This is a genomic window from Cryobacterium sp. Hz7, from assembly GCF_004402815.1.
Lineage (GTDB): Bacteria > Actinomycetota > Actinomycetes > Actinomycetales > Microbacteriaceae > Cryobacterium > Cryobacterium sandaracinum.
The window spans coordinates 1-50,334 of sequence record NZ_SOFB01000003.1 but is presented as its reverse complement, the minus strand read 5'-3'; the positions used below and the strand labels follow the sequence as shown (position 1 = coordinate 50,334).

Below are 50,334 nucleotides of genomic sequence, written 5' to 3'. Positions count from 1 at the left end.
CGCGGCCGGGGCCGCCGCCGGCGCGGCAGCCGGCGCCGCGGCCGGGGCCCGAGCCGGTGCGGCAGCCGCATCAGCCGCAGCTTCAGCCTCGGCCGGAGCGGGATGGCAGACCGGCCCAGCGGAATCGGCAGCGAGCGGCAGCACATCGGGAACCACATTCGACGGAACAGGTGCCCGCGCCGGAACCGTCGAAGGCGATTCGGGATCCACCGCCGCCTCGACGCCCGACCCGCGTCTCGAGTCCAACCGGGCGCTGCATGAGGCCGACCTGGTGCTGAACGAGTTCCGTCAGCAGCTGCGCGCGGACCTGCGCCAGGCTGCCACACGGTCCGGCGTGCCGACCACGCTCGTGCCGGAACTTCGGGCTCGCCTGGTCGAGGTGCGCGCGGACATCCTCGCCGACCTGCACCGGCAGCGCGGCCACTAGCCCGGAGCGGTGCAACAGCACCCCCCCCACACACAGAACACCCTCGCCAGCTGCGCGGGTGTTCTGTGTGTGTCACCGTCGCAACCGGGTCAGACGGTACGGGCCGCGGTCTCCTCGGCGATGGGGTGGGGTGGGCGCGGTCGGTGCATCCCCCCGAACGGTCGATCGCGTGCAGGGACATCAGGGCGCCGCAGATCGAGCAGACCGGGCGCGCCCGACACGCCCGCACGGCGGCCGACTCCCCTGGATTTGACAGAGGAATCCAAGGGAGTAGTGTCGTCCCTCGTGACACCAGAGGGAACCCCCCAGGCACCAGAAACACGTTCACCGAAAAGGTGGATCATCGGCGACCCGCTCTCGACCGAAAAGCTCGACGGCCAGTTGCTGCCCAAGCACCTCGCCCTCCCCATCTTCGCGAGCGACCCGCTGTCGAGCGTCGCGTATGCGCCGCAAGAGCTCCTGATGATCCTGACGCTCGGTGGGCTGGCTTTTCTCAGCTTCGCGCCCTGGGTCGCGGCGTGCGTCGTGCTACTGCTCGTCGTGGTAGTCGCGTCGTACCGCCAGCTGATCAAGGCCTACCCGTCCGGCGGCGGCGACTACGAGGTCGCGCACAAGAACCTCGGAGAGAAGGCCGGCCTCGTCGTCGCGTCCGCCCTGCTCGTCGACTACGTGATGACCGTGGTCGTGTCGGTGGCCAGCGGCGTGGACAACATCATCTCCGCACTGCCGGGCCTGGCGCCGTTCCGGGTGGAGTTCGCGGTCTTCTTCGTGATCCTGCTCGCGGCGGTCAACCTGCGCGGCGTGCACGAGTCGAGCAAGGCTTTCGCCATCCCCACCTACCTGTTCATCGCCAGCGTGCTGCTGATGGTCGTCGTGGGCCTCGCTCGGGTCGCCCTCGGCGATACCCCGATGGCCGAGTCGGCGAACTACGACGTAGAGGCCCAGAGCCTGGCCCAGTCGGCGTTCATCCTGCTGCTGCTGCGCTCCTTCGCGAGTGGGTGCAGCGCGCTCACCGGCGTCGAGGCGATCGCCAACGGGGTGCCCGCGTTCAAGCATCCGAAGGTCAAGAACGCCCAGCGCACGCTGGTGCTCATGGGCGGCATCGCCATCACGCTCTTCATCGGCCTGACCGCGCTCGCGCTGTTCTCGAAGGTGCACTACGCGGAAAATCCCTGCGACCTGATCGGCTGGGAGGAGTGTGCGACTTCCCCGCAGCGCAGCCTGATCGCCCAGATCGCGGCGGCCACCTTCGGCAACAACTCGATCATGTTTTTCGTGCTCCAGGCCGCGACCGCGGCGGTGCTGCTGCTGGCCGCAAACACGGCGTTCAACGGCTTCCCGCTGCTCGGCTCCGTGCTCGCCAAAGACTCCTACGCCCCGAAATCGCTCAGCACCCGCGGCGACCGCCTGATCTACTCCAACGGTGTGCTGCTGCTGGCCCTCTTCGCCTGCATCATCCTGGTCATCTACCAGGCCAACCTGACCGTGCTGATCCAGCTCTACATCATCGGCGTCTTCGTCTCCTTCACACTCGGGCAGACGGGCATGGTGCGGCACTGGCTGACCCTGCTGAAGACGAACCCGCCGAACCGGGCATCCATCATCGCCAGCCTCTCGATCAACGGCTTCGGCGCGCTGCTCACCGGCGTGGTGCTGATAGTGGTCACCATCACCAAGTTCACCCACGGCGCCTGGCTCGTCTTCGTTTTGATGCCTGTGCTGTTCACCCTCATGCTCGGCGTCAACCGGTACTACCGCGACGTCGCCAAGGAAATCGAAGTGGATGCCGACACCATCTTCGGCTCGTCGGGCGACCACGCGATCGTGCTGGTCGGCAAGATGCAGAAGCCCGTGCTCAAGGCGTTGGACTACGCGATCGCGGCCCGCCACGAGAGCATCGAGGCCGTACACATCTCCGTCGACGTCGACGAGACCAAGGCGCTCAAGCGCGCCTGGGTGCAGCAGAATATCCAGGTGCCGTTGCGCATCGTACAGTCGCCCTACCGGGATATCAGCTGGCCTCTGATCAGCTACATCAAGGATCGGCGCGAGGACCACGGCTCCGAGGTCGTCACCGTGTACACCCCGATCTACATCGTGGGCCACTGGTGGGAGGGTCTGCTGCACAACCACAAGGCCCGGCGGCTGCGCCAGAAACTCATGCTCGTGCACGGCGTCACCATTGCCCTGGTGCCGTGGCTGCTCGACTCCTCCGAGCTCATCTACGGCCGGCGCTCCCGGCCCGTGCCCGGCCAGGACCGCCGCGGCGAGCCCGTGCGCCCCCGCCCGATCCCGCGCCGCCCGCTCGCTCCGGCGACCAAGGACATCTCGATCCGACCCACGCCGGTCGTCGGCACGGTTCCGCCAAATTCCCGGCCGTCCGCCGCGCGGCGCCGCAAGAGGAAGTAACGGATGCGCCTTGCTCCCGGCGTCTTTCTCGGCGGCATGGTCGGCACGGGCCTTCGACTCGGCATCGATCAGGCTCTCCCGCACGCCGACACCGACTTCCCGGCGAGCACGCTGATCGCCAACACGATCGGCGCGTTCATCCTCGGCTGGCTGGTGGCAGGCCTGTGGACCCGCCCGGGCCTGCCGGCCTGGGTCAAGGCCGCCCTCGGAACGGGGGTGCTCGGGTCGTTCACGACCTACTCCGCCGTCATGGTGTCCCTGGTCGCGCTCGGCGCGGCCGGATTCCCGACTCTCGGCTGGATCTACCTGGCGGCCACTCTGCTGCTGGGGTTCGGGGCCGCGGCCCTCGGCCTGCAGCTGGGGGCGCAGCTTCGACACCGCGTGTTGCCGGACATTCCGGATGCCGGGAGCACTCTGTGAGCACCTGGCTGGTCCTCGGCGTACTCGTCACCGGTGGCGCGGCGGCGGTCATCCGTTACTTCGTCTCGCGTGCCCTCCCCGTCGGCCCCGGGCGGCTGCCGCTCGGCGTGTTGATCGTGAACGTGGCCGGATCGTTGATCGGCGGCGTGGTGCTCGGTCTCTCCGAGCGTGCCGCGGTGTCCGCCGACGTGCAGCTGATCCTGTTGACCGGGGTCTGCGGCGGCCTGACCACGTTCAGCACCTGGAGCGTCGAGACCGTCGAACTGACGATCACCGGGCGTCGGCGAGCTGGCATTGTCAACCTGATCGGCACTCTCCTGCTCGGGTTCCTAGTCTGTGGTGCGGGCTACCTCCTCTCCCGCTGAGGTACAGTGAAGGAACGCTGATTGTGAACGTGCTCGGCGAACCGCTGCTCAGGATTTGCATCCTCGGCCCGTTCGGCCCGCCATGCTAAACTGACGGCTAGTTTTCACCATATTCGGCAACTCCCGGGAGACGTTCCTCTCACCCGGCCTGGCATCGTTAGGGGGTCTCGCATGGGGCGCGGCCGTCAAAAAGCAAAGCACACCAAGGTTGCCCGCGAGCTGAAGTACTTCAGCCCGGACACCAACTACAACGCGCTTGAGCGCGAGCTCACCGGGCATCCGGCCAACGACCCGCGCCTCGATGAGGACCTGGCGAAGTGGCCAGAGTACGAGGCCGGCAAGCCCGGCAAAGACGCAGACACCGACGACGAAGCCGACGCCGACGCCGACGCCGACGACCAATACGTCGACCATTACGCCACCGAAGACGAGCAGAAGCGCGCCTGACGCTCGGCTCATCTCGGCTCGGCTCATCTCGGCTCGGCTCGGCTCATCTCGGCTCGGCTCATCTCGGCTCGCCGAACTTTGCTCCTCCGCGGCCCCGTGCCTCAGCGGGTGCGCGCAAATGGCCGCCATCGTTTCACCGATGGCGGCCATTTGCGCGCACGCGGCGCCGGGCGGGGCGCCCGACGGGCCGCCCCGCCGGGCGGCCTGGCTAGAGCGCGTAGCCGCCGACCAGGCGCACGGCGCCGCCGTTCACGCCCTTGGCACCCTGCTCAAAGCCCGCGAGGTCGTGCGGGGCGGTCGAGACACGGCCGGCCACCCAGGCCGGCACTCCCTCGGTGGCGAGGCGCGCGATGACGGATGACGCCGATTCGGCCGCGACGACGGCGAACATGCCGACACCCAGGTTCCAGGTGCCCTCCGCGCTCTCGAGCGAGGAGCCGGCGAGTTCGCTGAGCACCCGGAAGACCGGGGACGGCGACCAGGTGGACCGGTCGACCTCCACCCAGGCGCCGAGCGGGAGCACGCGAGCGAGGTTCGCCGCGATGCCGCCGCCGGTGACGTGGCTGAGCGAGTGCACGACGCCGGCGAGCTCCGGGTCGGAGATCACGCCGAGCAGCGGCCCGGTGTAGAGCCGCGTCGGCTCGAGCAGGACCTCGCCGACCACGCCTCCGAAATCGGCGGACGTGTCGGTGTAGCCGATGCCGCGGTTGGCGAGGATGTGCCGCACGAGCGAGTAGCCGTTGGAGTGCAGGCCGGAAGAGGCCAGCGCCACGACGACGTCACCATGGCGGACCTTCTCCGCGCCGAGCACCTGGTCGGCTTCCACCACGCCGGTGGCGGCGCCGGCCACGTCGTAGTCGTCAACGCCGAGGAGGCCGGGGTGTTCGGCGGTCTCGCCGCCGACGAGTGCGGTGCCGGTGGCGGCGCAGGCGCGGGCGATGCCCGCGACGATGTCCGCGATCCGCTCGGGGACGACCTTGCCGCACGCAATGTAGTCGGTCATGAAGAGCGGGCGGGCCCCGACGACGATGATGTCGTCGACGACCATGCCCACAAGGTCCTGGCCGATCGTGTCGTGCTTGTCGATGGCCTGGGCGATCGCAACCTTGGTGCCGACGCCATCCGTTGACGTGGCCAGCAGCGGGCGCGTGTAGCCGGTGAGGAAGGAGACGTCGTAGAGGCCGGCAAAACCGCCGAACCCGCCGAGCACCTCGGGACCGTGCGTGTTCGACACGGCCTCCTTCATCAGGGAGACGGCGAGGTCGCCGGCCGTGGTGTCCACTCCGGCCGCCGCATAGGATGCGTTGCTCATTCTTGTCTTCCTGGGTCGCCGATCGGGGGCTTACCCTGTGTGACCAAGGATTCTTCGCGCAGTGCCTCCTGGCGCAGTGAGGTGGGGGCGAGCAGAGGCTCGAATTCCGAGTCGGGGCCTGGGTCACATCCGTTCGAGGCGGCGGCCGGACGTTCCAACAGGTTCTTGCCCAGGTGTGCTGAGTCGGGCAGCGGGATCGGATAGACCCCGGTGAAGCAGGCCGTGCATAGGCGTTCGGGCGGCTGCTCGGTGGCGGCGATCATACCCTCCGGTGAGAGGTACCCGAGCGAGTCGGCGCCGATGGCCTGGCGCACCTCGTCGACGCCGAGGCCGGTCGCGATCAGTTCCGCGCGGGAGGCGAAGTCGATGCCGTAGAAGCAGGGCCAGGTGATCGGCGGGCTCGAGATGCGCACGTGCACCTCGGCCGCACCGGCCTCCCGCAGCATGCTGACCAGGGCACGCTGGGTGTTGCCGCGCACGATCGAGTCGTCGACGACGATCAGCCGTTTGCCCTTGATCACGGCCTTGAGCGGGTTGAGCTTGAGCTTGATCCCCCGCTGGCGGATGGTCTCCGACGGCTGGATGAAGGTGCGCCCCACGTAGGAGTTCTTCACCAGACCCTGGCCGAACGGAATTCCGGATGCCTGCGCGTACCCGATCGCGGCCGGCGTGCCGGACTCGGGGGTCGGGATGACGAGGTCGGCCTCGACGGGGTACTCCTGGGCGAGGCGACGGCCCATCTCGACCCGCGCCTCGTGCACGCCGCGGCCGGCGATGGTGGTGTCGGGCCGGGCCAGGTAGACGTACTCGAACACGCAGCCGGCGGGCTTCGCTTCGGCGAAGCGCTGCGTACGCAGGCCGTCCTCGTCGATGGTGATGAGCTCGCCCGGCTCGACCTCGCGCACGAAGCTGGCGCCCACGATGTCGAGGGCGGCGGTTTCGGATGCGACCACCCAGCCACGCTCGAGGCGGCCGAGCACCAGCGGGCGCACCCCCTGCGGGTCGCGGGCGGCGTAGAGGGTGGTCTCGTCCATGAAGACGAGGCTGAAAGCGCCGCGCAGACGCGGCAGAACCTCGAGCGCCGTGGCTTCGAGGGTGTGGTCGAGATCGCCGGTGAAGAGGGCGGTGATCACTGCGGTGTCGGTGGTGTTGCCGCGGGCGAGCTCGCCCTCCACCTTCGGGTAGCGTTCGTGCACGAGCTGCAGGAGCTCGGCCGTGTTGGTGAGGTTGCCGTTGTGGCCGAGGGCGACCGTGCCGCCCGAGGTTCGGCCCAGGGTGGGCTGGGCGTTCTGCCAGCTGGACGATCCGGTGGTCGAGTAGCGGGTGTGCCCGACGGCGATGTGGCCGATCAGTGTGCTCAGCGCGGCCTCGTTGAAGACCTGGGAGACCAGGCCCATGTCCTTGTAGATCAGGATCTTCGAGCCGTCACTCGTGGCGATCCCGGCCGACTCCTGGCCCCGGTGCTGCAGGGCATAGAGGCCGAAATAGCTGAGCTTAGCCACCTCCTCACCGGGAGCCCAGACGCCGAAAACGCCGCAGGCATCCTGCGGCCCCTTCTCTCCGGGGAGTAGATCATGGCCTAAAAGTCCGTCGCCGCCAGCCAAATCGGTGCCTCTTCTACTATCAGTGCTCGGGGGAGTGTGTGCTGAGAGTTGTGGGGTGACCGGGAGCTTCTCCGCTTCGGTCCGGTGAGCCGTGTTGTTGGGACGGGCGGGTTGAGCTAGCCCCGATCAGAATTCGACGAGTCGGATACGGCATCCGGAGACTCGGAATCGCTCGGACCGACAGCTGCCATTCTATCGACGACGACCGTCTTCCCGCGGCGGGAGATGACACGGTCGATGATGATGGCGACGACGGCACCCAGGGCGACGCCCAGCGTGAGGAACGCGAGCAACAGGAATCCGAAGACCTGGGTAGCCCCGAACTCGGCGTTCTCGGGAAACACGACCGTGAGAACCAGGGCCGCGATCGCACCGATCAGGGCGCCGAGGAGTATGAAGTTGAAGAAGCGGGGCGAGCGCCGCACGGTGACGGTGGACGTGTCGACGATCGATTCGCCGGCACTCTCACCGGTGCCGGAATCGGACTCCTGCTCGGGCTGTTGGTCTGAGATCACGCATTCATTCTCGCACGCCAGATCGGTCCTGCGGCTGTGTGTTGGCTCTGCCCGGCGGATGCCAGCCAGCCCGGATGAATGGGATTGCGGTACGCGGGAGCGCGAACATGGACCTCGTCGTGCGGCAGCCGCGGCGGCCGGTGGACGATCCACCACGGCCGAGCCGAGCGCCCCGGTCGCGCCTGTCACAATGACCGCACCTCTCAGGATCCCTTGACCTGTGCGAGCAGTCCAGCGAGCTCGGTCAGTGCGTCATCGGTCAGCGTGTCGAACCATGGTGCGGAGCGTTCTATCGCGAGAGTTTCGAACGCCTCGACCTGGGAACGCGCGACTCCGGTGAGCCTGAGGAGCCGCACCCGTCCGTCCTGGTCGGATGCGAACTGCTCGACCAGGTCATGCTCGCGCAATTGGTCGACGAGTTGAGTGATGGCCCCCGGTGTGACGTGCAACAGTGCGGCAAGCCGGCCCGGAGTGACAGAGTCCTGCGCGTGAGCGAGGACGAAGAGGACATCCAGCTGGGTGCGTGTGAGGACCGTGCTGCCGAACGGAGTCGATCGCGGGCTCGCGATCGACCGCGACAGACGAACGACCGCCGCCAGGACCTCCCCCATCTGCCCGGACCGGTGCGAGGTGAGCAGGTGCGCCGATTGTGTCATGCGCTGATAAACGGCATCTGCCCGATGAAGGTGCGATCCTCCACCTGGGTGAGGATGAAGTCCGCGAGATCATCTCGACTGATCTGGGTGCTCGCATCAACGCCCACCCATCCCACTCGGTAGGTTCCAGCACCCGGCTTCTCGGTCAACCGCGGACCACGAACGACCGTCCACTCCAGCCCGGACGCCTCGAGCACCCGAAGGTGCTGCTCCGCGTCGGCGAGAACATGCCCGGACAGGGTCTTCAGCAAGAACCTGATGACGCGGTCTGCGGGCCCGGGCCGGTCCAGTGGAGCGGTTAGCCCGCCGCCCGACAGGGTGACGATCCGCTTTACTTCGTGCCGCCCCATCGCGTCCACGATGAGCTGGTTGCCCTCGGCCTGCAGGGTCGGCGGCGACCCCTTGACCTGCCCGAACAGGCTGAGCACGGCGTCTGACCCCGCCACCGCCTGATCCACGGCATCCGCGTCCAACACGTCACCGCGAATAACCGTCAGAGCCGGCGACGTGGTGACGAGCTTGGCCGGATCACGCACCAGAGCCCGCACCTCGCATCCCGCGGCAAGAGCTCGCGTCAGCACGCGATGACCGGTCTTACCGGTCGCACCGAACAAAGCAATCACTGTCATGAGAATTAGTTTAGTCGCTAAATGTTGTGATCGGATGATGCTGCCACCGAACCACAACGACGGGGAAAACTCACGAGGGAGAAAAGGGGGAGTCGCGTCCGAGACGGAGGTGGGAGGCGTCAGAGAAGCGGTAGGTGCCCGACCAGGTCGGCGCGCTGGCCGGAGGCGGCGATGCGACCGGATGCGATGCCATCAGCCCACGAGAGCGTTCCGATGGCGAGGGCGAGCCAGGTGGGGGCATCCGTCTCAATGACGTTCGGCGGTGTGCCGCGGGTGTGGCGCGGACCGGCGATGCACTGCACGGCCCCGAACGGCGGCACGCGAACCTCGAGTGTGTTGCCGGTGGCCTTCTCGGCGAGCAGCTGCAGCGTGTACCGAACCGCCAGGGCACGGATGTCTCGGCTCGCCTCACCCTGCTGCGCCGCGTATTCGCGCACCGCCGCGCGCCCCACGCCGTCGTCAATCCTCGCTCGTGCCACGCCACCAGTCTGCCTCCTGTCTGCGGTCCGTGCCGGCCGCCCGCTCCTTGCGCCGCCAGCCCACCCCGCGCGCATGCTGCGTCGCTGCGCGCCTGGCACACCATGCGCGTATCGGTGCAGCATGAGCGCAGCGCTCTTGCGCCAGTGCCCGCTGTCCGCCGCCCGCCGCCCGCGCGGGGCTACGCGGCATCCGCTAATCTGACGGGGTGAAGATTCTGGTCCTCGGTTCCGGTGCCCGCGAGCACGCCATCATCACCGCGCTGCTCCGCGAGGAGCCGCGCCACGACATCGTGGCGGCGCCAGGCAATGCCGGCATCGCCCGGGATGTGCCGGTGATTCCGCTCGACCCGGCCGACCCCGAGCAGGTCACGAACTACGCGAACCTCAACGGCATCGAGCTCGTCGTGGTGGGGCCGGAGGCGCCGCTCGTCGCCGGGGTCGCCGATGCGCTGCGCACCCGGGGCATCCCGGTATTCGGTCCGGACCGGGCCGCAGCCGCCCTCGAAGGCAGCAAAACCTTCGCCAAACGCATCATGGATGCCGCGGGCGTGCCCACCGGACGCGCCGAACGCGCCGGGTCGCTCGCCGAAGCCACGTCCGCACTCGACGAGTTCGGGGCGCCCTACGTGGTGAAGGCCGACGGCCTCGCCGCCGGCAAGGGCGTGCTCGTCACCGTGGACCGTACGGCCGCGATCAACCACGCCATCTACTGGCTTCAGCACGGCAGCGTGCTGATCGAAGAATTCCTGGACGGGCAGGAGGTCTCCCTCTTCCTGCTCAGCGACGGCCACAGCGTGCTGCCGCTCTCCCCCGCCCAGGACTACAAACGCCTCGGCGACGGTGACCTCGGCCCGAACACCGGCGGCATGGGCGCCTATTCGCCGCTGCCCTGGCTCGACGCCGAATTCGGCAGTGAACAGGCTTTCGTAGACGAGGTCATCGAAACGATCGCGTTGCCCACGGTGCGCAAGCTCGCCGCCGAGGACACCCCCTTCATCGGTCTGCTCTACTGCGGCCTCATTCTCACGACCGAGGGCATCCGGGTGATCGAATTCAACGCCCGATTCGGCGACCCGGAGACCCAGGTGGTTCTACCGCGCCTGGTCACGCCACTGTCGGGTCTGCTGCTCGCGGCCTCCACCGGCGGCCTTGGCGGCCTGGCCCGCCCGGTATTCTCGGCTGACGCCTGCGTCACGGTCGTGCTCGCGAGCGAGAACTATCCGGATGCGCCGGTCACCGGACGCGCTCTCACCGGCCTGGCCGCGGCATCCGCTGTGCCCGGCGTCAGTATTGCGCATGCGGCGACGGCCGTCGTCGACGACACCCTCGTGTCCACCGGCGGACGCGTGCTCAGCGTCGTCGCGGTCGGCGACGGCTTTGCGGATGCCCGCGCCCGCGCCTACGAGGCGCTCACCCTGATCACGCTTGAGGGTTGCCAGTTCCGCACCGACATCGCGGCCCGCGTCGCCGCTGTCGCCCGCTGAGCCCGCGTCGCCGGTGTCGCCCGCCGAACCCGCGTCGCCGCTGTCGCCCACTGAGCCCGCCGAACCCTCGTCTCACTGGCCCGGCTGAGCTGTCGCCGCCCGCTGAACCCGCGTCTCACTGGCCCGGCTGAGCTGTCGCCACCCGCTGTTTCCGTGGCCAACTCAGGAGATCCATTCGGCGAGCGCTGAGAACACCCGAGAACACCAGGCCGGATGACACCGGCAGCGCAGATCTCCTGAGTTAGCCCCTCCCCCTGGGATCCTCGGCGCGGAAGCGCGGCACGCCGCGGGCGGCACGAGCCCGGCACGAGCCCACGCCGGCACCGCGTTGGCGCGGGCACCGGCCGGTGCGCAAGAATATAGCCGTGACCGCACTAGACCAGCCCGCCGCATCCGCTCTGCCCGACCTGCCGGGATGGCGTCACGCCTACTCGGGCAAGGTGCGCGACCTCTATGTTCCGGATGCCGCGGCCGACCTCGCGACCGCCGCACGCGTGCTCGTGGTCGCCAGCGACCGCGTCAGCGCGTTCGACCACGTTCTCGAGCCCGGCATCCCGGGCAAGGGCGAACTGCTCACCACTCTCAGCCTCTGGTGGTTCGACCAGCTCGTGGGCTTCCCCAACCACCTCGTGCCGGACCACACCGTCAACGGGGCTGTGACCAGCCTGCTCCCGTCCGCCGTTGCCGGGCGCGCCATGCTCTGCAAGACCCTCGACATGTTCCCGATCGAATGCGTCGTGCGCGGGTACCTGACCGGATCGGGCTGGAAGGAATACCAGTCCACCCAGACGGTGTGCGGCATCCAACTGCCTGCCGGCTTGCAGAACGGCGACCGCCTGCCCGAACCCATCTTCACCCCGGCGTGGAAGGCCCCGATGGGCGAGCACGATGAGAACATCTCGTTCGAGCGCACGGTGGAGCTGGTCGGGGCCTCCGTTGCCGACGAGCTGCGCCGCCTGTCGCTGGAGATCTTCGGCCACGCCTCGGCGATCGCCGAGAAAGCCGGGGTCATCCTGGCCGACACGAAATTCGAGTTCGGCGCCGACCGCCTCACGGGCGCCATCACGCTCGCCGACGAGGTGCTCACCAGCGACTCGAGCCGCTATTGGGACGCCTCGCTCTGGCAGTCCGGCACGACCCCGGAACAACGGATGGCCAGTTTCGACAAGCAGATCGTTCGCGACTGGCTCGCGGCCAACTGGGACCTGACCGGCACACCGCCGGCACTTCCGGCGGAGATCATCGGGCAGACCGCGGCCCGTTACCTGGAACTGCTGGCGCGGCTGACGCACGCGGCTTCCGCGGCCGGCGCGGCGTAGGCGAGGCCGGCGCGGCGTCGGCGCGGCTGCGGTGGCCCGCGTTTCTCCGCGGGCACCGCACCGTCGCTGGGCTTCCCCGCAGCCGGGCGTGCCGTCGCGAGGCGTCACGGCCCGGCGGCCACGGGCCGCAAACTGATACGCTCCGGCCATGCGAATCAAGATGTGCAGCGTCCACGTGAACGATCCGTCCGCCGCGTTCGACTTCTACACGTCCGTGCTCGGATTCGAGAAGCTGATGTCCATGCCGGAGCACCAGCTGTACATCGTGAAGTCCCCGGAAGACCCCGACGGGGTCGGCCTCCTCCTCGAGCCGAGCGACAACAAGGTCTACCAGAAGTACGCTCAGGGCATCCGCAGCCTCGGGCTGCCGGCCATCGTGTTCGGCACACCGGATGTGCAGGCCGAGTACGAGCGACTCCGCACCCTGGGCGTTCAGTTCGCCGGCGCCCCCAGCACGGATGCCTACGGCACCTCCGTCATCTTCGACGACACCTGCGGCAACCTGATCCAGCTCCACGAAGACGAGCAGTAGCGAGCGCCCGGACTGCTGGGTCGCGTTCTGCGCTCCGACCCGCTCCCGACTCCCGATCCCCCTACAACTCCCGACTCCACCTCCCGACTCCAATCTGGGGCTAACTCAGGAGATCCCGACCAAGGCCGTCCCCGGGGCCACTGTTTCCGCGGCGGATGGCGTCCGATCGCGACCGTGCCGCCGGATCTCCTGAGTTAGCCCCCGCCACGCGGCGCACGACCGGAATACCGAGCCCGGATCATCCGTTGGGGCCAGTGTGAATCGATTTGCGAACGATCTGCTGCCCGCATCCACCGGCATGGGCGCGGTGACCCTGCGGGTGGGCGACCTCGACGCCATGATCACGTATTACCGCGACGCGGTGACCCTCGAGCTACAGAGCCACGAGGGGCCGGTCGCCGTGCTCGGGCGCGGAACCACACCGATCGTTGTTCTGCAGCACGCCCCGGAGCTGGCCGCCGCCGAGCCCCGCTCGAGCGGGCTGTTCCACACCGCCATCCTCTTCGATACGCAGGCGCAGCTCGCCGCGGCCGTCTACTCGGTGGGCACAACGCATCCGGGATCGTTCACCGGCAGTGCCGATCACCTGGTCAGCCAGGCCTTCTACTTCACCGACCCGGAGGGCAACGGCATCGAGCTGTACTGGGACCGCGACCGCACCGAGTGGAGCTGGACCCACGGCCAGGTCGAGATGGCCACCCTATACCTCGACCCGAACACCTTCATCGGCGAGCACCTGACCCGGGACGGTCAGGCGCATCCGTCGGTCGGCAACGCCATCGTCGGGCACGTGCACCTTTCCGTCGGCGACGTGGGCACGGCCCGCGAGTTCTACGTGGACCGCCTCGGCTTCGAGGCGACGGCGACCCTCGGCGGCCAGGCCCTGTTCGTCTCGGCCGGCGGCTACCACCACCACATGGCCATGAACACCTGGAACAGCGCCGGCGCCGGCAAGCGCCGACTGGCCCTCGGGCTCGGCGAGGTCGATATCATCCTGCCGGGCTCCGACGACATCGGCGCCCTCAACGAACGGATGTCCCACTTCGGCGTGCAGACCCGTCACGACGGGCAGACCCTCGGCTTCGACGACCCGTGGGGCAACCAGATCGTGGTGCGCACGAAGTAGCCCGCGGTCCGCACGGCGTCAGCGCGGCGCACCCCGCCGACGCCGAACGCAGATGTCCTATGCGCCGGCTCCCGGCGCCGCACCCGTGCCGCGGGAGGCCACCCGGGTGGCACGGCGGCTCAGGCCGTGCACGGCCGCCTGGTATTCCTTGGCTCCAAGCGGACGTCCCGGCAGCTTGGGCCGGCCCCGGTCGACGGCCCGCAGCCCGTCGAGCACGATCGACAGCTGGCGCCGCCACTGGCCGGTGTAACCGCCGCCAAGGGTGCCGAGCGAGCCCACCATGGTGACGAGGACCGCGAGGTCGACCGCATCGACATCCGTTCGGAGGTCGCCGTCGCGTTTGGCCTGCGTGACGAGGGCCGACAGCACCGCTTTGAACGAGGCCGCCTTGCCGCGCGCCGGGTCGACCGTCTCCATGCGCTTGAGGATGGGCGGCAGCGACGGGTCGGCGACGAGCCACTCGGCGACGCGTTCGGTGTAGACGACGATGCCGTCCCACGCGGTGGGGGCAGCCGCGATCTCGTCGCGCACCGAGGCCAGCTCGGCGAGGGAGATGTCGTGCAGGGCCCTGACCAGGTCGTCCCGGGTGGAAAAATTGCGGTACAGCGTGGCTACGCCCACGTCGGCGCGGCGGGCGATCTCCTCCAGCGAAGCGTCAACGCCGTGCACCGCGATCAGTGCCCGCGCCTCAATGAGGAGACGCTCACGGTTCTGCCGGGCGTCACGCCGTCGAGGCTGCGCCCCATCCTGCGGGGTCGATTCGGGCGAAGTCATGACCCTGAGTCTAGGTCCCGAACCTTGGCATCGCGGAGGCTCACCTCCACGCCTCCCCCTGGCAGGTGTCAGCCAGTTGCGCCGGGCCGGGGCTGTCCCGCACAATGCAGTCAGCACCCGAACGAAACGGAGCACCATGTCGGTCGAGCACAACACCCGCGAGTTCGATCCCGAGATCGTGACGGATTTCCGGGAGCGGATGAGTTACGGCTCCTACCTCGATCTGGACACCCTGCTCGGTGCGCAGAAGCCGGTCAGCTCACCCGAGCACCACGACGAGCTTCTGTTCATCATCCAGCACCAGACCACCGAGCTCTGGCTGAAGCTCGTGCTGCACGAGCTGCGCGCCGCGACCGCGTTCCTGCGCCAGGACCAGATCGCCCCGGCCCTCAAATGCATCGCCCGGGTCAAGCACATCCAGCGCACCCTGACCGAGCAGTGGTCGGTGCTGGCCACGCTCACGCCCAGCGAATACGCCGAGTTCCGGCATTTCCTGGGCAACTCGTCCGGGTTCCAGTCGTATCAGTACCGGGCCGTCGAGTTCGCGCTCGGCAACAAGAACCGGCGCATGCTGAGCGTGTTCGAGAGCGATCCGGATGCTCACGCGATCCTCTCCGAGATGCTTGCGGCCCCCAGCATCTATGACGAGTTTCTGCGCTACCTGCACCGGCAGGGGTTCGCTATCCCGGCACCCGTGCTGGAGCGCGACGTCACGGAGGCGTGGGTGCTGCATCCGGAACTCGTGGCCACCTTCCGCGGGATCTACGAGAACGCGGGCGAGCACTGGGGTGCCTACGAGGCCTGCGAGGAACTCGTCGACCTGGAGGACAACTTCCAGCTCTGGCGGTTCCGTCACCTCAAGACCGTGCAGCGCATCATCGGCATGAAGACCGGTACCGGTGGGTCGAGCGGGGCCGCCTTCCTGCAGAAGGCGCTCGAGCTGACCTTCTTCCCCGAGTTGTTCGCCGTGCGCACCGAACTCGGCACATGAGGCACGGATGACCGGCGGCCGGCCAGGCGGATCGGTGCCAGGCGGATCGGTGCCGGGCGAACCGGTGCCGTGCGGATCGGTGCCGGGCAGGACGGTCGGCAGGACCGTCGGCAGGACGGTCGGCAGGACCGTGCTCCTGGGCTTCCTCGATGCGCATGTGCACCTCGCGCTGATCGACCCGGCCCCGCTCACCGCGGCCGGCATCGCCCGCGTGCTCGACCTCGGCGGGTGGACGCCGCCGAGGTCGACGCTTCCGGTCGAGTCCGACCCGGGTGCTCGACCTCGGCGGGTGGAGGTGGGCGCGGGAGAGCCCCAGCGAGCGGGGCGTCCCGCGAGCGCGGTCCTTCCCGAGACCGTGTTCGCGGGGCAGTTTCTCGCCGCGCCGGGCGGCTACCCGAGCGAACGGTCCTGGGCCCCGGCAGGCAGCGTGCGCTTCGTGGCCCAGGCAACGGATGCCGCGGCCGCCGTCGACGACCAGCTGGCGCTCGGGGCATCCGTGATCAAGGTCACGCTGAACGGCGACGCCGGGCCAGTGCTGCCGCGCGCGGTTCTCGCGGCCATAGTCGGGCACGCCCACGATCGCGGGGCCCCTGTTCTCGCCCACGCCGAGGGGGCCGGCCAGGCGCTCCGCGCGTTCGAGGCAGGGGTGGACGCCCTGGCGCACACGCCGTTCAGCGAGCGGCTGGGCGACGAGGTGATTGCGGCCATGGCCAGGCGAATGGCATGGATCAGCACCCTCGACATCCACGGCTGGGGCGAGCCAACCGACGACTTCGATCGCGCGGTCGACAATCTGCGCCGCTTCCACCGGGCCGGCGGACAGGTGCTCTACGGCACCGACCTCGGCAACGGCCCGCTGCCGCTCGGGCTGAACCGGCGGGAGATCAACGCGCTGCTCGGCGCCGGCCTGAGCGGCGACGACGTGCTGCGGAGCCTGACCATGGGAAACCTCGGCGGCTTCCGGACCGTGCTGCGCGGCCCAACAGGCAGCGAGCGCCTGGTCACGGTGCTGCGTGGCAAGCGCCCGGCCGACCCGGCCGCGTTCAGCGCCTGGCTCGGCACCGCCCGGGCGATCAGCCCGGCCGACCTCGGCGACCTCGGCGACCTCGGCGACCTCGGCGACCTCAGCACCCTCGACCCGCCGGATTCCTGAGCGCACCCCCGACCGCATCCACCGCCGCACGGCCGTCCGCGCTTTCCGTAGTCGCGCGGTCACCCGCGTGGGTGGGATACTTCCAGCGCGGCACGGTGTCGGCGAGTCCCCGGGAAGCGCGCATCGCTGCGAGAGATGGCTGCCCATCATCCGTTCGACCTCGAGGAATCCAGATGACCCCCCACACCGACACCAGCCCCGCCGGCAACGGCAGCCAGGATGCCCAGCTCGCCTTCGCCCGCCGGATGGACCGCATCGACGGGCTCGGACACTACCGGCGGCAGTTCGTCGGCATCGAACCCGACAGCGCTACCGGCGCGACCGGGCACACCCCGAGCCTCGTCGCCTACCTCGACGGCAACTCCCTCGGCCGGCCCACCCTGGCCAGCGTGGCCCGCATCACCGAGTTCCTCACCCACGACTGGGGCACCCGCCTGATCCGCGGCTGGGACGAGGCCTGGCTGGACCTTCCGCTGAAAATCGGCGACGACATCGGCCGCGCCGCCCTCGGTGCCGCGCCCGGCCAGGTCTTCGTCGGCGACTCGACCACCGTGCTGCTCTACAAGTTGGCGCGGGCGGCCGTCGACTACCTTCGCGTCGACGCGGAACCGACGCGCACCGAGATCGTGCTGGACACCGACAACTTCCCCACCGACCGTTACCTGCTCGAGGGCATCGCGGCCGAACGTGGCATGACGCTGCACTGGATTCACTCCGACCCCGCGAGCGGCGTCACAGTGGAGCAGGTGCGGCAGGCCGTGGGCCCGCAGACAGTGCTCGTGCTGCTCAGCCACGTGGCCTACCGCTCCAGTTTCCTTGCCGATATGCGCGAGATCACCGCGGTGGTGCACGCCGCGGGCGGCCTCGTGCTCTGGGACCTCAGCCACTCGGTCGGCTCCGTGGTGGTCGAACTCGACCTGTGCGACGTGGACCTGGCCGTCGGCTGCTCCTACAAATACCTGAACGGCGGCCCCGGCGCCCCCGCGTTCGCCTATGTGCGCAGCGACCTGCAAGACGTTCTCACCCAGCCGATTCAGGGCTGGATGGGAACGAAGGATGTCTTCACGATGGGCCCGGGGTATGTGCCGGCCGACGGCATCCGTCGTTTCATGAGCGGAACCCCGCCGATCGTGGGGATGCTGGCCATGCAGGATTCGCTCGCGATGATCGAGGAGGCCGGCATCGACCAGGTGCGCGCCAAATCGGTGGCGCTGACCGAGTTCGCGCTGACCCTCGTGGATGCCTGGCTTGCCCCGATGGGCGTGACTGTGTCGTCGCCGCGAGAGCCCACGCACCGCGGCGGTCACGTGACCGTGAACCACCCCGCCATGCGGCAGGTGACGCAGATTCTGTGGGAGCACGATGTGATCCCCGATTTCCGCATGCCCGACGCACTGCGCATCGGCCTGTCCCCGCTGAGCACAAGCTTCGTCGAGACCTTCGAGGGGGTCGCGGCGATCCGGGACGTGCTGCGCGGTGTGCTGCTCGGGCAGAGCGGGCTTGCCGGCGGAGCCAACGGTGGTCTCGGCACCGGCCTGGGCACCGGCCTGGCCGGTGCGCTCGGCGGCCCGGGGGTCGGCCTGTAGGATCGTGGAATCCACCCCCCGACGCCTCCGGAGTGAGCTATGCCAACAATCGTCGTAGAAGTTATGCCCAAGGCCGAGCTGCTCGACCCGCAGGGGAAGGCCGTCGCCGGCGCCCTGGGTCGCCTCGGCAAGACCCGTTTCACCAGCGTTCGCCTGGGCAAGCGGTTTGAACTCACCATCGACGGCCACGTCGACGACGCCGTGCTCGCCGAGGTGCAAGAACTCGCCGACACCGTGCTGTCCAACACGGTGATCGAGGATGTCATCGGCATCCACGTGCTGGAGGCACCCGCCGGAGAGACGCACTGATGCGCATCGGCGTCGTCACGTTCCCCGGTTCGCTCGACGATCGCGACGCCGCGCGCGCGATCCGCTTGACCGGCGCCGAGCCCGTCGCCCTCTGGCACGGCGAGCACGACCTGCACGGCGTGGACGCGCTCGTACTGCCCGGCGGCTTCAGCTACGGCGACTACCTGCGCTGCGGCGCCATCGCGAGCCTCTCTCCGATCATGGCGGAGGTCATCAGCGCGGCCAACAGCGGCATGCCCGTGCTCGGTGTCTGCAACGGCTTCCAGATGCTGACCGAGGCGCACCTGCTCGAGGGCGGCTTGATCCGCAACGACCACGGCTCGTTCATCTGCCGCGACCAGAAATTGCGCGTCGAGAGCGCCCTCACCGACTGGACCGGTGGTTTCGCGGCCGGCCAGGAGATCACCATCCCGCTCAAAAACGGCGAGGGCGGCTTCATCGCCTCCGCCGACACGCTCGAGCGCCTCGAGGGTGAGGGCCGCGTGGTCGTGCGCTACGTCGGCATGAACCCGAACGGCTCACTCAACGACATCGCCGGCATCAGCAACATGCGCGGCAACGTCGTCGGTCTGATGCCGCACCCCGAGCACGCGGTCGAGCCGGGCTTCGGCCCCGACACCGTCGACGCCATGCGCAGCGGCACCGACGGGATCACCTTCTTCACCTCCGTGATCGAACGGATGCTCGTCAGCGCGTAACAGCGTCCGCACCATGCGGTTGTCGGCGCGCCGGAGCGCCGGCGCGCTAGCCTGTCAGGGTGACGTCTAACAGCGGTGTGCGTGTGGGTGCCGCTGTCCGAGGGATGCCGCCTGGCTACTTCGCGTTGGTCATGGCCACGGGGATCATCTCGGTCGGGATGCACCTGATCGGCGTCCAGACGCTCAGCTTCATCCTCATGGTCGTGTGTGCCGCGGCCTACCTGATTCTCGTGGCGCTTACCGGGTGGCGGCTCATCGCCTATCCCGCGGCCTTCCTTGCGGACATGCACGATCCCCACCGCGGATTCCAGTTCTTCACTTTCGTCGCCGGCACCAACGTCCTGGCTGCCCGTCTCGCCATCGAGGGCTGGTTCGGCCTGGCGACAGTTCTCCTCGGGGTGTCCGGAATCACCTGGCTGTTGCTCGGCTACGCTCTCCCGTGGTTCGCGGTCCTGGGCCGCAGCGTGCGCCCCGTGCTCAACGCCGCGAACGGGACCTGGTTCATCTGGGTCGTCGCCAGCCAGTCGGTCGCCGTCGTGGCGGCCTCGTTGGAGCCCGTGTCGGGCGATGCCAGGGCACTGCTCGCAGTCCTCGCGATCTTGTCCTGGTCGGTGGGCATCTTCCTCTACGGTGCCGCGGGTGTTTTCGTATCCTTACGGCTGGTGCTCTATGACATCCGGCCTGAGCAGTTGGACCCGCCCTACTGGGTGTCTATGGGCGCGTGCGCGATCACGGTGCTGGCCGGTGCCCGCATCGTCGAAATGGCGGACGCCCCGATGGTGACCGCGACCCGGGGGCTCGTTGCGGGCGTCTCCGTCATGTTCTGGGCGTTCGCCACCTGGCTCATCCCCGTGCTCATCGCGGTGGGGTTCTGGCGTCACGTCACACACCGAGTGCCACTGCGCTACGAAGCGACGCTGTGGAGCATCGCATTTCCCGTCGGGATGTACGCGGTCGCCGGAATCTACCTGGGCCAGGCCGATGACCTTCCACTGGTCGGGCAGATCGGGACCGTCTCACTCTGGGTGGCTCTCGTGGTGTGGTTGGTCATGTTCACCGCGATGGTCCGCCAGCCGCTGCGGGCAGGTGGACTGTTTCGTGGATCCCCTGACCCGCGGCACCTGACCGTTGAGCCCGCAGTCACCGACCAACCGAGAAAGTGAGAACCGACCCGTGCAGAAAATTTCGATCGAGGCGTTCGCCCGCGAACACCTGAAGGCAGCCGCAGCCGGCACCAGTGGTCGCGCAGCCGGAACGGTCTTCGGCGGCCACGAGAAGGTGATGCGTCAAACCGTCATCGCGCTGCTGGCCGGGATCTCCCTGAGCGAGCATGAGAATCCGGGTGAGGCGACGGTCTATGTCCTCAGCGGGCGCGTGCGGCTAAGAGCCGGCGACGACGTCTGGGAGGGGCGCGCCGGTGATTTCCTGATCGTTCCGGACGCACGGCACAGCCTTGAGGCGGTCGTAGATTCCACGGTCCTGATGACCGTTGCCAAGAAGGGCTAGAACGCCAGATCGAGGACCGCCGCGACAGGCGCGCAGCGGTCCCCCGTGCCGGTGATCAGGCGATGATCGTCCACGGGTTCTCGATCAGTCGGGTCAGCGTTTGCAGGAACTGTGCGGCCACAGCGCCGTCGATGATCCGGTGGTCCGCCGACAGGGTGTAGCGCATCCTGTGCCGGGCAACGATCTCGTCCCCGACCACGACAGCCTCGCGGGCGGTGCCGCCGACGGCCAGGATCGCCCCTTCGGGCGGGTTGATGATCGCGGTGAACTGCTCCACACCGAACATGCCGAGGTTGCTGATGGTGAACGTGCCGCCCGACATCTGACCGGCTGTGAGCTTCTTGGCGTTGGCCAGGGAAACGAGCTGCTTGGCTTCCGTACCGAGCTGGCTGACGGTCTTCTGGTCCGCGTCCTCGATCACGGGAACCACGAGGCCGTTGCCCGAGGCGACAGCCACACCGATATTGACGCGGTGGTGCACCAGCATCTCGACGCTCGCGTCGTCGATGTAGGACGCGTTGACCTCGGGGTGCTCGCGGAGGGCGAGCGCGCTCGCCCGAATCAGCAGGTCGTTGATGCTCACCTTCGGCCGACCGGCCTGAACGAGTTGCGTGTTCAGCTCGGTGCGCAACTGCACGAGGTTCTCGGCGTCGGCCGCGGCGGTGACGAAGAAGTGCGGAATGGTGCGGGCGCTCTCACCCAGCCGCCGCGCGATGATGCGGCGCATGTTGCTCAGCGGGATCGCCTCGGACGCGCGCTTGTCGAGGGTGTCCGGTGAGGGTGCGGCGGCTGCCGCGCTCGGAGCGACCACGGTCGCGTTAGGGACGGCGGAGTCGGCACCGGGCGCGGTCGCCTGGGCGAGCAGTGCGTCGGTATCCGAGCGGATGATGCGGCCGCCGGGGCCCGTGCCGCGCACCTGGCTCAGGTCGAGATGGTTTTCCCGCGCGAGCTTGCGCACCAGCGGTGACGCGAAGAGGCGCTCACCGCGCCCGGCGGCGTTCCCGTCCGCATTGCCATCGATCGGAGGAACTGCCGGTGCGGCCTCGGCCGCCGGCGTAGCCGCCGGTGCGTCGGCAGCGGCGGCCGGCGTCGCCCCCGGCATGACACTCGGCTTGCCGTCGTCCAGCAGTGCGATGGGCTCGCCGATGGAGACCAGCTTCCCCTCTGCCACGAGATGCTCCGAGAGTGTGCCGGCCTCGTAGGCTTCGTACTCCATCGTGGCCTTATCGGTCTCGATCTCGACGAGCAGGTCCCCGACCTCGACCCGGTCACCGGGCTGCTTGTGCCAGATCGCGATCGCGCCTTCCTCCATCGTGTCGGAGAGGCGGGGCATTGTGATTTCGATCATGATTTTTCACCCATCGGGTAGCGGCGGCGACCGACGGCGTCGAGGGTCTGACGGATGGCGCCGATGACGTCCTCCGCCGACGGCAACGCGGCCGTCTCCAAAGGTTTTGAGTACGGGAGCGGCACCTCTGCCATCGCGACGCGTCGAACGGGCGCGTCCAGGTAGTCGAAGGCGCCATCGGAAATCGTGGCCGCGATCTCAGCGCCGATTCCATAGGTCAGCCAGTCATCCTCGAGGATGACGGCGGCATGCGTCTTCTTGACGGACTCCACAACCGTTTCGCGGTCCAGTGGACGCAGACTGCGCAGGTCGATGACCTCGATGTCGAGGCCGTCCGATTCCGCGAGCTGCGCCGCGACCTGCGACGCGACGTGGGCCATCCGTGAATAGCCGATCAGAGTGATGTCGCTTCCCTTGCGGGTGACGGCAGCCTTGCCGATTTCGGCCGACACGTCGCCGTCAGGCACCTCGCCCTTGATGTTGTAGAGCGACAGGTTTTCCAGGAACAGCACGGGGTCATCGTCCCGGATCGCCGCGATCAGAAGCGCCTTGGCGTCGGCCGGCGTGCTGGGTGCGACGACCTTCATCCCGGGGACGAAGGCGTAGAAGAGCTCGATGTTCTGCGAGTGGGTCGCACCCAGCTGCTGTCCGCCGCCACCCGGCGTGCGGATGACGAGAGGCACTCGGGCCTGTCCACCGAACATGCCGTAGATCTTGGCGGCGTGGTTCACGATCTGGTCGAGCGCGAGCAGGGAGAAGTTGATGGTCATGATCTCGACCACGGGGCGGAGCCCGAGCATCGCGGCGCCGATGGCGGCACCGGTGAAACCCTCTTCGGCGATCGAGGTGTCCCGCACGCGCTTCTCGCCGAACTCGTCGAGCATGCCCGCGGTGATCTTGTACGCGCCTTCGAAGAGACCGATCTCCTCACCCATCAGGAACACATTCTCGTCACGCAGCATCTCGGAACGCAGCGTGTCGTGCAGTGCCTGGCGATAGGTCATGATGCTCATTGGTTGACTCCGTAGTCGGGGATCGGTGCCGGCTCGAACAGAGGCTGCCCGGGCAACCGATGGGAGTCATTGGCCACGGCTGTGGCGTAGGTGTAGTCGAACAGGGTCGACACATCCGGGAACGGGCTGTTCTCGGCGAACGCCGCCGCCTCGGTTGCCTGAAGGGTTACTTCCTCGTCGATCTTCGCCAGTTCCTGCTCGTCAAGCAGACCGTCCGCGACCAGCTTGGCGGCGAAGGTGTGCACCGGGTCTCGTTCCTTGACCAGGGACATCTCCTCGTCGGAGCGGTACTTGGCCGGGTCGACGACGGAGTGCCCACGCAGTCGTTCCGTCACGACCTCGAGAAGGAAGGGCTTACCGCTGCGAGCCTGAGCAACGGCACGCTGGGCGGCCTCGAACACGGCGACGGGATCGAGCCCGTCGACGCGTTCCGACGCCATCCGGTACGCGGATGCGCGCTTGTAGAGGTCCGGCTCAGCCGAAGCCTTGTCGACCGTGGTGGCCATTCCCAGCCTGTTGTTGATGATGACGTAGACGATCGGAAGGTTCCAGAGAGACGCGATGTTCAAAGACTCGTGGAATGCTCCGATGTTCGTGGTGCCATCGCCCATCGTGCACAGCACGATCTCGTCGCCGGCGCGGTAGTCGATGGCCAGGGCGGCCCCCGTCGCCAGCGGGATCTGGCCGCCGACGATGCCGTAGCCGCCCAGCATCCGCTTCTCGAAGTCGAACATGTGCATCGAGCCGCCCCACCCCTTGGACACCCCGTCGGATCGGCCGTACAGTTCGGCCATCACCCGGTTGGGGTGGATGCCGCGGGTGATCGCGTAGCCATGCTCGCGGTAGTTGGTGAAGAGGTAGTCGCTCGGGCGCAGCGCGGACATGAGCCCGACGACCGCAGCCTCCTCGCCGAGATTCAGGTGGCAGTAGCCGCCGATCAGCGCTTGCGTGTAGGCCCGTGCGGCTCGCTCTTCGAACCGGCGGATGAGCATCATCTGGCGGTAGAACCCGGTCAAGAGTTCCCGGTCGGCCGGGGAGACATCGGGTTTTGCGCCCGGGGTCGGCCGATCCGGGGAGGTGGTTGGTCGGGACTGAGTCGCCACGGATGTACGCGCTCGAGTGGTCATGAAAGAACTCCCTGCTCGGCCTTCGTGAGGTCGGAGATCGAAGAGTCGCATCGAATTTTAATGATACGAATTAGTTTCATTCTACATCCGAGAGTACGTTTGCGTTTAACGTTTTTTTGAAGATCCGAAGGGCCGGACATGGACTCAGCGACCCCAGCGAGCCCGGTTCGCAAGCGCGGCCGACCCACGGAGGCGGGGCGCGTCGAGCGTCGAGGCCAGATCCTCGACGCCGCGTTGCCGGTCTTCCTCGAATATGGCTTCGGCAAGGCGACGGTGGACCGGATTGCCGCCGCGGCCCGCGTCACCAAGCGCACGATCTACACCTACTTCGGTGACAAGGATGGCGTCTTCACCGAGATGCAGCGACGCCTGGCCGCGAACGTGAGTGGCGAGCCTCTCCGCACGGAGACGCTGGAATCACTCGCCGCGCGTATCGTGTACGGGTTGCACTCGGCCCAGATGATCGGACTACACCGCCTCGTGATCGCCGAGTCGCTGCGTTTTCCCGAACTCGCCCGACGGCTGCACGACAACGGCGACATGCGCCACATCGCGCGCCTCGCAGACCACATTCGGGCCGAGCACGGCCAGGCGGCCGCTGCCCATGCCGAGCAGCTCTACGCACTGCTGCTGGGCGAAGACTACCGGCGGCGGCTGCTCGGGCTGCTCGAACCGGTGACCGCCGCCGAGGCCGCGGTCCACGCTCGGTCCGCGCTGGCCGTCATCCAGTTGACGACGGCGAGCCCCCTGTCCGGCGCCGCATCGGCAGCGGGTGCGCCGAGTCCGTGATGACGACCCGGTCGTCGATCCTGCCCTGGCGCATCTCGTCGAGGACGTCGGTCAGCTCCTCGAGGCGGCCAGTGGCGACAGCCGGGTGGAACACTCCACGGTTGTGGAAATCAGGGCTTCGACAAGGTCACGGCGGGTGCCCCCGATCGAACCGCGAATGGTGAGGCCCTTGAGCACGATGTCGAAGATCGGCGCCGACAGCCCACCGCCGTCAGGCAGCGATGGGCCTCAGCTGCAGCCGCTCGTGCTGCCACAGCTTTCGCAGACGTAGCACGAACCGGCCGGACGCATGGCGGTGCCGCACGACATGCACAGCGGCGAATCCAAGCTGAGACCCTGCTGAGCCTCGAGTAGTTCCGCCGAGGAATGCACCGCTCGAGTCGCCCCTGCAGGCGGCTGGGCCGGAGGCAGCACCTGGCTCGGTGGCGCCGTTTCCGTTGCTTCAGAGCCACCCGCATCGAGCTGGGAAACGCGCTCGGCGGTCGTGAAGATCCCCATCGACGAGCGCGTGGCGAACGGCAGGTGGTCCAGGGCCAGGCGGCGGAAAATGTAGTCCATCATCGACTGCGCCATCCGGATGTCCGGGTCATCGGTCATCCCCGCCGGTTCGAAGCGCAGATTGGTGAACTTCTCGACGTAGGTCGGCAGCGGCACCCCGTACTGTAGGCCGATCGAGACCGCGATGGAGAATGCGTCCATGACCCCGGACAGAGTAGAACCCTGTTTGCCCAGCCGGAGGAAGATCTCGCCGAGTTCGTCGTTGGGGTACAACCCCGCCGTGAGATGCCCCTCGGCGCCGGCGACGGCGAAGGACGTGGTGATCGACGTGCGGGACTTCGGAAGTCGCCGCCGGATCGGCGACGCGGGCTGCACGACCGGCACGGACGCCGGGGCGGCCTTGCCGTCCGATAGGGGCTGACCGACCTTGCAGTTGTCGCGGTAAATGGCCACCGCCTTGAGCCCGAGCTTCCAGCCCTGGAAGTAGACCTCCTCCACTTCGTCGACCGTTGCGCTCTGCGGGAGGTTGACGGTTTTGGAGATGGCTCCGGAGAGGAACGGCTGAACCGCGGCCATCATGCGCACGTGGCCCATCGGCGCGATGGCCCTCTTTCCCATGGCGCAGTCGAAGATCGCGTAGTGTTCCGGTTCGAGCCCGGGGGCACCGATGACCTGTCCGTGCAGGGCGATGTGTTCGACGATCGCTTCGGCGGCCTCCTGCGGGTACCCCAGGCCGCGCAGCGCTCGGGGCACGGTCTGGTTGACGATCTGCATGGAGCCGCCACCCACCAGCTTCTTGAACTTCACCAGTGAGAAATCCGGTTCGATTCCCGTGGTGTCACAGTCCATCATGAAGCCGATCGTGCCGGTGGGAGCGAGAACACTGGCTTGCGCGTTTCGCCAGCCGGACACCTCCCCCAACATCAGGGCCTGCTGCCAGGCCGCCGACGCCCGATCATGGATCTCGCCGCTCATGCCACCCGAGGTCTGCAGGGCGATGTCGGCTGCCTCGTGCTTGCGCATGACTCTCGTGTGGGCCTCCGCATTGCGCGCGAAGCCCTCGTACGGGCCAACCACCCCGGCCAGTTCGGCCGAACGCCGGTAGGCGGTTCCGGTCATCAGGGAGGTGATCCCGGCGGCCACGGCCCTGCCCGACTCGGAATCGTAGGCGTGACCGGCGGCCATCAGGAGAGCACCGAGGTTGGCGTAGCCGATGCCCAGCTGGCGGAACGCGCGGGTCGTCTCACCGATGGCCGGCGTCGGGAAGTCGGCGAAGCAGATCGAGATGTCCATCGCCGTGGTGATCAGCTCGACCGCCCGAACGAAGGCATCCGTGTCGAACACGTCCTCCCCCGGGACGGCGTCGGCGCGCAGAAACTTGAGCAGATTGAGCGAGGCCAGGTTGCAGGACGAGTTGTCGAGCGACATGTACTCCGAGCAGGGATTCGACGCCGTGATCCGACCCGATTCGGGATTGGTATGCCAGTCGTTGATGGTGTCGTCGTACTGGATTCCCGGGTCGGCGCAGTCCCACGCCGCTTGGGCGAGTTGACGGAACAGGCCCGGTCCGTGCACTGACTCGATCTCGCTTCCGTCCTGCCGGGAGGTGAGGGAGAAGCTGGTGCCGTTTTCCACGGCTCGCATGAACTCGTCACTGACCCGAACGGTGTTGTTGGCGTTCTGGTACTGCACGCTCGCCATGTCCGCACCGCCGAGGTCCATGTCGTAGCCGGCATCCCGCAGAGCACGGATTTTGCCTTCCTCCCTCGACTTGGCCTCGATGAATTCCACGATGTCCGGGTGGTCCACGTCGAGCACCACCATTTTGGCAGCACGCCGGGTCGCCCCGCCGGACTTGATCGTGCCCGCGCTGGCATCGGCGCCGCGCATGAACGAGACGGGCCCACTGGCCGTTCCGCCGGAGGAGAGCAGTTCCTTGGAGGAACGCAGTTGGGACAGGTTCACCCCCGCCCCAGAACCGCCCTTGAAGATCATCCCCTCATCGCGGTACCAGCCGAGAATGGACTCCATTGTGTCCTCGACCGAGAGGATGAAGCAGGCGCTGACCTGCTGCGGCGATGGCGTCCCGACGTTGAACCACACCGGGGAGTTGAACGAGAAGACCTGATGCAGGAGCAGCCAGGTCAGTTCCGCACCGAAGACCTCCGCGTCGCCGTCCCCGGCGAAGTACCCGTTCGCCGACCCGGCAACCACATACCGCGTGACCACCCGGTCGAGCAGCTGCTTGAGGCTGGACTCCCGCTCGGGCGACCCGATGGCCCCGCGAAAGTACTTGGTGCTCACAATGGTGGAGGCGTTCGCCGACCAGGTGTCCGGGAACTCGACACCCTTCTGCTCGAAGACGGTTTCGCCATTCTTCCAGTTCGTCTGCACGACATCGCGAAGCTCCCAGACCACCTCGTCGTACGGGTGGACCCCGGGCGTGCTGAAGTGGCGCTCGATGGCCAGTCCGGCACTATGCGCACCCTGATCGCTTCCGTCAGACCCGGCTTCGGCGTTCTGATTCCTGCTACTCACGTTCGCTCCCCACTCTCGACACCCGAATGCCGAATTACTACCAGTGGGCGTCAACTCCTCAGTGAACCACTACATGTAGTGATTGTGTTTTTCTGCTTCGGCTCGGGCGTGTCCTCGACGGGCAGTGCTGCAGAAAAAAGCCCGCCTGGCGGTGCGGAGCAGGGCTGCACGCACAGGCCGGCCGATCAGTGCCGCGCCGTCGGCCAGGACGACGGCCCGCATCAGATCCCCACCAAAAAACGTTGCGCTGCTGAAGGGGAAAATCTGAGCCCCGCGGCGCAACCACGTCGATAGAGGGGTGGTGTTCCGTGCGGTGTGCAGCATCCCGACGGTGGCCGGGCACCCGCGCACCGACGGCAGACAGTCGCACCGGCACGCGAATGCATGAAACGATGGATTTGTCCGGTACCGGCCCAGCTTCGTCAACCTAGTCCGGCGATCAACGGGAGGCCACGAAATGGCAAGAATCTACACCAGAACCGGCGACGCCGGCAGCACCGGGATGCTTCATGGCGGCAGGGTCTCCAAGGGTGATGAACTCATGGACGCGGTCGGCGACATCGACGAAGCGGTGTCTGCCCTCGGTCTGGCGCGAGCGGGATGCGCCGAGCCCGAGCATGCCGCGATCCTGTTCCGCGTGCAGCGCGATTTGTTCGTCGTCGCAGCTGATCTGGTCGTGAACCCAGCTCACCGCGACCGCCTCGTCCCGCGCATATCGCTGGTCGTTCCGGACATGGTCACTGAGCTGGAGGGAATCATCGACGGGCTGGTGACCGCCCGGCCGCTGCGGCCGGTTTTCCTCATCCCCGGGTCGACGCCCACCGAGGCCGCCATCGATCTGGCCAGAACGGTGGTGCGGCGGGCCGAGCGGCACACGGTGCGGGCCGGTGTGGTCGGGCATCCGGTCAGCGACGACGCGCGGCACTACCTCAACCGGCTCTCCGACCTGCTCTACGTGCTTGCCCGGCACTCGGCGGGCCCCGAAACAGAGCCAGCCAGCCACGACTGAGGACGACTCAAAATTGAATTCTCTCCCTCGCCGGTTCCTCCTCCGCTTAGCCTCAATACCGTTCAGTTAAGCGTTTGAGTGGTGATTTTGGCTCGTGGAGGGGTAGTACACGGTCGCGAGTTCTATCGCGGAGGCCTCGGCCGGATCAAGGATCGTGGTCAGCAGCCGGTCGGCGTCAGGGTTGTCGCGTCCGTCGTCGATCGTGTAGTCCACGACCCGCACGGTCAATGGTGGTGTCGATTGCCGCCCCGGGCCCGAGGTCGGGATGATCGTCGCCAGCCAGGACCCGTCAGCGAGGGTCTCCTGATGCCGAGGGCGGAGGTTCGTCTTGACCCACCAGAGCAGGTCAGCGCCCGTCGCTGCCGCTTGAGCCCACAACCGGAAGCCGGAGAAGCCGCGGTCGGCGAGGACCAACATGCCCGGTTCGAAGCGTCCTGCGAGCTCTCGGGAGAGTTCAATTTCCGACGTCGCGCACGGGCCAATCACCGCGTCCAGAATGGCATGCGTTCCGCACTCAGCCAGGGCCACCAGGCGTGCTTGCGGGAAAGCAGATTGTTCGCCCCGGCTGACCGGCCCCCGGGGGCGAGCAGGCGGTACTCGATCTAGCCGCAGTGCTGCTCGTCACTCCGCTGCCGCGCACCCGTGCGCTCTGGGCAGCCACTCTTGTCACCGGAGTAGCGCGGCACCAAGCCGCGTTGATCGTCGTCTTTCACCACGTGCTCGCCGACGGCGTGGCTGGCCTGGTCGTGCTGGGCGGGCTCGTAAACCAGTCGGACGCTACCGGGACGCCCAGGGCCGTGGGCCCGAAGACGCGTGAATCCGATTTCCCGCGGCCGCAAGCCTCCATTCGCCAGCTTGCCATCGACGCCTGGACCCGCCGGCTAGGTTCACTGCGAGCTCTCCCCGCTCTGCTGCGCCGCCTCCGCGATGCGGCCCGGGAATTGCGGTCGGTGCGGTGGACGCGCCTGAGGTCAACGTCGCTCAACCGGCCGACCGGCCCGCGACGAAGCCTCGCTACGGTCACGGTGGCGCTGGACGGGATCCGCAACGCCGGTCACGCCCAGAAAGCCACGGTCAACGACGTCGTGCTCACCGCGATCGGTGGCGCGCTGCCGAACTCTCCTGCCACTGGCCAAGGCCCTGCACGAAGGTTTTACTGAGGCAATTTGGGAAAGTCGCGTCGGGTCCGCTGCCGGGTAACGTTCCGACGAGACCGCCCAGGATGCACCGGTCGATCGCGACGAGTCGCCCGAGTCCCCGCAATAAATTCCTTGGCCGACATTCAGCCCTAGAAGTCGGGCACGTCGGGCAGAAACTACTGCGGGCGCGGGCTGTGCCATCCACCAATAACGTTGTTCCCGACGATCTGCACGACGCCAATGGTCGGCCGGGCGAATCCGGTCAGCATCTAATGGGATTCAATCCTCGCAGAACCCCTAGCCGATACGGAGCGAGGGAGAGCTCCATCGACCGAGTCTCTGTTGCGCGCGGTTAGCCTCCGCGCAACAATGCCCCTCGAACGGCTTATCCGATTAGTTCCACGCCTGGTCTCGGAAATCGCGGATACCGTGCTCGCTCCGGCTCTTCAGCGCCAGCGTGAGCAGATGAATCAGATCGCGAAACCCCCGCGTCGGCGTCGGGTACTTGAACACTCGGTCCGTCCAGCCTTCTGGGCTCATCCGGCAACGAACGCGCCAGCCATGAGGTCAATTTCGCTTTCCGGGATGTTGAGTCGGCGGGCTTCCACGACCCACCCGGAGACAGCGGCCTTGACTTCTGATAGCAATGCGACGGCGTCTTTCACACGGAAGTACCGAGCCACGTCTAGGAGGGCGGCGGTGTCCGCGAAAAAGGTGTCGTAGTCGATGGACGTGGACAACTCCTTGGGTCCCGCCGCCGGGTTGGGGTTGAGGTCGAACGCGGGAGACAAGTCCCAGCTGCGTGTGGTGTCCGACCGGAGGAACCCGTGGTTTCTGAGATGGTCGTCGGTGTTAGAGATCAGGATTGAGAACGCGATCCGGCGCCACAGCTCGCGAAGGTCACGCGTCGCAAATGAGGATGACTGCTCAATGACCTCGGCGATTTCCAAGTAGCTGCGGTGCTCGCCGTCAACTGCTTCGAGCATCGTCATAGCGCTCACATATCCGATGCGACTATCCCCGACTCTGTCGAACCTGTTGAGCAGCAGCACGTTCCGGCCTGCGACACTCATCAATTCAGTGCGCGGCGTTCGAATGCCTGCCCGGCTGGCCAGCGTCAGAGCAAGCTGCTCCCACGCCATGACGTCCCATTCGTCGGAGGCAACACGGGGGAACTTCGCAATGAGCAATGCACCCCGGCCGTTGACAACGGAAGCTTTGGGCCGGGCACCACCGATAGAGCTTCCCGCACGCAGGAGTAGCCGCAACGATTCGTCATCGGGATGGTCGCTCTCAACAGATTCAACAGCGTGGAGAAGTCTCGGCAGGCCGACCAGGTGCGGCACGCTTGCAGCCGCCGGCCCCAGCCAATCAGTGGTCCCCGGACGACGGAACCGGAAGGCGCCCTGACGAAGGTCGTCGCGAACACCGAGCGTGTAATCAAGTTCGCCGAAACTGCGTGCAGCTCCACCGCCTTGTGCGGCACGGTGGTGTTCGGATCTTTCGATGAGTTTGCGTCCCCAGCGGTCGGGAGCGCAGTCCGTGAACGCCCCGAAAAGGCGACGCCCGTCCGCAGTGTTGAAAGACCCGGATGAGAGGGGTAGTCCCGGATCGAGCGAGTACGCGTCTGGTCTGGCCAGATAATCGATGTCGTAGGTGAAAGTGGCGCTCTCGGAGTTGCGTCGACGATGCGCGTAGACCGTGCCCGCGCGGACGTCGACACCGTCTATTTGCACCCAGACTTCCGCGTCAGACATCGGCCTGTTTCTTCGGCCGGCTCTGACGCACACGCTGCGGGAGAACTTCCTCGGAGCGAAGCCGGCCGATGTCGCTGCGATAAGGGTCGGCGCTCTCAACGACCGTGTCCATGATTCCAAGTGCCCGGAAGACACGCAGCGCGGTCTCGAGGCTGACGCCTCCCTGCCCTGATTCCAGCTTGTGGAGGGTTGCCCGGCTCATGCCCGCGCGGTCCGCGACCTGCGCAGCAGTCAACCCGAGAAGTTTCCGCCACGTCTGAATGTCTGTGCCAAGTTTACGGAGAGCACGCCGGACGGGGATGGGGGTTAATCGCTTCTCAACCATTGACTCTCCTCCCTAACGTCTATTATTTTATACACTAACGTTCATAAAGCATTTGATACTTCGCCTTAAATTGGTTTCCCGTCTGCGGCGGATCGCAGCGCACCGGACGAGTGTGCCGCGTGTCGGGCGTGTGGCGGGCAGACTCCGGTGCCTTTACGGGCGGAGAGGTTCACGCGTGCCCACATTTGGCAGGAATGTCGGGTGCGGCCCAAGCTCACACGACTCACAAATCGCACCAGACTCACAAGACTCACGAGGGACTGCCTCGAGTTCAGTTGACTCCAGGGGTGAGTGGTTTCAGGCGGCCGCGCGAGCCGGGCGAATGGCCCCTTCGATCTCCGCGCAGGCGCCTGATGTCTGGCATCGGCGAAGAGTTTCTTCATCCCGCCGTGGCGGAGCAGAGCCATGTCATCGATCGAGTCCGCGCCGGCGAGCATCCCCGCGACCAACGCGGTGACTTTCAACCCTGCGTTCGCCCCGAGGTACCCCGGCAACGTCAATCACCGGCTGGCAAGCTCGCCCAGGCCCGTGGAGGCGGCCAACATCATCGCAGGGACGAGTCCGGCGGCCGACACGAGATTGGTGTCATCGAGGGACGCTGACAAGGCCGTGGAACTATGGAAAAATTGCATCTACGAGATGCCTTTCGTGTCAGTCGAAATGAACCCTAAGTGAGTTCTATTTTTCCTGGTCTGGAAGGCATTCTCTGTTTAACGCGCCGTCAACTCCCCAGCCTCACCGGTGGATTGAGGCTTAGGACACCGTGACCAACACCGGGGGGACCGGCAGGCGAGGTGACGGCGTGCGTCGAGCACCCCAGGTTCGCCGCCATCCGGCACGGTCGGGACCGGATGCCGCCGACAGGCCCCCCGGTGGAACCGTGCGTGCTCGGGCGGTCGGCCGTGCACTGACGTCGGTGAACTCCGGGACCGCAATTTCGTGGTCGATGACCGCACCGTCGGCGATGAAAGCCCCACGGCCGATGTCCGTGTTGCTGGCCAGGCGCGCCTCGTTTCCGACAATCGCATCGGCCCCGACATGCACGTTCGCGCCGACGAAGACCCGCGCGCCGATGATCGCCCCGTGGTCGATCCAGCTCCCCTGCCCGATCCACGATTCAGGCCCGATCTGGGCGTCACTTTCCACATACGTTGCGCTCGACACGTAGGCGCTCGGGTTCACTTGGGCACCGGGCGACACCAGTCCACGCCCGTTCTCGTGACGCCGGTACTTCGTCACCTGGCCCTTCTCGAGTTCCACTTCCACACTCATTCTTGCCACTAGCAGTCTCCTCGATCTCATCGTGTGATTTATTAAAAGGATAACTCTGCTTTTAATAACCTGTCCAGGAAAGTTGCCCGGCGATCACGGCGCGGGCGCCGCAGCGGCCCGCCCGAATCATCCGTCGATGTCACCCGGGCTAGACGGCGCTGGACGGCTCCCACAGGTTGATGCCCATGTCGACGGCGTGCTCGTCGATCGCCGTGATCTCGGCGTCGGTGAACGCGAGGTTGTCGATCGCGGCGATGTTCGTCTCCAACTGCTTCACCGAGGAGGCGCCGACGAGCGCCGTGGTGACGGTTTCGCGTCGCAGCACCCACGACAGGGCGAGCTGGGCGAGCGACTGACCGCGGGCATCCGCGATCTCGGTCAGGGCACGGATGCGCCCCACCGTCTGGTCGTTCACCATGTCGCGGCTCATCGAGCCGGCCTGCGAGGCTCGGGACCCCTCGGGCACCCCGTTCAGGTAGCGGTCGGTGAGCAGCCCCTGCGCCAGCGGGGAGAAGGCGATGCAGCCGACGCCGAGGTCGTCCAGGGTATCGAGCAGTCCGTCTTCGACCCAGCGGTTGAACATCGAGTACGAGGGCTGGTGGATCAGCAGCGGCGTGCCCATCTCGGCCAGGATCGCGGCGGCCTGCCGGGTGCGCTCGGGCGAGTACGAGGAGATGCCGGCGTACAGCGCCCGACCGCTCGTGACGGCCGTGTGCAGCGCACCCATCGTCTCCTCGAGCGGGGTGTCCGGGTCGGCCCGATGGGAGTAGAAGATGTCGACGTAGTCGAGGCCCATGCGGCCGAGGGACTGGTCGAGGCTCGAGAGCAGATACTTGCGGGAACCCCACGAGCCGTACGGGCCCGACCACATGCCGTAGCCGGCCTTGGTCGAGATGACCAGCTCGTCGCGGTGCGGGGCGAAATCCTGCGCGAGGTGCACGCCGAAGTTGCTCTCGGAGCTGCCCTTGGGCGGGCCGTAGTTGTTGGCCAGGTCGAAGTGGGTGACGCCTAGGTCGAAGGCGCGGCGCAGGATGGCGCGCTGCGTCTCCATCGGTGCGGTGCCGCCGAAATTCTGCCAGAGGCCCAGCGAGATCGCGGGTAGTTTGAGGCCGCTGCGCCCGGTGCGGCGGTAGGGCATGGAGTCGTAGCGGGTGTCCGCGGGAAGGTACGTCATCCCTTCAGACTCGCACAGTCGGCTGGGTAGCCCTCTGCCCCACTGATCCGCCGTGTCATCCGTTCGGCCGATGCGCGGCTCCCCCGCAACCCTGCGAAGATCGAAGCTCCCCCTTCTTTCGTCCCGTTCCCCACCCCCTGGAGTGTTCCCCCGTGTCTCCCCGCCTCTTCTACCGCACCATCGCCATCGCTGAGGCGGTGACCTGGACCCTCCTGATCGGCGGCATGCTGCTGAAATACGTGGCGGATGCCGGCGGCACCCCGGTGCGGATCGCCGGCTCCCTGCACGGGTTCGTCTTCATCAGTTACGCCCTGACCGCCGTGCTGGTGGGCCTGAACCAGCGCTGGCCGGTCCGGCTGATGGTGCTCGCCGTCGCCACGGCGATCGTGCCCTACGCAACGGTGCCGTTCGACATCCGTCTCGACCGCAGCGGCCGGCTCGACGGCGACTGGCGCCGCGTCGCCACCGACGACCCGCGCGACCACACCTGGGTGGGCACGCTGCTGCGCTGGATGCTGAACCGTCCGGTGATCCTGATCAGCAGTTTCGCCGTGGCCGCGGTGGCGATCATGACGGTGATGCTGTCGCTGGGTCCTCCCGGCGGGCGCAGCTAGCGGGCGGCCAGGCCGCTGCCAGGCTATAGCCGGGCGGCCTCGGAACCGGCGCTGGAGCGGCGCGGCGGGTAGACTCGCCAGGTCAAGCATCCGTTATCTCTGGGAGAACGCCACTCGTGACCGCTGTTACCACCACACCCTCCCGCGGCATTGCCGACACCGTTGCAAACGCGATTGCGACGCCCGAGAAAGAGCAGCCGTTCGACGCGCTGGGGCTGACCCCGGGCGAGTACGCCGAGATCCGACAGATCCTCGGCCGCCGCCCCACGAGCGGCGAGCTCGCGATGTACTCGGTGATGTGGAGCGAGCACTGCTCCTACAAGAGTTCGAAGAAATACTTGCGCTCGTTCGGCGAGAAGGTCTCCCCCGCCATGAAGAAGAACCTCATGGTCGGCATGGGCGAGAATGCCGGTGTGCTGGATGTCGGCGAGGGCTGGGCGGTCACGTTCAAGATCGAGTCGCACAACCACCCCTCCTACATCGAGCCGTTCCAGGGTGCCGCGACCGGCGTCGGCGGCATCGTGCGCGACATCATCTCGATGGGCGCCCGCCCCGTCGCCGTGATGGACGCCCTCCGTTTCGGACGTCTCGACGACCCCGACACCGCCCGCGTCGTGCACGGCGTCGTGTCCGGCATCTCCTTCTACGGCAACTGCCTCGGCCTGCCCAACATCGGCGGCGAGACCTGGTTCGACAAGGTCTACCAGGGCAACCCGCTCGTCAACGCACTCTCCGTGGGCGTGCTGCGCCACGAGGACCTGCACCTCGCCAACGCCACCGGCACCGGCAACCAGGTGGTGCTCTTCGGAGCCCGCACCGGCGGCGACGGCATCGGCGGGGCATCCATTCTCGCCTCGGACACCTTCTCCGAAGGCGGCCCCACCAAACGCCCCGCCGTGCAGGTCGGCGACCCGTTCGCCGAGAAGGTGCTGATCGAGTGCTGCCTCGAGCTCTACCGCGAGAAGCTCGTCGAGGGCATCCAGGACCTGGGCGCCGCAGGCATCTCCTGCGCCACCAGCGAGCTCGCCTCCAACGGCGACGGCGGCATGTTCATCGAGCTCGACAAGGTGCTGCTGCGCGACCCCACCCTGACGGCCGAAGAGATCCTGATGAGCGAGAGCCAGGAACGCATGATGGCCGTCGTCACCCCGGAGAAGCTCGCCGGTTTCCTCGCCATCACCGCCAAATGGGATGTCGAGACCAGCGTGCTCGGCGAGGTCACCGACTCCGGCCGGCTCATCATCGACTGGCACGGCGAGGAGATCGTCAACGTGGACCCGCGCACCGTCGCGGTCGACGGGCCGGTCTACGACCGCCCGGTCGCCTACCCCACCTGGCTCGACGCGCTGCAGGCCGACAGCGCCTCCGCGCTGCCCCGCCCGACCTCACCCGAGGTGCTGCGCGAGCAGTTCCTGGCCTTGCTCGGCTCGCCGAACCTGGCCGACCCGAGCTGGATCACCGACCAGTACGACCGCTACGTGATGGGCAACACGGCCCTCTCGTTCCCCGACGACGCGGGCATGATCCGGATCGACGAGGAGTCGGGCCTCGGCTTCGTCATCGCCACCGATGCGAACGGCCGTTATTGCCAGCTTGACCCGTACCGCGGCGCGCAGCTCGCTCTGGCCGAGGCCTACCGCAACGTGGCCGTGACCGGCGCGGTGCCGGTCGGCATCAGCGATTGCCTCAACTTCGGTTCGCCGGAGAACCCCGAGGTGATGTGGCAGTTCGCCCAGACCGTCGACGGTCTGGCCGACGGATGCCTGGCGCTCGAGATCCCGGTCACCGGTGGCAACGTGTCGTTCTATAACCAGACCGGCGACCAGCCGATCCACCCGACCCCTGTGGTCGCCGTGCTCGGCGTGATCGACGACGTCGCCCGCCGCGTGCCCAGCGGCTGGCAGGACGACGGCCACAACATCTACCTGCTCGGCGTGACCCGCGAGGAACTGGACGGCTCGGCCTGGGCCGAAGTCATCCACGACCACCTGGGCGGGCTGCCGCCCGTCGTCGACCTGGCCGGCGAAGCCGCCCTGGCGGGGCTGCTGCACGCGGCGTCGATCGAGGCGCTCATCGACAGCGCCCACGACCTCAGCTCGGGCGGGCTGGCGCAGACGCTGGCCGAAGCGGTGCTTCGGTTCGGGGTCGGAGCCCGCGTGTGGCTCGGCGACATCTGCGAGCGCGACGGGATCGACGCATCCGTCGCCCTGTTCTCGGAGTCGGCCGGGCGCGTGATCGTATCGGTTCCTCGGGAAGACGACGTGAAGTTCCTCGGCCTCTGCGAGGGGCGAGGCTACCCGGTGCTGCGCATCGGCGTGACGGACTCGACCTCGGCGAGCCTGGAGATCCAGGACCACTTCACGGTGTCGCTCGCCGACTTGCAGACGCGTCACCGCAGCACCCTCCCCTCCCGTTTCGCGCAGTAGGGGTTCCTCCTCCGCCCGTTCTCCCGCTCCCCTCCGACCGACCGACCCCGTTTCGCCCCTGCGTGCGACCAATCGGCCGCCATCGCCGGGATCAAAGTGGCACTTTCCGCGCACGCGCGAGCACCTGCGGTCGGCGCCTGTGGATAGAGCACCGTGCGAATCGCAGCGGGTGGCATCATCGTGCGATGAGACCGCCTTCTGAGCTGCCGGCCGGGCTCGGTGATGGGCCGTTTTCCGTCGCCGACGCTCGACAGCGGGGAGTCAATTCCGGGCGACTGCGGCGCAGCGACCTCGCGCGGCCCTTCCACGGCGTGCGGGCGCCTGTGGGGCGCGGCCCGTCACCGGCCCCCATCAGCGACGCGGACAGGTGGGCACGGATCCGTGCAGCAGCGCGCACCCGGGCCTATGACTACGCGGTGCGGATGCCGTCAGATCAGTTCTTCAGCCACGCGACGGCCGCGCTTCTCCACGGGCTGCCTCTCCCCGCACGACTCCTCGAGCGGTCAATCGTGGATGTAGGCACAGGCATTCGGACCCGGCGCCGCCGGGGCAAGGGCGTGCGCGGACATCTGATTCCGCTGGACCGGGTGCGCGTCGTTTCGGTGGGACACCTCGCCGTCGCTTCAGCGGTCGACGCGTGGGTCCAGCTGTCGACGGTCCTCACCCTCGATGAGTTGATCATCATTGGCGACTCCCTCGTGCGCCGCCAGCGGCCTGCGGCCACGATGGCGGAACTTCACCTGGCCGTTGCGCGGCACGCGGGCTTGCCCGGCGCCTGTCGTCTCCGCGAGGCCCTCGCCCTGGTCCGTCCGCGCACCGATTCTGCAAAGGAAACAGTGCTGCGACTTCTCATCGTGCGGGCAGGCCTGCCGGAGCCGGAAGTGAACCTGACCCTCGTCAATCGATACGGCGCCTTCATGGCCTTGGGTGATCTCGCCTACCTGCGCTACAAGGTCCTGATCGAGTATGACGGCGGCCAGCACCGCGAAGACGAACGACAGTTTCACCGCGACATCGACCGGCTGGACGAGCCCATGGAAGAAGGGTGGCGGGTCATCCGTGTCAACAAATCCCACTCTCCCCATGCGGTCATCGCCCGAATTCGCACCGCCCTTCTCGATCGCGGTTGGATCCCCTAAATCCCACCTCCAGCCCCACACCCTCTCCAGGGGTCGCGTGCGCTAGAAACGCCGCCATTCCCCGTCGTATGGCGGCATTTTGAGCGCACGCGGGGCCGTGCAGCGGGGCGCCCGCTAGATCGAGAAGGGGGCGCCGAGGTGGAGCTCCGAGCGTGACCAGAGCGACTCTGCGACCGCGGGGTCGAGCGAGGTGCGCGTGGGCTCCTGCAGCGTCGGCAGGCCGCGCGTGAGATAGCGAGGGCCGTAGTAGTCGCCGCCACGGGCATCCGGGTCGACGGCCGCACTCACCGTGGGCCAGGCCCCGGCGTCCTTGCCTTGAGCACCGAAGGACTGCAGGGTGTCGGCGAACCGGTTCGCACGCGACGGCTGATTGACCCCGCGGATGCCCGGCGTCAGACCCGAAATCGAGTAACCGGGGTGTGCGACGAGGCTTTGCACCCCGTCAGTGCCGCCGGCTCCGGCCGCCCGCAGCCGTCGATCGAGCTCGAAGCCGAACACCTGCATGGCGATCTTCGACTGCGCGTAGGCCTTCCACCGGTTGTAGCCGGACTCCAACTGCAGGTCGAGCAGCGGCGAGTCCAGCAGCCGCGAAATCATCGACCCGAGCGCGACGACCCGGCTGCCGGGCGTGCGCCGCAGAGCCGGCAGCACCCGCGCGGTGAGCGCGAAATGGCCGAGGTAGTTGGTCGCGAAGACCAGTTCGTGCCCGTCGGGGCTCAGCTCGCGCGTGCGCGGCGGGTGCACGATGCCCGCGTTCAGGATCAGCCCATCGATCCGCGGCAGCTCCAGCAGCGCGTCCGCGGCACGGTGTACCTGGGTGAGGTCGCTCAGGTCCAGCGGTATCGCCGACACGGATGCCCCGGGCACCCGGGCGTGGATGGCCGCGACCGCGGCTTCCGTCTTCGCGAGATTGCGGCAGGCCAGCACGACGTGGGCGCCCGCGGCGGCGAGTTGCTCGGTGGTGAAGTAGCCGAGGCCGGCGTTGGCGCCGGTGACGACGAAGGTCTTCCCGAACTGGGCCGGAAGGGCGCGCGACGCCCCGGGGAGCGCGGAGGTCTGAGAAGTCATGAGGTGGCCGGCGCCGTGGTGGCGGAAGAATCGGGGCTGGTGCCCACGACCGGCCGTGCGACATCCGTTCGTGCCCCCGCAGCTCGCGGCGCGGACCCGTTCGCCGACTCGGTGCCGGCGATCTTCTCGTGGTGGTGGATGACCTCGGCGATGATGAAGTTCAGGAACTTCTCGGCGAAGGCCGGGTCGAGCCGAGCCTCCTCGGCCAGTCCGCGCAGTCGCTGGATCTGCAGCAGCTCCCGCTCGGGGTCGGCGGGGGGCAGGCCGTGCGTGGACTTGAGCCGTCCGACCTGCTGGGTGAACTTGAACCTTTCCGCCAGCAAGTGGATCAGCGCGGCGTCGATGTTGTCGATACTCTGACGGATGCTGCCCAGTTCGTCGATCGCTTCCTGCCCCGCGCCGGCGGGCAATTCCTCGTGTGCAGCCATGGTTCGACGATACCGTTTCGCGCGCGGTGACCGCACGACCGGCACTGCCCGCCGTCTTCGATGGAGGCCGCGGGCTACCACCCGGAAGCGGTCACCCGCTCCAACGCATTCCACGCCCGCTCCGCCGAGGTCAACAGTTCCGGTCGACTTCGCCCGGCGCGCGAGTCGATCTCGACCGGAAGTGTCGATTCCGGCGCCATACCGGTCGCCATTAACTCCGTGACCGCTGCAGCGGCGCGGGCGACTCCGCCGACCCAGACGACCCAGACGACCCAGACGACCCAGACGACTCGGACGACCCAGACGACTCCGCCGACCGGGCCGCCCTCACCGGCCGCGCCAACCGCCGCGCCGACCCCGCCCGCCCAGGCAAGCGCAGCCGCCGCTGGGTCAGCAGGATGCCGAGCAGCACCAGCGCCGCCCCGGCCGGCTCGTGCCACGAGAAGGTCTCCGAGAGCACGAGCACCCCCAGCAGCACCCCGACGACGGGTGTGACATACGTCACCGTCGACGCGTTCGTCGGTCCCCAGGCGCGCAGCACGTTGATGTGCCAGATGTAGGCCACGCCAGTGCCGAGCGCGCCGAGAGTGAGCAGTCCGGCCACGATCGGCACGGTCAGTGCCACCGGATGCGCCGCCACCACCGGGGTGGCCACAAGCATGATCGCCCCGGCGATGCCGATGTTCAAGAACGCGAAAGTCGCGGGGGCGATCGGCCGGCCGCTCAGGAACCGGCGGGTGTAGCCGAACGTGAAGCCGTAGCAGACCGCCGCGCCCAGGCAGGCCAGCTGGCCCCAGAGGTCGCCGGTCAGGGCCGCGTAGCGCCACGGCGCGATGATCACGACCACGCCGGCGATGCCCACGAGGATGCCTGCCACCTGCCCGCGCGCGAGCCGCTCCACCCGGAACGCGAGCGTCGCCATCACCGCGGTCATGATCGGCGTCACGGCGTTGTAGATGCTGGCCAGACTCGACGACACGTACTGCTCCGCCCACGCGAACAGAAGGTGCGGCACGACGCATCCGGTGATCGCGATCACCAGGAAATGCAGCCAGACCATCTTCTCGCGCGGCAGCACCGGCCCATTGGCCACACGCGGACGGCTGGTCAGCACGATCAGGCCGAGCGTGAAACCGCCGAGCACCAGCCGCGACCACGCCACCTGGCCGAACGTGACCCCCTCGAGGGCCACTTTCATGAACAGGAAACTGGATCCCCAGACCACACCCATGCCCAGGAACTGCAGGGTAACCCGGGTTCGTCCGGCGGCGGGAACGTCTCTCACCTGCCGACTGTACCGCGCCCCGCCGACACTCCGCACGGGTGCCGGACTGGTGCCGACCGCCGCGGCCGAAAGCCGCCGATCATTGGCAATGAGTGACCCGCCGCGCACGCGAACGAATTCGACGGAGATTTTCACGAAAACGGATGCTGCGGGCCGGTTTTCGGCTCTTGGCGGCAAAATCTCCGTCGAATTCGTTCGGGCATTGAGCACGGAACCCACTCCGCACGGACGCGCTCGACCGCGGCCCGCTGCACGCGCCGAAGCGCGCCGGAACGCGCCGGAGCACGCAAACGGGCATCCGGCGGTGCCGCCGTCAGGCCACTTCTCTCGTCTCGAGCGGCCGCACCCGGTACTGAACCGAACGCGCGCCGTACCCGTCGAGCCGCGCCCGCAGCCCGGCCCGCACCCGAGGCCACTCGCTGTCGAGGATCGAGTAGATCACGGTGTCCCGCCAGCTGCCGTCGGCCCGCCGCCGCTCCCGGCGGATAATCCCCTCATACGTGGCCCCGATGCCCGCGATAGCCGCGCAGGACCGCACGTTCATCACATCCGCCTGGATCTTCACCCGCCCGAACCCATGGTCGAAGGCCAGCCCGAGCAGTAGTAGCTTCGTCTCCGCGTTGACGGCGGTGCCCCAGACCCGCGGATCGTAAGCGGTCCAGCCCACGTGGGCCGACTCGTGTTGCAGGTGCAGGTCGCCCAGCGTGGACATGCCCACGAGGTCACCGGCGTGCGGGCCGCCGGCCAAGCGCACCGCATAGGGCAGTCCCGCCCAGTGAACGTAGGCATCCGCCCAGTCGGTGAACTCGGCCGGGTCCGTGCGGAGCCCGCCCGGGCCACCGCCAAAACCGCCGTCGAAAACCATTGGATGCGCGATCGCGCCATGCAGCTCGGACAGCAGCGCACGGGTGAGAGGTTCGAGCCGCACATAGTGGCCCACGATGGCGATGCTCTGAGGTCGTTCGGCAGTCATGCCGACACTGTGGCAGCGCCAGGTTGCCACCGAATGAACGGCAGCGGTCAGGTCGGCGCGAACGAATTCGACGGAGATTTTGGCGAAAACGGAGGCCGCGGGCCGATTTTCGCCCTCCAGCAGCAAAATCTCCGTCGAATTCGTCAGGGCACCGGGCGGAGGCCTTCAGCACCGCCCGCAGCCCGCCGTTCACAGCCCGTGGCCCGCAGCCGGCGGCCCACAGCCCGTGGCCCGCGGCCCACAGCCGCGCTTGCCTCAGTCGACGAGATCGTGGCGCGAGATGATCTCCTCGCGGCCGGGACCGACGCCGATCGCCGAGATGCGGGCGCCGCTCATCTTCTCGATCGCGAGCACGTAGGCCTGCGCGTTCCGCGGCAAGTCCTCGAAGGTGCGGGCGCCGGTGATGTCATCGGTCCAGCCGGGGAAGTCCTCGAAGATGGGCTTTGCGTGATGGAAGTCGGACTGCGACACGGGCACCTCGTCGAAGCGCACGCCGTCGACGCTGTACGCGACGCAGACGGGAATCGTGTCCAGGCCGGTCAGCACGTCGAGCTTGGTCAGCACGAAGTCGGTCACCCCGTTGATGCGGGCCGTATAGCGGGCGACGGGCGCGTCGTACCAGCCGCAGCGGCGCGGGCGCCCCGTGGTGGTGCCGAACTCGAAACCGTTGGCGCGCAGGAACTCGCCCGACTCGTCGAACAGTTCGGTCGGGAACGGGCCTGCGCCGACGCGGGTCGTGTACGCCTTGACGACGGCGATGATCCGGTCGATCCGGTTCGGGCCGATGCCCGAGCCGGTCACGGCGCCGCCGGAGGTCGCGTTCGAGGAGGTGACAAACGGGTAGGTGCCGTGGTCGACATCCAGCATCGTGGCCTGGCCGCCCTCGAAGAGCACGGTCTTTCCGGCGGTGAGGGCCTCGTGCAGCAGCAGGGCGGTGTCGGCGACCATCGGGCGCAGACGCTCGGCGTAGCTGAGCAGGTCCTGGACAATTTCGTCGACCGTGATCGCGCGACGGTTGTAGACCTTGACCAGCAGGTGGTTCTTCTGGGCCAGGGCACCCTCGACCTTCTGGCGCAGGATGTTCTCGTCGAACAGGTCCTGCACGCGGATGCCGACGCGGTTGATCTTGTCGGCGTAGGTCGGGCCGATGCCACGGCCGGTGGTACCGATCTGGCGCTTGCCGAGGAAACGCTCGGTGACCTTGTCGACCGTGCGGTGGTACTGGGTGATGATGTGAGCGTTGGCGCTCACCTTGAGTCCGGACACGTCCACGCCGCGGGAGATCAGCGCGTCAAGTTCTTCGAAGAGCACCTCAATGTCGACGACCACGCCGTTGGCGATGATCGGCGTGACACCGGCGGTGAGGATGCCCGACGGCAGCAGGTGCAGCGCGTACTTCTCGGTGCCGATGACCACGGTGTGGCCGGCGTTGTTTCCGCCGTTGAATTTGACCACGTAGTCAACCCGGCTACCGAGGAGGTCGGTGGCCTTGCCCTTGCCCTCGTCGCCCCACTGGGCTCCGATTAGAACGATCGCTGGCATTTAGTTTTCTCCTCGGATAAAGAACGCCTCGGTGGGCGGGGCCGGGTCGGTGGCCCGGTAGCCGTCCGGTGTGCTGGTCTCCTGATCAAGGCGGCTGATCACCGTGGGATCGGCGCCGTTCAGGAAGGTGGTGAGACGGTCGAACTCGTTCTGTTCATTGATCTCGCCCGCGGCCCGGCGCAGCGCATAGAGCGCCCGCAGGACTCCGCGATTGGGTTCGTGGGTCCAGCGCACCGGGCCCTGGCCGTGCCAGCCTGCCTTGCGGAGCGCGTCGAGGCCGCGGTGGTAGCCCACGCGCGCATAGGCGTAGGACTCCAGGGTTCGACCCTCGAGGTACGTGGCGTCGGCCAGCACGGCCCACGCCAGGGAGGACGTCGGATGGGCCTCCACCACGCCGGAAATACTGCCGCTATCGGCTCGGCGGAGCGCCTCGATCACCTCCGGTTCCGCGGGAAGAAGGGTCTCGGGCTGCTCAATCAAATTGTCGCCGGTCACACTCGATCCTAACAAGGCCCGGACCGCTCCTCGCCGAACAGGCCACCGGAGAGGGAACCGAGGATGGCCGCGGCGACCTCGTCCCGCGGCCGGTCCGGTTCGAAAACGAGCCATTCCAGGCCCGCCATCAGCACGGCACCGAACACGCTCGACGCCATCAGACCGCAGGTCGCGTCGGCACGGCTGCCCGGCTTCGCCTCCGCGATCGCGTCGGCGAACACGGCGAGGGCCTCGTGCCGTAGCGCAAAGAGCGTCTTCTGCCAGGTGCGGTCGGTGCGGAAGATCTCCGCCGCCATCAGCTTGGACAGTGCTGTGTTCGCCGCGATCCGGTCGAGCAGCGCGCGCACCAGCGCCTCGAGGGCCGCGCTGCCGTGCAGGCCGGCCGAAGCGGCGCGGAGGGTTTCGGCGAGCGCGCCGACCCCCTCCTGTAGCAGTTTCTCGAACAGTTTGTCTTTGGAGCTGAAGTTGTAATACAGGCTGCCCTTGGCCACCCCGGCCCGCTCGGCGACCTCATCCATCGTGGTGCCGCTGATGCCCCTGGTCGCGGCGAGCTGCAGCGTGGCGTCGAGGATGGCGCGTTTCGTTCCGGTGGCGCGTGCCATTGGAGTTCCTTTCCACGGGCAGGTTCGGTGCCGGCAGGTTCGGTGCCGGCAGGTTCGGTTCGGTGCCGGGGCCGCGCTAGATGGTCAGTTCGGGGTGCAGCCGGCCCACGGTCCAGATCCTCTGGCGGCCGGCGCTCCAGGCGCTGATCGCGATCGAGCCGACCAGCATCACGGCGAGGACGGCAACCGAAACCCACAGTCTAGAGTCGATGCCTCCGGTGATCAGTTCGCGCAGCCCGGTCACGACGTACGACGCCGGCATGAACGGATGCAGCACCTGGAAGAACACGGGCGTGGTCTCCACCGGATAGGTGCCGCCCGACGAACTCAGCTGCAGCATGAGCAGCACGAGGCTGACCACGCGGCCGGCCGCGGTGCCGAGCAGGATGATGAACATCTGCTGCAGAGCCAGGAAAGCGAGCGTCGTCAGGTAGAGGAACGCGCTCATCCCGAACCAGTGTTCGGGCTGAAGGCCGATGCCGTAGACCAGCACGAGCACCATGATCACGACCTGGGCGAGCCCGATGGCCATCGCCGGCAGGAAGCCGGTCATGGTCGAGCGCAGCCCGGAGGCGGCGCTGGCGAGGGCCCGGGTGGGCAAAGCCCGCAGGATCAGCCAGGTGATCAGCCCGCCGACGAAGGTGGCCAGGGCCAGGAAGAAGGGTGCGAACCCCTCGCCGAAACTGTCGGAGGCGTTCTCCCACTTCTGCACGAGCGTGACCGGGCTGGCGATTACGGCCGTCTTCTTTGCAATCTGGTCCGCGGTGAGGTCGGGCGCACTTTGCCCGCCCGTGGTGAGGGAGTCGGCGAGGGTGCCGCTGCCGGCGGCGAGTTCGGCGGCGCCGGTGTTCAGGCTCACGCCGCCGTCGACGAGCTGCCGGGTGCCGTCGGACAGTGACCCCGTGCCCTCGCCCAGCAGCTCGCTGCCGGCGAGTACGGAGTCCGCCCCGGAGGCCGCGGTGGCGGCCCCCTCGGCCAGGGAGGCCGCGCCGGCCGAGAGTTGCCCGGCACCGGTGGCCACCTGGGCGGCGCCGGAAGCCCCGGCGATCAGCTTGCCGGAGAGTTCCCCGGCTCCGGTGGAGAACTGGTCGCTGAGCCCGGCATAGGTCTGGGTCTGGGTGAGCGCGCCTTGGGCACCCGCGTTCACGGCGCCGGCGCCGGCGTCGAGGTGCTCCACGGCCGGAAGGAACGCCGACGCGGGGGTGCCTTCCGGTGCCGCCTGTATCTGCAGGAGCAGGTCGTGCAGTCCGGTCGACACCGAGGCGGTGCCGCCGGCCAGCGTGCCGGTTCCCGCGGCGATCTGGTCGGCGCCGTCGGCGAGCTGCACCGATTTCTCGGAGAGGGTCGCGGCACCCGTGGCGGCGGCCTGCATCCCCTCGGACACCTGCACGGTGCCGTCGGAGAGGGTCACCGAGGAGCCGGCGAGCGCCCGGGCGCCGTCGGACAGCGTGTCCAGTCCGGTCGCCAGGGTGCCGGCGCCGTCGGTGAGGCGCGCAACGCCGTCGTCGAGGGTGAGCGCTCCCTCAGCAAGGGCATCGAGGCCGACCAGGAGGGAGCCGGTCCCGGCCGACGCTGTGGTGAGCCCGTCGAACAGCCGGCCGGCGCCACCCGCTGCCGAACGGATGCCGTCACCGGCCTCGTTCACCCCCACCAGGAGCGCATTGACGGTCTGGTCGCCGATCTCGGTGGCGACCGCGTCCCGCAGTTGAACCATGGCCTGCTTGCCCATGGTCGTGGCGAGAAAACTGTTGCTGTCGTTGTAGTCGACCTGTACGGTGGCCGAAAGCGGGGTGTCGGTGCCGGCGGAGACGGCGCTGGCCGAGAAGTCGCTCGGGATGGTGACCGAGAAGTAGTAGTCGCCGTCCCTGACGCCCGCGGCGGCATCCGCCCCGTTCGTCACGGTCCAGCCGAGCTCGTGGCCGTCGACCAGCTCGTCAACCAGGTCCTGGCCGGCGGTGACCGGTTCGCCGTCCCGGCTGGCGCCGGCGTCTCCGTTGACGAGCGCCACGGGGAGGTGGTCGAGTTCGTGGTCGGGCGCCCAGAAGGCCCAGAGGTAGAGCGCCCCGTAAATGAGCGGGATGAACATAAGCACGACGAGGGCGATCTTGGGCATCTTGCCCTTGCCGAAGCGGTGCAGTTCGGTGCCGGAGGAGAGGAAGGCGAACATTCAGCGGGTCTCCTGATTCAATGGGAGGGCCGAGGTCATCCCGGCCTTGGTCATCACGACAACGGCCGGGTCGATGCCGAGCTCGGCCCACATCTCGGTTTCGGGCGCGGTCGCGGACGCGATCACGCTGGTTCCGGCGGCGGCGACACAGGCGAGGCGCTGCCAGAGGATGCGCCGGGACTCCGGTGCGTGCACCTGCTCGACCTGGTCGAAAAAGAGGATGCTCGGCTCGTTCATGACCGCGAGCGCGGCCCTCAGCAGCACGGTCTGCACCTCATTGAGGTCCCAGATCACGGTGTCGGCAGCCGGAATCGGCACGCCGCCGAACACGGGGGCGCAGACGCGGCGCACCTCGGTGTCGTCGACCGAGCGGATGAACGCCCACCAGGGGGAGATCCAGGCCGTGCGCTCACGGATTGCGGCGCCGACGGTGACCGATTCCTCGAGGGTGTCGATGTCGTGGAAGCCGGAGATGCCGGTGCGCTTCTGCACCCGGCGGGCCCGGCGGGGCAGCTCGTGGCCAAGCACCTCGAGGGTTCCCTCGCTCGGCTTCATGCGACCGGCCAGGGTCAGCATCAGGCTGGTGCGGCCGCTGCCGGTGGGGCCGCAGAGCACGGTGAGGCCGGTGCCGGCCTCAAAGCTCAGGGGCCCGTAAACCGAGCCCCGCTTGAATCGCAGGGCCAGGTCGTGCGCCCTCACTGTCGACTGCACGTCGATCCCCTCGTTTGTACTGACTAGTCAGTATAGAACAAGGGATCGACGTGCCGCGTGCCACGGCTCAGGCCGGCGCGCCCCGGGTGCCGCCCGGACGGTGACGTGGCCTTCGCCACGTTGAACGCCGTTCTGGCCGCGGCTAAGACTCCGGAGTATCGGATGCTGCGCGACGACGCGGGAATGTCACCGCGTCGCCGCGGCTGGGAAGCTTCGCGAGCTCGGCCTCCGCGGGGGTGGGAGCTTCGGCCGGGGCCGGGAGGGTCGACCAGCGCAGCAGAGCGGCGGCGCTCGTCTCCGCCGGAAGCTCCCCGGGAGACACCACCATCACCCGCGCATCCGTCAGCATCGCCGCCCGGATCAGCGCGTCGGCGGCCGGCACCGAGCCGAGCTCATTTGCGCCGAGGGCATCGGCCGAGGTGGCTGCCAGCCACGGCTCGCGGTCGAGGGCGATCAGAGTCGTCCCCGCCATCCGGTCCGGGGCCAGCATCAGCACATCGACCTGGCCCTGCTGCAGGGCTCGCACCACGGCCGCGAAGTCGAGCTCGGAGAGGCCGCTGCCCTGTCCCGTCCCCAGCCGCTCGAGGGCGTCGTGCTCCTCCTGCGCGAGAATTGCCGCGAGGTGGCGATTGAGGTCACCTTCGAGTTCCTCCTGCGTGGCACCATCCGGGCGGGTGTTCGTGGCAACGACGTGCAGCACCTCGCGGCTGGCGGGAGAGAGCTGGTCGACGAGCAACTGGCGGGCACGCACGTCGCCGGTGAGCACGAGCAGCTCGGCCTTACTGTCCCGCACGACCTCGTCGATCGCGGCAGCGATCTGGCCCTCGTTGCGCTTCCACACCTCCTCGGTGCGGTGCTGATAGCGCCCGTTCGCAAGGAAGTCGTCTTCGGAACCCACCTTCGTGAGAAACTCCGTGTCGCCCTCCACCTTCACCTTGGAAACCGGGTGCGAGCGGCTGAGCCGGTAGAGGGTGACCTCGCCGCCGTCGCGCCCGGCCTCGGCCACCACGTACCTGAGGTCCCGTGGGCGGTGGATCAGCAGGGGGATCAGAGCGGGCACCGGCCCGTAGGAGACCAGCAACTCGCCGAGCGGCTCCCCCGAGAGCACCTCGTTGAATTCGACCACGCCCTGCCGCACGAACATCAGCCTGCCTATCGAACCGCCCACGCCCGGCGGCTCCTCAATCAGCTCGATGATGGTGCTGATGTCGATCTCCGGGGCACCGGCATCGGTCAGCGCTTCCCGCAGGGTGCGCTGGCGCAGGGAAGAGGTTCGCCGGGGGTTCTGCGCATCCTGGGTCACGTCAACGTAGGCACTCGACACCGAACCGGATCGACGGTATAAGTCCGCGAGCCCCTCATTACCGAAATCAGCCATTGCGGAGTCCTTTCTGTGGCAGTTTATTAACCACGGTATCCCCGGGTTCCGGCGTTCACAACCCTGCCGGGACGGTCCGCAGCGGAGCGGAAAAGCTGCCCCTCTCCGGTCGTTACAGGGCGGTCTGCTGGTGCGTCGCGACGCACCAGCCGCCGTCGGCGAATACGTAGGTCGTGGCCGCGTTCGCCTCGATCACCTCGTCGCCGCGGTGGGCCAGGAGCCGGTAGACGAGCACCCCGGCGTGTTCGTTCTGGCGCACCACGGCCGGCTCGCGGAGCTGGTAGCTCGTGATGGCGGGCATCTCCTTGAAGAAGGCGATCGCTTCGTTGCGGGTGACGATCCTGCCCGGCAGGATCAGCAGTCCGTCCGCGGTCATCGTTCGCCGGTAATAGTCTCCGCCGCGGCCGGCGAGAATCGCCTGCCACCCTTCGTGCTCTTCGTGAAGGAGGCGGGCGGGCAGATCGTCAGTGATCGCAGTCATGACCCAACGCTAGCCCCTCAAAGCACCGACTGAGCCTCTGGGAGCGGGACTGAGTTCTGGATCTGCGGCCGGGCGAGCCGCCCGTCAGTACGGCGCCGGGTCGAGCTCGGGATCGGGATCGGACTCGGGCTCGGGCTCGGACTCAGCCGCAGGCGTGCGCGGTTCCGGTGCGGGTCTCGGCGCAGGCGACGCCGAGCGGATGACCGTGGCCGGCTCACTCACGAACGTGCGCCCGGTCGGCGACGTCCACTCAAGCGTGCCGTCACCGAGGTGCAACACCCGCCACCCGGTCTCG

At 67.8% G+C, this 50,334-nt stretch carries 46 protein-coding genes and 6 pseudogenes; 22 read left to right on the top strand and 30 right to left on the bottom strand.

Translation table 11 applies throughout. The features are described from left to right. The 5 genes and pseudogenes from E3N86_RS16610 to E3N86_RS00430 form a co-directional block, all read left to right on the top strand. Positions 1–427 (top strand): annotated as a pseudogene (locus tag E3N86_RS16610) (hypothetical protein); the annotation flags it as partial. Between the two features lie 285 nt (positions 428–712). Next, positions 713–2,836, top strand: coding sequence for an APC family permease (locus tag E3N86_RS00445; RefSeq protein WP_134372386.1), 2,124 nt, complete (start codon positions 713–715; stop codon positions 2,834–2,836). Positions 2,837–2,839: 3 nt separating this feature from the next. Further along, entirely contained in the window at positions 2,840–3,256 is a 417-nt protein-coding gene (locus E3N86_RS00440) for a CrcB family protein (RefSeq protein ID WP_104099143.1), read from the top strand. Then, complete coding sequence (gene crcB / locus E3N86_RS16605) at positions 3,253–3,621, top strand: fluoride efflux transporter CrcB (RefSeq protein ID WP_166784957.1); 369 nt, start codon at positions 3,253–3,255, stop codon at positions 3,619–3,621. Before E3N86_RS00440 ends, crcB begins: the two co-directional genes overlap by 4 nt. Positions 3,622–3,792: 171 nt before the next feature. Then, positions 3,793–4,068 (top strand): DUF3073 domain-containing protein, encoded by a 276-nt coding sequence (locus tag E3N86_RS00430; RefSeq protein ID WP_134421239.1) that lies wholly within the window; start codon positions 3,793–3,795, stop codon positions 4,066–4,068. 208 nt (positions 4,069–4,276) lie between these two features. Here E3N86_RS00430 and purM read toward each other — a convergent pair whose 3' ends face one another. The 6 genes from purM to E3N86_RS00400 all read right to left on the bottom strand — a co-directional run bounded on the left by purM (position 4,277) and on the right by E3N86_RS00400 (position 9,263). Further along, complete coding sequence (gene purM / locus E3N86_RS00425) at positions 4,277–5,380, bottom strand: phosphoribosylformylglycinamidine cyclo-ligase (protein WP_104099463.1); 1,104 nt, start codon at positions 5,378–5,380, stop codon at positions 4,277–4,279. Next, positions 5,377–6,984, bottom strand: coding sequence for an amidophosphoribosyltransferase (gene purF, locus E3N86_RS00420; RefSeq protein WP_104099462.1), 1,608 nt, complete (start codon positions 6,982–6,984; stop codon positions 5,377–5,379). Before purF ends, purM begins: the two co-directional genes overlap by 4 nt. A gap of 116 nt (positions 6,985–7,100) precedes the next feature. Then, the gene (locus E3N86_RS16970; protein WP_174842983.1) at positions 7,101–7,499 is read right to left on the bottom strand and encodes a hypothetical protein; all 399 of its coding nucleotides are present in this window, start codon (positions 7,497–7,499) and stop codon (positions 7,101–7,103) included. A 203-nt stretch (positions 7,500–7,702) separates the two neighbouring features. Further along, a complete protein-coding gene (locus E3N86_RS00410) occupies positions 7,703–8,155 on the bottom strand; it encodes a MarR family winged helix-turn-helix transcriptional regulator (protein WP_134511096.1) in 453 nt (150 codons plus the stop codon). Further along, positions 8,152–8,784 (bottom strand): NAD(P)-dependent oxidoreductase, encoded by a 633-nt coding sequence (locus E3N86_RS00405; RefSeq protein WP_134511095.1) that lies wholly within the window; start codon positions 8,782–8,784, stop codon positions 8,152–8,154. Before E3N86_RS00405 ends, E3N86_RS00410 begins: the two co-directional genes overlap by 4 nt. Before the next feature lie 119 nt (positions 8,785–8,903). Next, positions 8,904–9,263, bottom strand: a complete 360-nt coding sequence (locus tag E3N86_RS00400) for a sterol carrier family protein (protein ID WP_134372374.1) — start codon at positions 9,261–9,263, stop codon at positions 8,904–8,906. Positions 9,264–9,469: 206 nt separating this feature from the next. Here E3N86_RS00400 and purD point away from each other — a divergent pair, with 206 nt between their 5' ends. The 4 genes from purD (at position 9,470) to E3N86_RS00375 (ending at position 13,724) form a co-directional block, all read left to right on the top strand. Continuing rightward, positions 9,470–10,747: a phosphoribosylamine--glycine ligase gene (purD, locus tag E3N86_RS00395; protein ID WP_134511094.1), complete on the top strand. Its 1,278-nt coding sequence runs from the start codon at positions 9,470–9,472 to the stop codon at positions 10,745–10,747. A gap of 398 nt (positions 10,748–11,145) precedes the next feature. Then, positions 11,146–12,066 (top strand): phosphoribosylaminoimidazolesuccinocarboxamide synthase, encoded by a 921-nt coding sequence (locus E3N86_RS00385; protein WP_134342005.1) that lies wholly within the window; start codon positions 11,146–11,148, stop codon positions 12,064–12,066. Positions 12,067–12,214: 148 nt separating this feature from the next. Then, entirely contained in the window at positions 12,215–12,598 is a 384-nt protein-coding gene (locus tag E3N86_RS00380; RefSeq protein ID WP_104099457.1) for a VOC family protein, read from the top strand. A 298-nt stretch (positions 12,599–12,896) separates the two neighbouring features. Continuing rightward, positions 12,897–13,724: a VOC family protein gene (locus tag E3N86_RS00375; protein WP_104099465.1), complete on the top strand. Its 828-nt coding sequence runs from the start codon at positions 12,897–12,899 to the stop codon at positions 13,722–13,724. 57 nt (positions 13,725–13,781) lie between these two features. Here E3N86_RS00375 and E3N86_RS00370 read toward each other — a convergent pair whose 3' ends face one another. Continuing rightward, positions 13,782–14,498: a TetR/AcrR family transcriptional regulator gene (locus tag E3N86_RS00370; RefSeq protein ID WP_166784956.1), complete on the bottom strand. Its 717-nt coding sequence runs from the start codon at positions 14,496–14,498 to the stop codon at positions 13,782–13,784. Positions 14,499–14,634: 136 nt separating this feature from the next. Here E3N86_RS00370 and kynA point away from each other — a divergent pair, with 136 nt between their 5' ends. From kynA to E3N86_RS00335, 7 genes are all read left to right on the top strand, one after another. Beyond that, positions 14,635–15,489, top strand: a complete 855-nt coding sequence (kynA, locus tag E3N86_RS00365) for a tryptophan 2,3-dioxygenase (RefSeq protein WP_134372368.1) — start codon at positions 14,635–14,637, stop codon at positions 15,487–15,489. A gap of 130 nt (positions 15,490–15,619) precedes the next feature. Then, positions 15,620–16,642 (top strand): amidohydrolase, encoded by a 1,023-nt coding sequence (locus E3N86_RS00360; RefSeq protein ID WP_134511092.1) that lies wholly within the window; start codon positions 15,620–15,622, stop codon positions 16,640–16,642. Between the two features lie 173 nt (positions 16,643–16,815). Beyond that, positions 16,816–18,228, top strand: a complete 1,413-nt coding sequence (locus E3N86_RS00355; protein WP_134511091.1) for a kynureninase — start codon at positions 16,816–16,818, stop codon at positions 18,226–18,228. A gap of 39 nt (positions 18,229–18,267) precedes the next feature. Continuing rightward, positions 18,268–18,537: a phosphoribosylformylglycinamidine synthase subunit PurS gene (purS, locus tag E3N86_RS00350; protein WP_104099452.1), complete on the top strand. Its 270-nt coding sequence runs from the start codon at positions 18,268–18,270 to the stop codon at positions 18,535–18,537. Further along, complete coding sequence (gene purQ / locus E3N86_RS00345; protein ID WP_134511090.1) at positions 18,537–19,235, top strand: phosphoribosylformylglycinamidine synthase subunit PurQ; 699 nt, start codon at positions 18,537–18,539, stop codon at positions 19,233–19,235. The genes purS and purQ overlap by 1 nt, the downstream gene beginning before the upstream one ends. Before the next feature lie 59 nt (positions 19,236–19,294). Continuing rightward, positions 19,295–20,398 carry a tellurite resistance/C4-dicarboxylate transporter family protein gene (locus E3N86_RS00340; RefSeq protein ID WP_134511089.1) on the top strand — a complete coding sequence of 368 codons (1,104 nt, stop codon included), beginning with the start codon at positions 19,295–19,297 and terminating at the stop codon, positions 20,396–20,398. Between the two features lie 10 nt (positions 20,399–20,408). Further along, positions 20,409–20,741 (top strand): cupin domain-containing protein, encoded by a 333-nt coding sequence (locus tag E3N86_RS00335; RefSeq protein ID WP_104194316.1) that lies wholly within the window; start codon positions 20,409–20,411, stop codon positions 20,739–20,741. A gap of 55 nt (positions 20,742–20,796) precedes the next feature. Here the strand turns inward: E3N86_RS00335 and E3N86_RS00330 are convergent, their stop codons facing one another. Genes E3N86_RS00330 through pdhA form a run of 3 tightly spaced genes read right to left on the bottom strand, consistent with a single transcriptional unit; the run spans position 20,797 to position 24,229 of the window. Further along, positions 20,797–22,089 (bottom strand): dihydrolipoamide acetyltransferase family protein, encoded by a 1,293-nt coding sequence (locus tag E3N86_RS00330; RefSeq protein WP_174842981.1) that lies wholly within the window; start codon positions 22,087–22,089, stop codon positions 20,797–20,799. Next, a complete protein-coding gene (locus tag E3N86_RS00325; RefSeq protein ID WP_104099447.1) occupies positions 22,086–23,102 on the bottom strand; it encodes an alpha-ketoacid dehydrogenase subunit beta in 1,017 nt (338 codons plus the stop codon). The genes E3N86_RS00330 and E3N86_RS00325 overlap by 4 nt, the downstream gene beginning before the upstream one ends. Next, complete coding sequence (gene pdhA, locus E3N86_RS00320; protein ID WP_134341990.1) at positions 23,099–24,229, bottom strand: pyruvate dehydrogenase (acetyl-transferring) E1 component subunit alpha; 1,131 nt, start codon at positions 24,227–24,229, stop codon at positions 23,099–23,101. The genes E3N86_RS00325 and pdhA overlap by 4 nt, the downstream gene beginning before the upstream one ends. Before the next feature lie 138 nt (positions 24,230–24,367). Between pdhA and E3N86_RS00315 the strand changes: the two genes are divergently transcribed. After that, positions 24,368–25,018, top strand: a complete 651-nt coding sequence (locus tag E3N86_RS00315) for a TetR/AcrR family transcriptional regulator (RefSeq protein WP_134341991.1) — start codon at positions 24,368–24,370, stop codon at positions 25,016–25,018. Here E3N86_RS00315 and E3N86_RS17175 read toward each other — a convergent pair. Both E3N86_RS17175 and E3N86_RS00305 read right to left on the bottom strand, forming a co-directional pair. Beyond that, positions 24,951–25,225, bottom strand: a pseudogene (locus E3N86_RS17175) (hypothetical protein); the annotation flags it as partial. The gene E3N86_RS00315 and the pseudogene E3N86_RS17175 sit on opposite strands and share 68 nt — an antisense overlap. A 21-nt stretch (positions 25,226–25,246) precedes the next feature. Next, entirely contained in the window at positions 25,247–28,054 is a 2,808-nt protein-coding gene (locus tag E3N86_RS00305) for a vitamin B12-dependent ribonucleotide reductase (protein WP_134401845.1), read from the bottom strand. 457 nt (positions 28,055–28,511) lie between these two features. Here E3N86_RS00305 and E3N86_RS00300 point away from each other — a divergent pair, with 457 nt between their 5' ends. Next, positions 28,512–29,063 carry a cob(I)yrinic acid a,c-diamide adenosyltransferase gene (locus E3N86_RS00300; protein WP_104099443.1) on the top strand — a complete coding sequence of 184 codons (552 nt, stop codon included), beginning with the start codon at positions 28,512–28,514 and terminating at the stop codon, positions 29,061–29,063. Positions 29,064–29,129: 66 nt separating this feature from the next. Here the strand turns inward: E3N86_RS00300 and E3N86_RS00295 are convergent, their stop codons facing one another. After that, a complete protein-coding gene (locus E3N86_RS00295; protein WP_174842980.1) occupies positions 29,130–29,480 on the bottom strand; it encodes a hypothetical protein in 351 nt (116 codons plus the stop codon). A 164-nt stretch (positions 29,481–29,644) separates the two neighbouring features. Between E3N86_RS00295 and E3N86_RS00290 the strand changes: the two are divergent. Next, a pseudogene (locus tag E3N86_RS00290) lies at positions 29,645–30,223 on the top strand (wax ester/triacylglycerol synthase domain-containing protein); the annotation flags it as partial. A 515-nt stretch (positions 30,224–30,738) separates the two neighbouring features. Here E3N86_RS00290 and E3N86_RS00285 read toward each other — a convergent pair. The 5 genes and pseudogenes from E3N86_RS00285 to mgrA form a co-directional block, all read right to left on the bottom strand. Then, a complete protein-coding gene (locus tag E3N86_RS00285) occupies positions 30,739–31,959 on the bottom strand; it encodes a type II toxin-antitoxin system HipA family toxin (RefSeq protein WP_134511087.1) in 1,221 nt (406 codons plus the stop codon). Next, positions 31,952–32,284, bottom strand: a complete 333-nt coding sequence (locus E3N86_RS00280) for a helix-turn-helix transcriptional regulator (protein ID WP_134511086.1) — start codon at positions 32,282–32,284, stop codon at positions 31,952–31,954. Before E3N86_RS00280 ends, E3N86_RS00285 begins: the two co-directional genes overlap by 8 nt. Before the next feature lie 359 nt (positions 32,285–32,643). Continuing rightward, positions 32,644–32,916 (bottom strand): annotated as a pseudogene (locus E3N86_RS00275) (IS1380 family transposase); the annotation flags it as partial. A 121-nt stretch (positions 32,917–33,037) separates the two neighbouring features. Then, the gene (locus tag E3N86_RS00270; protein WP_241985891.1) at positions 33,038–33,556 is read right to left on the bottom strand and encodes a hypothetical protein; all 519 of its coding nucleotides are present in this window, start codon (positions 33,554–33,556) and stop codon (positions 33,038–33,040) included. A 148-nt stretch (positions 33,557–33,704) separates the two neighbouring features. Next, the gene (gene mgrA / locus E3N86_RS00265) at positions 33,705–34,730 is read right to left on the bottom strand and encodes an L-glyceraldehyde 3-phosphate reductase (RefSeq protein ID WP_134341997.1); all 1,026 of its coding nucleotides are present in this window, start codon (positions 34,728–34,730) and stop codon (positions 33,705–33,707) included. Positions 34,731–34,882: 152 nt separating this feature from the next. On the opposite strand from mgrA, the gene E3N86_RS00260 reads away from it, so the two are divergent. The 3 genes from E3N86_RS00260 to E3N86_RS00250 all read left to right on the top strand — a co-directional run bounded on the left by E3N86_RS00260 (position 34,883) and on the right by E3N86_RS00250 (position 38,909). Beyond that, entirely contained in the window at positions 34,883–35,344 is a 462-nt protein-coding gene (locus E3N86_RS00260; protein WP_134341998.1) for a DUF3817 domain-containing protein, read from the top strand. A 116-nt stretch (positions 35,345–35,460) separates the two neighbouring features. Further along, positions 35,461–37,770 (top strand): phosphoribosylformylglycinamidine synthase subunit PurL, encoded by a 2,310-nt coding sequence (purL, locus tag E3N86_RS00255; RefSeq protein ID WP_134341999.1) that lies wholly within the window; start codon positions 35,461–35,463, stop codon positions 37,768–37,770. A 185-nt stretch (positions 37,771–37,955) separates the two neighbouring features. Beyond that, positions 37,956–38,909, top strand: a complete 954-nt coding sequence (locus tag E3N86_RS00250) for a hypothetical protein (RefSeq protein WP_134511084.1) — start codon at positions 37,956–37,958, stop codon at positions 38,907–38,909. Positions 38,910–39,023: 114 nt separating this feature from the next. Here E3N86_RS00250 and E3N86_RS00245 read toward each other — a convergent pair whose 3' ends face one another. The 12 genes and pseudogenes from E3N86_RS00245 to E3N86_RS16600 form a co-directional block, all read right to left on the bottom strand. After that, positions 39,024–39,977 carry an SDR family NAD(P)-dependent oxidoreductase gene (locus tag E3N86_RS00245; RefSeq protein ID WP_134511083.1) on the bottom strand — a complete coding sequence of 318 codons (954 nt, stop codon included), beginning with the start codon at positions 39,975–39,977 and terminating at the stop codon, positions 39,024–39,026. A 101-nt stretch (positions 39,978–40,078) separates the two neighbouring features. After that, positions 40,079–40,405 (bottom strand): annotated as a pseudogene (locus tag E3N86_RS00240) (chorismate mutase); the annotation flags it as partial. Between the two features lie 211 nt (positions 40,406–40,616). After that, positions 40,617–41,690: a DMT family transporter gene (locus E3N86_RS00235; RefSeq protein ID WP_338145463.1), complete on the bottom strand. Its 1,074-nt coding sequence runs from the start codon at positions 41,688–41,690 to the stop codon at positions 40,617–40,619. Between the two features lie 313 nt (positions 41,691–42,003). Next, entirely contained in the window at positions 42,004–42,663 is a 660-nt protein-coding gene (locus E3N86_RS00230; protein WP_241980612.1) for a GNAT family N-acetyltransferase, read from the bottom strand. 255 nt (positions 42,664–42,918) lie between these two features. Then, a complete protein-coding gene (locus E3N86_RS00220) occupies positions 42,919–44,205 on the bottom strand; it encodes an adenylosuccinate synthase (RefSeq protein ID WP_104099431.1) in 1,287 nt (428 codons plus the stop codon). Further along, positions 44,206–44,700, bottom strand: a complete 495-nt coding sequence (locus E3N86_RS00215; RefSeq protein WP_241976913.1) for a DUF3151 domain-containing protein — start codon at positions 44,698–44,700, stop codon at positions 44,206–44,208. Between the two features lie 8 nt (positions 44,701–44,708). Then, positions 44,709–45,302, bottom strand: coding sequence for a TetR/AcrR family transcriptional regulator (locus tag E3N86_RS00210; RefSeq protein WP_134342002.1), 594 nt, complete (start codon positions 45,300–45,302; stop codon positions 44,709–44,711). 76 nt (positions 45,303–45,378) lie between these two features. Continuing rightward, a complete protein-coding gene (locus tag E3N86_RS00205; protein WP_104099428.1) occupies positions 45,379–47,469 on the bottom strand; it encodes a YhgE/Pip family protein in 2,091 nt (696 codons plus the stop codon). Beyond that, on the bottom strand, positions 47,470–48,180 hold the full coding sequence (locus E3N86_RS00200; RefSeq protein WP_134416535.1) for an ATP-binding cassette domain-containing protein: 711 nt from the start codon (positions 48,178–48,180) through the stop codon (positions 47,470–47,472). Positions 48,181–48,322: 142 nt separating this feature from the next. Further along, complete coding sequence (locus E3N86_RS00195; RefSeq protein ID WP_134511080.1) at positions 48,323–49,558, bottom strand: hypothetical protein; 1,236 nt, start codon at positions 49,556–49,558, stop codon at positions 48,323–48,325. 112 nt (positions 49,559–49,670) lie between these two features. After that, entirely contained in the window at positions 49,671–50,039 is a 369-nt protein-coding gene (locus E3N86_RS00190; protein WP_104099425.1) for a DUF4440 domain-containing protein, read from the bottom strand. Positions 50,040–50,123: 84 nt separating this feature from the next. After that, a pseudogene (locus E3N86_RS16600) lies at positions 50,124–50,334 on the bottom strand (hypothetical protein); the annotation flags it as partial.

Bases quoted from the DNA above. Each gene is read 5' to 3' on its own strand.
- E3N86_RS00440 (WP_104099143.1), top strand. From the start codon at position 2,840: ATGCGCCTTGCTCCCGGCGTCTTTCTCGGCGGCATGGTCGGCACGGGC.
- E3N86_RS00430 (WP_134421239.1), top strand. From the start codon at position 3,793: ATGGGGCGCGGCCGTCAAAAAGCAAAGCACACCAAGGTTGCCCGCGAG.
- purM (WP_104099463.1), bottom strand. From the start codon at position 5,380: ATGAGCAACGCATCCTATGCGGCGGCCGGAGTGGACACCACGGCCGGC.
- E3N86_RS00410 (WP_134511096.1), bottom strand. From the start codon at position 8,155: ATGACACAATCGGCGCACCTGCTCACCTCGCACCGGTCCGGGCAGATG.
- E3N86_RS00405 (WP_134511095.1), bottom strand. From the start codon at position 8,784: ATGACAGTGATTGCTTTGTTCGGTGCGACCGGTAAGACCGGTCATCGC.
- E3N86_RS00380 (WP_104099457.1), top strand. From the start codon at position 12,215: ATGCGAATCAAGATGTGCAGCGTCCACGTGAACGATCCGTCCGCCGCG.
- E3N86_RS00375 (WP_104099465.1), top strand. From the start codon at position 12,897: ATGGGCGCGGTGACCCTGCGGGTGGGCGACCTCGACGCCATGATCACG.
- E3N86_RS00370 (WP_166784956.1), bottom strand. From the start codon at position 14,498: ATGACTTCGCCCGAATCGACCCCGCAGGATGGGGCGCAGCCTCGACGG.
- kynA (WP_134372368.1), top strand. From the start codon at position 14,635: ATGTCGGTCGAGCACAACACCCGCGAGTTCGATCCCGAGATCGTGACG.
- E3N86_RS00355 (WP_134511091.1), top strand. From the start codon at position 16,816: ATGACCCCCCACACCGACACCAGCCCCGCCGGCAACGGCAGCCAGGAT.
- purS (WP_104099452.1), top strand. From the start codon at position 18,268: ATGCCAACAATCGTCGTAGAAGTTATGCCCAAGGCCGAGCTGCTCGAC.
- purQ (WP_134511090.1), top strand. From the start codon at position 18,537: ATGCGCATCGGCGTCGTCACGTTCCCCGGTTCGCTCGACGATCGCGAC.
- E3N86_RS00330 (WP_174842981.1), bottom strand. From the start codon at position 22,089: ATGATCGAAATCACAATGCCCCGCCTCTCCGACACGATGGAGGAAGGC.
- E3N86_RS00325 (WP_104099447.1), bottom strand. From the start codon at position 23,102: ATGAGCATCATGACCTATCGCCAGGCACTGCACGACACGCTGCGTTCC.
- pdhA (WP_134341990.1), bottom strand. From the start codon at position 24,229: ATGACCACTCGAGCGCGTACATCCGTGGCGACTCAGTCCCGACCAACC.
- E3N86_RS00315 (WP_134341991.1), top strand. From the start codon at position 24,368: ATGGACTCAGCGACCCCAGCGAGCCCGGTTCGCAAGCGCGGCCGACCC.
- E3N86_RS00300 (WP_104099443.1), top strand. From the start codon at position 28,512: ATGGCAAGAATCTACACCAGAACCGGCGACGCCGGCAGCACCGGGATG.
- E3N86_RS00295 (WP_174842980.1), bottom strand. From the start codon at position 29,480: ATGTTGGTCCTCGCCGACCGCGGCTTCTCCGGCTTCCGGTTGTGGGCT.
- E3N86_RS00285 (WP_134511087.1), bottom strand. From the start codon at position 31,959: ATGTCTGACGCGGAAGTCTGGGTGCAAATAGACGGTGTCGACGTCCGC.
- E3N86_RS00280 (WP_134511086.1), bottom strand. From the start codon at position 32,284: ATGGTTGAGAAGCGATTAACCCCCATCCCCGTCCGGCGTGCTCTCCGT.
- E3N86_RS00270 (WP_241985891.1), bottom strand. From the start codon at position 33,556: ATGAGTGTGGAAGTGGAACTCGAGAAGGGCCAGGTGACGAAGTACCGG.
- mgrA (WP_134341997.1), bottom strand. From the start codon at position 34,730: ATGACGTACCTTCCCGCGGACACCCGCTACGACTCCATGCCCTACCGC.
- E3N86_RS00250 (WP_134511084.1), top strand. From the start codon at position 37,956: ATGAGACCGCCTTCTGAGCTGCCGGCCGGGCTCGGTGATGGGCCGTTT.
- E3N86_RS00245 (WP_134511083.1), bottom strand. From the start codon at position 39,977: ATGACTTCTCAGACCTCCGCGCTCCCCGGGGCGTCGCGCGCCCTTCCG.
- E3N86_RS00230 (WP_241980612.1), bottom strand. From the start codon at position 42,663: ATGACTGCCGAACGACCTCAGAGCATCGCCATCGTGGGCCACTATGTG.
- E3N86_RS00220 (WP_104099431.1), bottom strand. From the start codon at position 44,205: ATGCCAGCGATCGTTCTAATCGGAGCCCAGTGGGGCGACGAGGGCAAG.
- E3N86_RS00210 (WP_134342002.1), bottom strand. From the start codon at position 45,302: ATGGCACGCGCCACCGGAACGAAACGCGCCATCCTCGACGCCACGCTG.
- E3N86_RS00205 (WP_104099428.1), bottom strand. From the start codon at position 47,469: ATGTTCGCCTTCCTCTCCTCCGGCACCGAACTGCACCGCTTCGGCAAG.
- E3N86_RS00195 (WP_134511080.1), bottom strand. From the start codon at position 49,558: ATGGCTGATTTCGGTAATGAGGGGCTCGCGGACTTATACCGTCGATCC.
- E3N86_RS00190 (WP_104099425.1), bottom strand. From the start codon at position 50,039: ATGACTGCGATCACTGACGATCTGCCCGCCCGCCTCCTTCACGAAGAG.